Source organism: Alteriqipengyuania flavescens, from assembly GCF_030406725.1.
GTDB lineage: Bacteria > Pseudomonadota > Alphaproteobacteria > Sphingomonadales > Sphingomonadaceae > Alteriqipengyuania_B > Alteriqipengyuania_B flavescens.
Genome location: NZ_CP129107.1, coordinates 829,138 through 884,991, shown reverse-complemented (window position 1 = coordinate 884,991; position 55,854 = coordinate 829,138). Strand labels below are relative to the sequence as shown.

At 65.7% G+C, this 55,854-nt stretch carries 54 protein-coding genes, 2 tRNA genes and 2 pseudogenes (2 of these 58 cut by a window edge); 34 read left to right on the top strand and 24 right to left on the bottom strand.

Going from position 1 to position 55,854, the window contains the following annotated elements; translation table 11 throughout:
- The 7 genes in view from ileS to QQW98_RS04630 are tightly spaced (at most 43 nt apart) and all read right to left on the bottom strand, a layout consistent with a single transcriptional unit that may run on beyond the window.
- Nucleotides 1-2,618, bottom strand: partial view of an isoleucine--tRNA ligase gene (ileS, locus tag QQW98_RS04660; protein ID WP_290136377.1) — the 5' portion only. It extends 394 nt beyond the left edge of the window; the window shows 2,618 of its 3,012 coding nt (coding positions 1-2,618); the start codon lies at nucleotides 2,616-2,618; its stop codon lies off the left edge, out of view.
- A gap of 43 nt (nucleotides 2,619-2,661) precedes the next feature.
- Nucleotides 2,662-3,594: a bifunctional riboflavin kinase/FAD synthetase gene (locus tag QQW98_RS04655; RefSeq protein WP_290136376.1), complete on the bottom strand. Its 933-nt coding sequence runs from the start codon at nucleotides 3,592-3,594 to the stop codon at nucleotides 2,662-2,664.
- The gene (locus tag QQW98_RS04650) at nucleotides 3,591-4,094 is read right to left on the bottom strand and encodes a dihydrofolate reductase (RefSeq protein ID WP_290136375.1); all 504 of its coding nucleotides are present in this window, start codon (nucleotides 4,092-4,094) and stop codon (nucleotides 3,591-3,593) included. Before QQW98_RS04650 ends, QQW98_RS04655 begins: the two co-directional genes overlap by 4 nt.
- Nucleotides 4,094-5,149, bottom strand: coding sequence for a 5-(carboxyamino)imidazole ribonucleotide synthase (locus tag QQW98_RS04645; protein WP_290136374.1), 1,056 nt, complete (start codon nucleotides 5,147-5,149; stop codon nucleotides 4,094-4,096). Before QQW98_RS04645 ends, QQW98_RS04650 begins: the two co-directional genes overlap by 1 nt.
- A complete protein-coding gene (gene purE / locus QQW98_RS04640; RefSeq protein WP_290136373.1) occupies nucleotides 5,149-5,631 on the bottom strand; it encodes a 5-(carboxyamino)imidazole ribonucleotide mutase in 483 nt (160 codons plus the stop codon). The genes QQW98_RS04645 and purE overlap by 1 nt, the downstream gene beginning before the upstream one ends.
- A 21-nt stretch (nucleotides 5,632-5,652) precedes the next feature.
- Complete coding sequence (gene gpmA, locus QQW98_RS04635; protein ID WP_290136372.1) at nucleotides 5,653-6,339, bottom strand: 2,3-diphosphoglycerate-dependent phosphoglycerate mutase; 687 nt, start codon at nucleotides 6,337-6,339, stop codon at nucleotides 5,653-5,655.
- A gap of 42 nt (nucleotides 6,340-6,381) precedes the next feature.
- Nucleotides 6,382-6,549, bottom strand: coding sequence for a hypothetical protein (locus QQW98_RS04630; protein WP_290136371.1), 168 nt, complete (start codon nucleotides 6,547-6,549; stop codon nucleotides 6,382-6,384).
- A 103-nt stretch (nucleotides 6,550-6,652) separates the two neighbouring features.
- Here QQW98_RS04630 and QQW98_RS04625 point away from each other — a divergent pair.
- Both QQW98_RS04625 and QQW98_RS04620 read left to right on the top strand, forming a co-directional pair.
- Nucleotides 6,653-6,727 (top strand) — tRNA-Thr (locus tag QQW98_RS04625).
- Nucleotides 6,728-6,880: 153 nt separating this feature from the next.
- Complete coding sequence (locus QQW98_RS04620; protein ID WP_290136370.1) at nucleotides 6,881-8,050, top strand: acyl-CoA dehydrogenase family protein; 1,170 nt, start codon at nucleotides 6,881-6,883, stop codon at nucleotides 8,048-8,050.
- Here the strand turns inward: QQW98_RS04620 and QQW98_RS04615 are convergent.
- Complete coding sequence (locus tag QQW98_RS04615; protein ID WP_290136369.1) at nucleotides 8,047-8,340, bottom strand: GNAT family N-acetyltransferase; 294 nt, start codon at nucleotides 8,338-8,340, stop codon at nucleotides 8,047-8,049. The genes QQW98_RS04620 and QQW98_RS04615 overlap by 4 nt on opposite strands.
- A 48-nt stretch (nucleotides 8,341-8,388) precedes the next feature.
- Between QQW98_RS04615 and QQW98_RS04610 the strand changes: the two genes are divergently transcribed.
- Both QQW98_RS04610 and QQW98_RS04605 read left to right on the top strand, forming a co-directional pair.
- Entirely contained in the window at nucleotides 8,389-9,384 is a 996-nt protein-coding gene (locus tag QQW98_RS04610; RefSeq protein ID WP_290136368.1) for a threonine aldolase family protein, read from the top strand.
- Nucleotides 9,381-10,355, top strand: coding sequence for a DMT family transporter (locus QQW98_RS04605; protein ID WP_290136367.1), 975 nt, complete (start codon nucleotides 9,381-9,383; stop codon nucleotides 10,353-10,355). Before QQW98_RS04610 ends, QQW98_RS04605 begins: the two co-directional genes overlap by 4 nt.
- Here QQW98_RS04605 and QQW98_RS04600 read toward each other — a convergent pair.
- Nucleotides 10,325-11,101, bottom strand: a complete 777-nt coding sequence (locus QQW98_RS04600) for a Rossmann-fold NAD(P)-binding domain-containing protein (RefSeq protein WP_290136365.1) — start codon at nucleotides 11,099-11,101, stop codon at nucleotides 10,325-10,327. The two genes, QQW98_RS04605 and QQW98_RS04600, sit on opposite strands and share 31 nt — an antisense overlap.
- Before the next feature lie 53 nt (nucleotides 11,102-11,154).
- Here QQW98_RS04600 and pepN point away from each other — a divergent pair, with 53 nt between their 5' ends.
- The 11 genes and pseudogenes from pepN (at nucleotide 11,155) to QQW98_RS04545 (ending at nucleotide 22,271) form a co-directional block, all read left to right on the top strand.
- Nucleotides 11,155-13,809, top strand: coding sequence for an aminopeptidase N (gene pepN, locus QQW98_RS04595; RefSeq protein WP_290136364.1), 2,655 nt, complete (start codon nucleotides 11,155-11,157; stop codon nucleotides 13,807-13,809).
- Between the two features lie 10 nt (nucleotides 13,810-13,819).
- Nucleotides 13,820-14,578 (top strand): peptidoglycan editing factor PgeF, encoded by a 759-nt coding sequence (pgeF, locus tag QQW98_RS04590; protein ID WP_290136363.1) that lies wholly within the window; start codon nucleotides 13,820-13,822, stop codon nucleotides 14,576-14,578.
- Nucleotides 14,579-14,842: 264 nt separating this feature from the next.
- Nucleotides 14,843-15,373 (top strand): ubiquinol-cytochrome c reductase iron-sulfur subunit, encoded by a 531-nt coding sequence (gene petA, locus QQW98_RS04585; RefSeq protein WP_290136862.1) that lies wholly within the window; start codon nucleotides 14,843-14,845, stop codon nucleotides 15,371-15,373.
- Between the two features lie 11 nt (nucleotides 15,374-15,384).
- Entirely contained in the window at nucleotides 15,385-16,677 is a 1,293-nt protein-coding gene (locus QQW98_RS04580; protein WP_290136362.1) for a cytochrome b, read from the top strand.
- A 26-nt stretch (nucleotides 16,678-16,703) separates the two neighbouring features.
- Nucleotides 16,704-17,582 carry a cytochrome c1 gene (locus QQW98_RS04575; RefSeq protein WP_290136361.1) on the top strand — a complete coding sequence of 293 codons (879 nt, stop codon included), beginning with the start codon at nucleotides 16,704-16,706 and terminating at the stop codon, nucleotides 17,580-17,582.
- Nucleotides 17,579-18,122: pseudogene (locus QQW98_RS04570) on the top strand (adenine phosphoribosyltransferase). Before QQW98_RS04575 ends, QQW98_RS04570 begins: the two are co-directional and overlap by 4 nt.
- Nucleotides 18,123-18,202: 80 nt before the next feature.
- Nucleotides 18,203-20,104 (top strand): cation:proton antiporter, encoded by a 1,902-nt coding sequence (locus QQW98_RS04565; RefSeq protein ID WP_290136360.1) that lies wholly within the window; start codon nucleotides 18,203-18,205, stop codon nucleotides 20,102-20,104.
- Between the two features lie 11 nt (nucleotides 20,105-20,115).
- Nucleotides 20,116-20,760 carry an OmpA family protein gene (locus QQW98_RS04560; RefSeq protein WP_290136359.1) on the top strand — a complete coding sequence of 215 codons (645 nt, stop codon included), beginning with the start codon at nucleotides 20,116-20,118 and terminating at the stop codon, nucleotides 20,758-20,760.
- Between the two features lie 96 nt (nucleotides 20,761-20,856).
- A tRNA-Gly gene (locus tag QQW98_RS04555) sits at nucleotides 20,857-20,930 on the top strand.
- 44 nt (nucleotides 20,931-20,974) lie between these two features.
- Nucleotides 20,975-21,715, top strand: coding sequence for a DUF6538 domain-containing protein (locus QQW98_RS04550; protein ID WP_290136358.1), 741 nt, complete (start codon nucleotides 20,975-20,977; stop codon nucleotides 21,713-21,715).
- 376 nt (nucleotides 21,716-22,091) lie between these two features.
- Entirely contained in the window at nucleotides 22,092-22,271 is a 180-nt protein-coding gene (locus QQW98_RS04545; protein ID WP_290136357.1) for a hypothetical protein, read from the top strand.
- On the opposite strand, the gene QQW98_RS04540 is transcribed toward QQW98_RS04545, so the two are convergent.
- The 6 genes from QQW98_RS04540 to QQW98_RS04515 form a co-directional block, all read right to left on the bottom strand.
- Nucleotides 22,268-22,768, bottom strand: coding sequence for a hypothetical protein (locus tag QQW98_RS04540; protein WP_290136356.1), 501 nt, complete (start codon nucleotides 22,766-22,768; stop codon nucleotides 22,268-22,270). The two genes, QQW98_RS04545 and QQW98_RS04540, sit on opposite strands and share 4 nt — an antisense overlap.
- Nucleotides 22,769-22,924: 156 nt before the next feature.
- A complete protein-coding gene (locus QQW98_RS04535; protein WP_290136355.1) occupies nucleotides 22,925-23,731 on the bottom strand; it encodes an exonuclease domain-containing protein in 807 nt (268 codons plus the stop codon).
- 364 nt (nucleotides 23,732-24,095) lie between these two features.
- Nucleotides 24,096-25,463, bottom strand: a complete 1,368-nt coding sequence (locus QQW98_RS04530) for an efflux transporter outer membrane subunit (RefSeq protein ID WP_290136354.1) — start codon at nucleotides 25,461-25,463, stop codon at nucleotides 24,096-24,098.
- 2 nt (nucleotides 25,464-25,465) lie between these two features.
- Complete coding sequence (locus tag QQW98_RS04525) at nucleotides 25,466-26,581, bottom strand: HlyD family secretion protein (protein WP_290136353.1); 1,116 nt, start codon at nucleotides 26,579-26,581, stop codon at nucleotides 25,466-25,468.
- Nucleotides 26,578-28,263, bottom strand: a complete 1,686-nt coding sequence (locus tag QQW98_RS04520) for an MFS transporter (RefSeq protein ID WP_290136352.1) — start codon at nucleotides 28,261-28,263, stop codon at nucleotides 26,578-26,580. The genes QQW98_RS04525 and QQW98_RS04520 overlap by 4 nt, the downstream gene beginning before the upstream one ends.
- Nucleotides 28,260-28,889: a TetR/AcrR family transcriptional regulator gene (locus QQW98_RS04515; protein ID WP_290136351.1), complete on the bottom strand. Its 630-nt coding sequence runs from the start codon at nucleotides 28,887-28,889 to the stop codon at nucleotides 28,260-28,262. The genes QQW98_RS04520 and QQW98_RS04515 overlap by 4 nt, the downstream gene beginning before the upstream one ends.
- On the opposite strand from QQW98_RS04515, the pseudogene QQW98_RS04510 reads away from it, so the two are divergent.
- Nucleotides 28,829-29,632 (top strand): annotated as a pseudogene (locus QQW98_RS04510) (MvaI/BcnI family restriction endonuclease). The gene QQW98_RS04515 and the pseudogene QQW98_RS04510 sit on opposite strands and share 61 nt — an antisense overlap.
- A gap of 242 nt (nucleotides 29,633-29,874) precedes the next feature.
- Here QQW98_RS04510 and panC read toward each other — a convergent pair.
- Nucleotides 29,875-30,753 carry a pantoate--beta-alanine ligase gene (panC, locus tag QQW98_RS04505; protein WP_290136350.1) on the bottom strand — a complete coding sequence of 293 codons (879 nt, stop codon included), beginning with the start codon at nucleotides 30,751-30,753 and terminating at the stop codon, nucleotides 29,875-29,877.
- A 126-nt stretch (nucleotides 30,754-30,879) separates the two neighbouring features.
- Between panC and QQW98_RS04500 the strand changes: the two genes are divergently transcribed.
- The 4 genes from QQW98_RS04500 (at nucleotide 30,880) to QQW98_RS04485 (ending at nucleotide 36,054) form a co-directional block, all read left to right on the top strand.
- Nucleotides 30,880-31,692: a division plane positioning ATPase MipZ gene (locus QQW98_RS04500; RefSeq protein WP_290136349.1), complete on the top strand. Its 813-nt coding sequence runs from the start codon at nucleotides 30,880-30,882 to the stop codon at nucleotides 31,690-31,692.
- A gap of 2 nt (nucleotides 31,693-31,694) precedes the next feature.
- Entirely contained in the window at nucleotides 31,695-32,015 is a 321-nt protein-coding gene (locus tag QQW98_RS04495) for a J domain-containing protein (RefSeq protein WP_290136348.1), read from the top strand.
- Nucleotides 32,012-33,415, top strand: coding sequence for a phosphoglucomutase/phosphomannomutase PgmG (pgmG, locus tag QQW98_RS04490; protein ID WP_290136347.1), 1,404 nt, complete (start codon nucleotides 32,012-32,014; stop codon nucleotides 33,413-33,415). Before QQW98_RS04495 ends, pgmG begins: the two co-directional genes overlap by 4 nt.
- 164 nt (nucleotides 33,416-33,579) lie before the next feature.
- Nucleotides 33,580-36,054, top strand: a complete 2,475-nt coding sequence (locus QQW98_RS04485; RefSeq protein ID WP_290136346.1) for a ligase-associated DNA damage response DEXH box helicase — start codon at nucleotides 33,580-33,582, stop codon at nucleotides 36,052-36,054.
- Between the two features lie 139 nt (nucleotides 36,055-36,193).
- On the opposite strand, the gene QQW98_RS04480 is transcribed toward QQW98_RS04485, so the two are convergent.
- The 5 genes from QQW98_RS04480 to QQW98_RS04460 form a co-directional block, all read right to left on the bottom strand.
- A complete protein-coding gene (locus tag QQW98_RS04480) occupies nucleotides 36,194-36,487 on the bottom strand; it encodes an ExbD/TolR family protein (RefSeq protein ID WP_404800864.1) in 294 nt (97 codons plus the stop codon).
- 163 nt (nucleotides 36,488-36,650) lie between these two features.
- Nucleotides 36,651-37,115 carry an ExbD/TolR family protein gene (locus tag QQW98_RS04475; RefSeq protein ID WP_290136345.1) on the bottom strand — a complete coding sequence of 155 codons (465 nt, stop codon included), beginning with the start codon at nucleotides 37,113-37,115 and terminating at the stop codon, nucleotides 36,651-36,653.
- Between the two features lie 45 nt (nucleotides 37,116-37,160).
- Nucleotides 37,161-37,694, bottom strand: a complete 534-nt coding sequence (locus QQW98_RS04470) for an ExbD/TolR family protein (protein ID WP_290136344.1) — start codon at nucleotides 37,692-37,694, stop codon at nucleotides 37,161-37,163.
- A gap of 83 nt (nucleotides 37,695-37,777) precedes the next feature.
- Nucleotides 37,778-38,599 carry a MotA/TolQ/ExbB proton channel family protein gene (locus QQW98_RS04465; protein WP_290136343.1) on the bottom strand — a complete coding sequence of 274 codons (822 nt, stop codon included), beginning with the start codon at nucleotides 38,597-38,599 and terminating at the stop codon, nucleotides 37,778-37,780.
- 53 nt (nucleotides 38,600-38,652) lie between these two features.
- Nucleotides 38,653-39,360: an energy transducer TonB gene (locus QQW98_RS04460; protein WP_290136342.1), complete on the bottom strand. Its 708-nt coding sequence runs from the start codon at nucleotides 39,358-39,360 to the stop codon at nucleotides 38,653-38,655.
- A 328-nt stretch (nucleotides 39,361-39,688) separates the two neighbouring features.
- On the opposite strand from QQW98_RS04460, the gene QQW98_RS04455 reads away from it, so the two are divergent.
- Nucleotides 39,689-40,546 carry a hypothetical protein gene (locus QQW98_RS04455; RefSeq protein ID WP_290136341.1) on the top strand — a complete coding sequence of 286 codons (858 nt, stop codon included), beginning with the start codon at nucleotides 39,689-39,691 and terminating at the stop codon, nucleotides 40,544-40,546.
- A gap of 87 nt (nucleotides 40,547-40,633) precedes the next feature.
- Nucleotides 40,634-41,938, top strand: a complete 1,305-nt coding sequence (locus QQW98_RS04450) for a homoserine dehydrogenase (RefSeq protein ID WP_290136861.1) — start codon at nucleotides 40,634-40,636, stop codon at nucleotides 41,936-41,938.
- On the opposite strand, the gene QQW98_RS04445 is transcribed toward QQW98_RS04450, so the two are convergent.
- Nucleotides 41,924-42,550, bottom strand: a complete 627-nt coding sequence (locus tag QQW98_RS04445) for a hypothetical protein (protein WP_290136340.1) — start codon at nucleotides 42,548-42,550, stop codon at nucleotides 41,924-41,926. The two genes, QQW98_RS04450 and QQW98_RS04445, sit on opposite strands and share 15 nt — an antisense overlap.
- A 98-nt stretch (nucleotides 42,551-42,648) precedes the next feature.
- Here QQW98_RS04445 and glpX point away from each other — a divergent pair, with 98 nt between their 5' ends.
- The 8 genes from glpX (at nucleotide 42,649) to pheT (ending at nucleotide 50,890) form a co-directional block, all read left to right on the top strand.
- A complete protein-coding gene (glpX, locus tag QQW98_RS04440; RefSeq protein WP_290136339.1) occupies nucleotides 42,649-43,629 on the top strand; it encodes a class II fructose-bisphosphatase in 981 nt (326 codons plus the stop codon).
- 243 nt (nucleotides 43,630-43,872) lie between these two features.
- A complete protein-coding gene (locus tag QQW98_RS04435; protein ID WP_290136338.1) occupies nucleotides 43,873-44,808 on the top strand; it encodes a ribose-phosphate pyrophosphokinase in 936 nt (311 codons plus the stop codon).
- A gap of 1 nt (nucleotide 44,809) precedes the next feature.
- Nucleotides 44,810-45,601 carry an inositol monophosphatase family protein gene (locus QQW98_RS04430; RefSeq protein WP_290136337.1) on the top strand — a complete coding sequence of 264 codons (792 nt, stop codon included), beginning with the start codon at nucleotides 44,810-44,812 and terminating at the stop codon, nucleotides 45,599-45,601.
- A gap of 23 nt (nucleotides 45,602-45,624) precedes the next feature.
- Nucleotides 45,625-46,386, top strand: coding sequence for an SDR family NAD(P)-dependent oxidoreductase (locus tag QQW98_RS04425; RefSeq protein ID WP_290136336.1), 762 nt, complete (start codon nucleotides 45,625-45,627; stop codon nucleotides 46,384-46,386).
- A 130-nt stretch (nucleotides 46,387-46,516) separates the two neighbouring features.
- A complete protein-coding gene (gene rpmI, locus QQW98_RS04420; protein ID WP_290136335.1) occupies nucleotides 46,517-46,720 on the top strand; it encodes a 50S ribosomal protein L35 in 204 nt (67 codons plus the stop codon).
- Between the two features lie 135 nt (nucleotides 46,721-46,855).
- A complete protein-coding gene (rplT, locus tag QQW98_RS04415; RefSeq protein WP_290136334.1) occupies nucleotides 46,856-47,215 on the top strand; it encodes a 50S ribosomal protein L20 in 360 nt (119 codons plus the stop codon).
- 178 nt (nucleotides 47,216-47,393) lie between these two features.
- On the top strand, nucleotides 47,394-48,497 hold the full coding sequence (gene pheS, locus QQW98_RS04410) for a phenylalanine--tRNA ligase subunit alpha (RefSeq protein ID WP_290136333.1): 1,104 nt from the start codon (nucleotides 47,394-47,396) through the stop codon (nucleotides 48,495-48,497).
- Nucleotides 48,494-50,890: a phenylalanine--tRNA ligase subunit beta gene (pheT, locus tag QQW98_RS04405; RefSeq protein WP_290136332.1), complete on the top strand. Its 2,397-nt coding sequence runs from the start codon at nucleotides 48,494-48,496 to the stop codon at nucleotides 50,888-50,890. The genes pheS and pheT overlap by 4 nt, the downstream gene beginning before the upstream one ends.
- 3 nt (nucleotides 50,891-50,893) lie before the next feature.
- Here pheT and QQW98_RS04400 read toward each other — a convergent pair whose 3' ends face one another.
- A complete protein-coding gene (locus QQW98_RS04400; RefSeq protein WP_290136331.1) occupies nucleotides 50,894-51,463 on the bottom strand; it encodes a hypothetical protein in 570 nt (189 codons plus the stop codon).
- A 110-nt stretch (nucleotides 51,464-51,573) separates the two neighbouring features.
- Here QQW98_RS04400 and QQW98_RS04395 point away from each other — a divergent pair, with 110 nt between their 5' ends.
- The 4 genes from QQW98_RS04395 (at nucleotide 51,574) to QQW98_RS04380 (ending at nucleotide 55,705) form a co-directional block, all read left to right on the top strand.
- Complete coding sequence (locus QQW98_RS04395; RefSeq protein WP_290136330.1) at nucleotides 51,574-53,097, top strand: peptide chain release factor 3; 1,524 nt, start codon at nucleotides 51,574-51,576, stop codon at nucleotides 53,095-53,097.
- A 21-nt stretch (nucleotides 53,098-53,118) separates the two neighbouring features.
- A complete protein-coding gene (locus tag QQW98_RS04390) occupies nucleotides 53,119-53,832 on the top strand; it encodes an endonuclease/exonuclease/phosphatase family protein (protein WP_290136329.1) in 714 nt (237 codons plus the stop codon).
- Between the two features lie 167 nt (nucleotides 53,833-53,999).
- Nucleotides 54,000-54,338, top strand: a complete 339-nt coding sequence (locus QQW98_RS04385) for a P-II family nitrogen regulator (RefSeq protein WP_290136328.1) — start codon at nucleotides 54,000-54,002, stop codon at nucleotides 54,336-54,338.
- Between the two features lie 11 nt (nucleotides 54,339-54,349).
- Complete coding sequence (locus QQW98_RS04380) at nucleotides 54,350-55,705, top strand: ammonium transporter (protein WP_290136327.1); 1,356 nt, start codon at nucleotides 54,350-54,352, stop codon at nucleotides 55,703-55,705.
- Between the two features lie 121 nt (nucleotides 55,706-55,826).
- Here the strand turns inward: QQW98_RS04380 and QQW98_RS04375 are convergent, their stop codons facing one another.
- Nucleotides 55,827-55,854, bottom strand: the final stretch of a protein-coding gene (locus tag QQW98_RS04375; RefSeq protein WP_290136326.1) for a GMC family oxidoreductase. Its footprint extends 1,556 nt past the window's final position; 28 of the gene's 1,584 nt are visible here — the last part of the coding sequence; its start codon lies beyond the right edge, outside the window; it ends in the stop codon at nucleotides 55,827-55,829.

Below are 55,854 nucleotides of genomic sequence, written 5' to 3'. Positions count from 1 at the left end.
TCTGCCGTGAACACCAGCACCGGCGCGGCGTATCGGACCAGCGCGTGGAACAGCGTGTCGAGCGCGGTGCGATAGGCGCGCCGCTCCATGCTGCCGGGCGCATCGCAATACAGCCGGTCCTTGCGGATATCGAAGAAAAAGGCGCTCAGGTCCTCGTTGCAGAAATCGACCAGCGCGCGGACATACTGGTTGAAGTCGAAATCGTCCGTCGCGCGGCGCAGCGTTTCGTCCACGTTGCCCAGCAGGCCGAGCACGTACCGCTCCAGCTCCGGCATTTCGGCCACGTCCACCCGCTCGCTTTCCTCGAAGCCGTCGAGCGCGCCGAGGAGGTAGCGGAACGTGTTGCGCAGGCGCCGGTACTGGTCGCCGACGCCTTTCAGGATCTCGTCACCGATGCGGTGGTCTTCGGTGTAATCGACGCTGAGCGCCCACAGGCGGATGATGTCCGCGCCGTATTGCTCCATGACCTTGAGCGGATCGACCGTGTTGCCGAGGCTCTTGGACATTTTCATGCCCTTGGGGTCCATGGTGAAGCCGTGGGTCAGCACCGCCTCGTAAGGCGCGCGGCCGCGGGTGCCGCAGCTTTCGAGCAGGGAGGACTGGAACCAGCCGCGATGCTGGTCGCTGCCTTCGAGGTAGAGATCGGCGGGGCTGCGCAGTTCGGGCCACTCGTCCGATTCCAGCACGAAGGCATGGGTGGAGCCGCTGTCGAACCACACGTCGAGGATGTCGCCGACCATCTCGTAATCTTGCGCGTCGCGGTCAGGGCCGAGGAATTCAGCCGCGCGGCCTTCTTCCCAGGCATCGACGGTGCCGGCGGCGATGGCATCCTGGATGCGCGCGTTGACTTGCCGGTCGACCAGCAGCTCGCCGCTCTCCCGGTGGACGAACAGCGCGATCGGCACGCCCCATGCGCGCTGGCGGCTGATGAGCCAGTCGGGACGGCTTTCGACCATCGAGCGCAGGCGGTTGCGGCCTTTTTCGGGCACGAAGCGAACCCGCTCGATCTCGGTAAGGGCCGTGGAGCGGAGGGTTGAGCCCCTTCCCTTGAGGGAAGGGGTTGGGGATGGGTGTTCGGCACTTGCGGACGTGGCACCCCCCACCCCCGGCCCCTCCCCCGCGGGGAGGGGAGGTAGGTCGCGGTCGATGGCGATGAACCATTGCGGCGTGCAGCGGTAGATGACCTTGGCCTTGGAGCGCCACGAGTGGGGATAGGAATGGGCGTAATCGGCCGACGCGCTCAGCAGCGCGCCCACTTCGCGAAGGTCGGAGCAGATCGGTCCGTCGGGCGCGTTGAACGGCTTGTTGATGACGCTGCGGCGACGCTCGTCGCCATTATCGTTAAGGTCATTGGCTCCCAGCCACAGCCAGTCGTCGCGATAGCGCCCGTCGGACATGACCGCGAAGACGGGGTCGATCCCGTTCGCGCGGCACAGTTCGAAATCGTCCTCGCCATGGTCGGGCGCCATGTGGACGATGCCCGTGCCGCTGTCGGTGGTGACGAAATCGCCCGCCAGCATCGGGCGCGGCTTGGCATAGAACCCGCCGAGACGGTGCATCGGGTGGCGGACGATGGTTCCGGCCAGGTCGGAGCCTTTGATAGACTTTGCGTCTTCAAAATCGTCGAGCCGGTAGTCGGCGTCGCCAGTAAGGGATTTCAGCGAGGCATCGAGACGCTTCCCGAAATCTTCCAGAAGCGGTTTGGCAACCAAGATTTTCGGATCGGCTCCCAGATCGAAATTAGGGTTGGCCTGCAAGAAGGCGTCTCGCGCTTCATTCGCACCATGTGCGTTGATGTCGAGAGTAACCAGCACATACTCGATTACCGGCCCATACGCCAAAGCCTGGTTCACCGGGATCGTCCACGGCGTCGTCGTCCAGATCACCGCGTGCGCGCCGACCAGTTCCGGGATCGGCGATTCCACGATCTCGAACGCCACGTCGATCTGCGGGCTGTCGGTCAGGTCCTGGTATTCGACCTCGGCATCGGCCAGTGCTGTTTCTTCCACCGGGCTCCACATCACCGGCTTCGCGCCGCGATAGAGCTGGCCGGTTTCGGCGAACTTGTGGAGCTCGCGCACGATCTGCGCTTCGGCCTCGGGCCGCATGGTGAGATAGGGCTTAACCCACCGCCCGCCGATGCCCAGCCGCTTCAGCTGTTCGCGCTGCACATCCACCCAGTGCTGCGCATATTCGCGGCATTCGGCGCGAAATTCCTTGGCCGGAACGTCCTTCTTGCTGCGCTTCTTCTTGCGGTAGAGTTCCTCCACCTTCCATTCGATCGGCAGGCCGTGGCAATCCCAGCCGGGCACGTAAGGCGCGTCCTTGCCGGCCAGGCTCTGCGTGCGCACAACCATGTCCTTCAGCACATGGTTCAGCGCGTGGCCGATGTGCATGTCGCCATTGGCGTAAGGCGGGCCGTCGTGGAGGATGAACTTCTCGCGACCCTGCCGGGCCTCGCGCAGCTTTTGGTACAGCCCCTCTTCTTCCCAGCGCGCCAGAATGCCCGGCTCCTTCTGCGGCAGGCCGGCCTTCATGGGAAAATCGGTCTTCGGCAGGAAGACGGTGTCCCTGTAGTCTTTCCCTACGGATTTCTTGGAGGTGCTGTCGTCGCTCATGATGCGCCGCGCGTTAGGGCAAACGGGGCTGCGGATAAAGCCGTTAGTAATGGGCGAGCAGCCGCCGCGCCTCGTCGCAATCGCGCGCCATTTGCGCGGTGAGCGCGTCCAGCCCGTCGAACTTCGCTTCCGGGCGGATGAAATGGTGCAGCGCGACCTCGATCTCGCGGCCGTAGAGGTCCTCGCCGAAATCGAAGAAGAATGGCTCCAGCAACTCCTTGGGCGGATCGAATTGCGGCCGGATGCCGAGGTTCGCCGCGCCTTTCAGCAGCCGGTCCCCCGGCTCGCCGATGATCGAGGCGGTGACGGCGTAGATGCCGTATTTCGGGCGCAGGTAATGGTCGAGCGCAAGGTTGGCGGTGGGATAGCCGATGGTGCGGCCCACCTTGTCGCCGTGCTGCACGATGCCGCGAATGGCGAAGGGGCGGGTCATCAGCCGCGCGGCTTCCTGCGGGTCGCCCGCTTTCAGCGCCTCGCGGATGCGGCTGGACGAGACGATTTCCTCGCCCGCGTTCACCGCTTCGACCACGCGGGCCTCGATACCCGGATGCGCGGCCAGCGTGGCGACCGATCCCGCCGCGCCCTTGCCGAAGGTGAAGTCCGCGCCCGTCACCACGCCGTGCGCGCCGAAGCGTTCCACAAGCAGTGCGACGAAATCGTCGGGCGATGTCGCGGCCAGCCCGACCCCGAAATTGAACACCAGCATCGCATCGGCCCCGTGCGCACCGAACAGCTCCTGCCGCTGGTCCAGCGTGGTGAGGCGGAAGGGCGGCGTATCGGGGCGGAAGTGCCGCACCGGGTGCGGATCGAACGTGGCGACGATGGCCGGGCGGCTTTCCGCCTTTGCCCACGCGATCGCCTCGCCCGCCACGGCCTGGTGCCCGCGATGGAACCCGTCGAAATTGCCGAGCGCGACGATGCCGCCGCGAAAGTCTTCGGGGACAGGCTCGGTATGCTCTAGCCGCGTCGCGCTCAAGAGCTGCGCTCCAGCGTGATGAAGCTGTAGGCGGGCGTCTTGTCGGTGGCCGGGTGGTCTTCGCGCATCGTCAGCGTGAAGTCGTCGCCGGGGAAGGGCATCTGCGTGTCGCCGCCGTAATGCTCGTGCACCTCGGTGATCTCGACCCGGTCGGCCAGTGGCAGGAACAGCGCGAAGATTTCCGCCCCGCCGATGATCGAGGCGCGCGGGCCATGCACCGCGGCGAGCGCCTCTTCCACCGAATGCACCACGTCGGCCTCTTCCGCTTCCCAGTCGGTGTCACGGGTCAGCACGATGTGGCGGCGACCGGGCAAGATGCCGGGCAGGCTGTCGAAGGTCTTGCGCCCCATGATCATCGGCGCGCCCATGGTCAGCGCCTTGAACCGGCGCAAGTCGGCGGGGATGTGCCACGGCATCGCGTTGTCGTGGCCGATGGTCCCGTCCGCCGCACGGGCGACGATGCAGGTCAGCTTCGGCCCTTTCCTGCCGCCGGCGCGCATCACCCTTCCAGCCGGGTCACGTGGCCCATCTTGCGCCCTTCGGCGGCGCGGTTCTTGCCGTAGAGGTGCAGGTGCGCGGCGGGCTCTGCGCGGATCGTATCGATGCGTTTGATATCGTCGCCGATGAGGTTTTCCATCGTCACCCTTGGCGCGCGCAGCGATGTGTCGCCAAGCGGCAAACCGGCAACCGCGCGGATGTGGTTTTCGAACTGGCTGGTGACCGCGCCCTCTATCGTCCAGTGGCCCGAATTGTGCACGCGGGGCGCCATTTCGTTGAAGATCGGTCCGGCGCCGGTGGCAAAGAATTCGCACGTCAGCACGCCGACGTGATTGAGCGCGTCGGCGGCTTCGGATGCCAGCTTGCGGGCCTGCTTGATCTGGCCGGACAGATCGGCGGGGGCGGGCACGGTGGAGGTGCGCAAGATGCCGCCTTCGTGGACGTTGAGGGGCGAATCCCAGAACTTCGTATCGCCATCGCGTCCGCGTACCAGGATGACGGAGAATTCGGCGCTGAACTCGATGAATTCCTCGTAGATCAGCTGCTGTTCGGGCAGGCGCAGCCCGTCGGCGTCGCGGGCGGAGCTGAGGCGCCACTGGCCCTTGCCGTCATAACCGTCGCGCCGGGTCTTCAGGATGCCGGGCGCGCCCAGCCGGTCGAGTGCGCTTTCGAGGTCGAAGGGCGAATCGACCCGCGCAAAGGCCGCCGTCTTGCCGCCCAGGTCGCGGATGAAGTTCTTCTCGTAGAACCGGTCCTGCGCCTTTTCGAGCGCGATCTTCGCCGGCGCGAGCATGGCTGCCGGGATCGCCTCGACCGCGGCGAGCGGTACGTTCTCGAACTCCCACGTCACGGCGTCGCACGATTTGGCGAAGGCCGCGAGCGCGGCGGTATCGTCCCAGCGGTTGGTGAAGAAATCGGCCGAGACTTCGGCGGCCACGTTGTCGCCTTCGGGCGCATAGCCGATGCAGCGATAGCCGAGCTGCGCGGCAGCGACCGCCATCATCCGGCCGAGCTGCCCGCCGCCCAGGATGCCGATCGTGGCGCCGGGTTTCAGCATCAGCTTTTGGGCCTTTCGCTCACGGAGTCGCTGCGGGCCTGGCGCCAGTCCTTCAGCCGCTGCGACAGGCCTTCGTCCTGCAAGGCGACGATGGATGCAGCCAGCAGGCCGGCATTGGTCGCGCCCGCCTCGCCGATGGCGAGCGTCCCGGTGGGGACGCCGGCGGGCATCTGGACGATGGAGAGCAGGCTATCCATGCCGGACAGCGCTTTGGACTGCACCGGCACGCCCAGCACCGGCAAGTGGGTCATGGCCGCGATCATGCCCGGCAGGTGCGCCGCGCCGCCTGCCCCAGCGATGATGACAGCGATGCCATCGGCGTCGGCCCCCTTGGCGAATTCGACCATCCGGTCCGGCGTGCGATGGGCGGAAACGATCCGCGCCTCGTGCTCGACGCCCAGTTCCTCCAGCACCTTCGCGGCGCATTCCATGGTCGGCCAGTCCGACTGGCTGCCCATCACGATGGCGACCTTGCTGTTCACGTGCGTCCCCCTTCGGCCCTCTCAGCTATCCTTGAGGTAATAGCGTTCCCCGGGCTGCATTCCTGCGTCGAAATCGTAAACGATCGGCTGACCGGTCGGAATTTCCAGCCCGGTGATGTCGTCGTCCGAAATATCGGAAAGGTGTTTCACCAGCGCGCGCAGCGAATTGCCGTGGGCGGAGATGATCACCGTTTCGCCGCTTTCCAGCACCGGGAGGATATGGTCCTGCCAATAGGGCAGCACGCGCTCGATCGTCAGCTTCAGGCTTTCCGTGCGCGGCACCTCGATCCCGGCGTAACGCGGGTCACCCGTCAAATCGAACTCGCTGCCCGCTTCCATTTCCGGCGGCGGCACGTCGAAGCTGCGGCGCCAGATGTGAACCTGCTCGTCGCCGTGCCTGTCGCGGGTTTCCTGCTTGTTTAGGCCCGTCAGCCCGCCATAGTGTCGCTCGTTAAGGTGCCAGTCGCGCGTCACGGGGATCCACAGCCGGTCACATTCTTCCAGGGCAAGGTTCAGCGTCTTGATCGCGCGCGTCTGCAGCGAAGTGAAAGCGCAGGTCGGCAGCACGCCCTTTTCCGCGAGCAGGCGCCCGGCGGCCTTTGCCTCTTCCACGCCCTTGTCGGTCAGGTCGACATCCCACCAGCCGGTGAAACGGTTGGCGAGGTTCCATTCGCTCTGGCCATGGCGAACGAGGATCAGTTTGGGCATGTTTGCTCCGTATTTCGGGCCGCGGGGGAGAGAGCGCCGGACCTAGCTTTCCGAATCGCCTTTGGAAAGCGTCTTGGCCCCAGCGGTTTGCCGTTGGCCATCCGGCGCATCTTTCAGGGCGCGCGCCTGCGCCTTGCGGCGGTGCAGGTTCTCGCGCAGCTTGGCGGCAAGCCGCTCTTCGCGGCTAAGCTGGTCGTCGGATTTGTTCATCGGCACGGGCTGTGCCGCGTCATACGGCGCTTGACAAGAACCGCCCCCGTCGCCAATGCGCGCCCCGCTCTCTTCGCACAGGCGAACGGGGACGAAATGGCGTGCCGCGGTAGCTCAGTGGTAGAGCGCACCCTTGGTAAGGGTGAGGCCGAGAGTTCAATTCTCTCTCGTGGCACCATTTCTCTTTTCCTCCCGGCTGTTCTCTCCGGCGTTGGGGCCTTCGCTACGCTCGGCCGACGCCTGCGAGGCCGGTCCGGGCGCGCGGTCGCGCTTTGGCTCCCGTCGGGAGCGGGCGCTTGCCTCTCATAGGGGCGCGCTCTAGCCACAATCCATGACTTTCGACCTCACACCCGACCAGCGCGAGCTCCAGCAGGCTGCGCGGAAATTCGCGCGGGCGGAGCTGCCCGGGCTTGCCCGGCGTCTGGAGCGGGAGGATGCGCCGGTGCCGGCGGACGTGCTGCGGCGATATGGCGGACTGGGCTTCCTCGGCATCAACCTGCCGGAAGAATACGGCGGGCTCGGGCTGGGGCACCTGACCGCGCTCGCGGTGCTGGAGGAGTTCGCGCAAATCTCCGTCGCGGTCGCTTTCCCGGTGTTCGAGGCGCTGACCGGCCCGGTGCGCACGATCGAGCGATTCGGCTCGGCCGAACTGAAGGCGCAGATCATCCCGCAAGTCGTGCGCGGCGAGAAAATCGTGGCGGTCGCCATGAGCGAACCCGGCGCGGGCACCGCGCTGACCGACCTTGCCACCACCGCACGCGCGGACGGCGATCATTTCGTGCTCAACGGCACCAAGCGCTGGTCGTCGGGCGCGGGGCATTCGGATTACTACATCACCTATTGCCGGTTCGACGGGATCGAAGGCGCGAAGGGCATCGGCGCGGTCGTGGTGCCGAAGGATGCGGACGGGGTCGGCTTCGGCAAGCGCGAGGAGCTGATGGGCTTTCGCGGCATCCCCTCGGCCGACATCGTGCTGGAGGATGTCCGCGTTCCGAAAGGAAACCTCATCATTGGCGCGGGCGGGTTCGGGAAGCTGATGAGCGCTTTCGGGCTGGAACGGTGCGGCAACGCCACCATGGGCCTGGGGGTTGCGGCGGCGGCGCTGGAAGAGGCGCTGGCCTACACCCAGGAACGCGAGGCGTTCGGCAAGCCGATCGTCGATTTCCAGGCGGTGCAGCTGAAACTTGCCGAAATGGCGATGAAGGTGGAGGCCGCACGCATGCTGATCTGGCGCGCCGCCGCCCATGCTGACGCGCAGCCCTACGGCCTGCCGACGCAATACGAAAGCAGCCTCGCGAAATGCTTCTCCAACGAGATGGTGCGCGAGGTGACCAGCCTCGGCGTGCAGGTGATGGGCGGCTACGGCTATTCCAAGGAATACGCGATGGAACAGCGCCTTCGCGACGGGTTCGCCTGGGGCATCGCGGGCGGCAGTATCGACGTGCAGAAGACGAATATCGCCGCCAGTCTCGTCGGCCGCCGCTTCGACCAACGGCGCTAGGCCTTGAGGTCGCTCCATTCCGGATGCTCGGCAAACTTGCTGGCGACATAGGAGCAGGTCGGGCGGATCCTGAAGCCCTGTTCGCGGGCATCGCTGACCAGTCGTTCGACCAGCCGCGCCGCCACACCCTGTCCGCCGATCTCGCGCGGGACGAGCGTGTGGTTAGCGTTGCGGATATTCTCGCCCTCGTTCCGCCACGTCAGCTTGCCGGTGTGCGCGCTGCCTTCGGGCGTGGCGCGATATTCGCCGCCGCCGGCGGTTTCGTGCGTGGTAATCTCGAGCTTGTCCAACTGTGTTCTCCTTCTTGCGCTCAACGCCGCGCAGGCTAGGGGCGTTCCATGCGCTTCCTGTCCGACAACGCCGCCCGTGTGCATCCCGCCCTGTGGGAGGCGATGCGCCAAGCGGACGAAGTCGATTCCCCGTATGACGGGGACGGCGTGTCGCAGCGCCTCGACGCCGCGTTCGGCGAAGTCTTCGGCCGGGAAGTCGCGGCCTTGTGGGTGGCGACCGGCACGGCGGCGAACTGCCTTGCCCTGTCGGCGATGGTGCCGCCCCACGGCGGCGTGGTCTGCCACCGCGAGGCGCATATCGAGATGGATGAGGGCGGCGCGCCGGGTTTCTACCTCCACGGCGCGAAGCTGCTCCTGGCCGATGGAGAGGGCGCAAAGCTGACGCCGGAAGCCGTCCGCGCGGTGATCGACCCGATCCGTGACGATGTGCACCAGGTCCAGCCCCACGCGATCAGCGTCACGCAGGCCAGCGAATACGGCCGCAGCTACACGCCGCAGGAGCTGGCCGCCATCGGCGCACTGGCGCAGGAGCGCGGGCTGGGCCTGCATGTCGATGGCGCGCGTTTTGCCAATGCCGTCGCCTTCCTTGGCTGCGCGCCGAGTGACGCGGTCGGCCCGGCGCAGGCGCTCAGCTTCGGCTGCGTCAAGAACGGCGGGATGAGCGCGGAAGCGATCGTGTTCTTCGATCCGGCGATGGCCGACGCCGTGCGCTATCGCCGCAAGCGGGCGGGGCACCTGCAGTCCAAGGGGCGCTACCTCGCCGCGCAATTGCTGGCGATGCTGGAAGGCGACCTGTGGCTGGAGAATGCGCGGCTCGCCAATGCGGCGGCGCAGGCGATTGCGGAGGATGCGAAGGCCCGGCTGCTCCACCCGGTTGAGGCGAACGAGGTCTTCGTGCGCCTGACCGCAGAGGAACGCGAGGCGCTGCGCACCCAGGGCTTCGATTTTTACGACTGGGGGGCGGAGGCCGCGCGCTTCGTTGCCGCGTGGGACAGCGACCAGGATGCGGCCCGCGCGCTCGGCAAGGCGATCGCATCGCTATGAGGGCGAATGCCGGCGGGTCCACGGCGGATCACCCGCTGCTGACCCCTTCCGTCATTGTCCCTTTCCTGCTGACCGGCACGATCTGGGGTTCGACATGGTACGTCATCACCGGCCAGATCGACGGGGTGCCGGCGGCGTGGTCCGTGTTCTACCGCTTCGCGCTCGCGACGCCGGCGCTGTTCCTTGTCGCCCTGCTGATGAAACGGCGCATTCGCCTGACCGGACCGGAACACCAGCTGGCGATCTTCGTCGGCCTCGCCCAGTTCAGCGGCAACTTCCTGTTCGTCTATCATGCAGAGCTTTACGTCACCTCCGGCATCGTCGCGTTGATGTTCGGCCTGCTAATGGTGCCCAACGCCCTGTTCGCGCGGGGATTCCTGGGCGAACGGGTGAAAGGCGGCTTCATACTCGGCAGTGTGGTCGCGATCGTCGGCGTGTCCTTCCTGCTGTTCCACGAATGGCAGGCGAACCCCGACGCGGGCGTCATCGGCGGCAATGTCGGCTGGGGCATCGCGCTCGCCATGCTGGGCATCCTCGCCGCCAGCATCGCGAACGTGGTGCAGGCCAACCCGACAGGGCGCGGCGTGCCGATGGTGAGCCTGCTGGCATGGGCCATGCTGTACGGAACCGCCTTCGACCTCGGCTTCGCGCTGTTGACCGCAGGCCCGCCGCCGATCCCCGAGCGGCCCGAATTCTGGGCGGGGATCGTTTATCTTGCGCTGGTCGGGTCGGTCGTCACTTTCCCGCTGCACTACAACCTCGTCCGCCAGATCGGGGCGGGGCGTACGGCCTATAATTCGATCCTGACGATCTCCGTGGCGATGCTGCTGTCGACCGTGCTGGAGGGGTATCGGTGGACGCCGCTGACCGCCATCGGGATGGGGCTCGCGGTGCTCGGCATGGTCCTGGCCCTGCGCGCGCGGCGCAAGGCAGCGCCCCTTCAGACCAGCGAGCGCAGCCCTTCGCGATAGGTCGGGTAGCGCGGCTGCCAGCCCAGTATCCGCTTCGCCTTGCCATTTGCGACCCGGCGGTTCTCGGCATAAAATCCGCGCGCCATCGGCGACAGGCCGGCCTCGTCCATCGTCTGCAGCGGCGGGGGGCTGACGCCAAGCAGGCGGCAGGCTTCCGTGGTTACCGCATTGTGGCTCTCGGGCAGGTCGTCGCCGAGGTTGTAGGCGCCCGCCTCCCCGTCCAGCCCGGCGACCACGCCGGCGGCGATATCCTCCACGTGGATGCGGCTGAATACCTGTCCCGGCAAGTCGATGCGGTGGGCGCTGCCATCGCGCACCTTGTCGAGCGCGCTGCGGCCGGGGCCGTAGATACCGGGCAGGCGGAACACCCGCGCCCCGCGCGCCAGCCACTGCGCATCGCAAGCGGCGCGCGCGGTGCGCCGCCCGCCGCCGGTGGGGGATCCCTCGTCCACCCACGCCCCGCCGGTATCGCCATAGACCCCGGTCGAGCTGAGATAGCCGAGCCAGTCATGATCCAGCGCATCGCCATAGGCTTCCAGCACCGGGTCGTTATCGCTGTTGCGGTCGGGCGGGACGGAACTCAGCACATGGCTCGATGCGCCCAGCGCCTTGCGCACCGCGTCGCCATCGGCGAAGTCCAGCGCCCCGTCGCTGCCGGTGGCGACCACCTGCCAACCACGCGCTTCCAGCGCCGCTGCAATCCGCTTCGCCGAATAGCCGAGCCCGAAAATGAACATTTGCGCCATGCGTGCGTATTACCATCTGAGCACCCACGCGAAAGGATAGAGACGCACCCGACATGGACATCGCCCGCACCCCCAGCACCGCCGACGGCAATCCCCAGCTGGCCGACGCCCCGCCCGAGCCGAAGGAGCCCGCGATAATCCGGCGCAAGGATTACAGGCCGTTCGAATGGCTCGTGCCCGAGACCCGGCTGCATTTTGATCTCGACGCCAATAAGACAAAGGTCGTCTCCACCCTGACGGTCGAGCGTAATCCTGCCGCCGATGCGTCGCCCACCATCCGCCTCAACGGCGACGGGCTGGAGCCGGACTGGGTCGAGGTCGACGGAGAGGCAGTAAATAGCTGGACGATGGACGGGGACGACCTGCTCGTCACCCTGCCGGGCGACAGCCACACGATCTCCATCGCCACGACGATCGACCCGTCGGCCAATTCGCAGCTGATGGGCCTGTTCGCTTCCGGAGGGATTCTTTGCACCCAGTGCGAGGCGGAGGGTTTCCGCCGCATCACCTTCTTCCCCGACCGGCCCGATGTCCTGTCGACCTATTCGGTGCGCATGGAAGCTTCCAAGGCCGATTATCCGGTGCTGCTCGCCAATGGCAACAACACCGACAGCGGCGAGAGCGCGGACGGGCGCCACTGGGCCGAATGGCACGATCCCTGGCCCAAGCCGTCCTATCTCTTCGCATTGGTCGCCGGCGATCTCGTCGCCAATCGCGACAGCTTTACCACGATGGGTGGGCGCACCGTCGATCTCGCCATTTTCGTGCGCGAAGGCGACGAAGGGCGCACGCAGCACGCGATGGATTCGCTCAAGGCCTCGATGAAATGGGACGAGGAGACTTTCGGGCGCGAATACGATCTCGACATCTACAACATCGTCGCGGTCAGCGATTTCAACATGGGGGCGATGGAGAACAAGGGCCTCAACGTCTTCAACACGAAATACGTCCTCGCCGATGTCGAGACCGCGACCGATGGCGATTTCGACGCGGTCGAAGGCGTGATCGCGCACGAATATTTCCACAACTGGTCCGGCAACCGGATCACCTGCCGCGACTGGTTCCAGCTGAGCCTGAAGGAAGGCTTCACCGTCCTGCGCGACCAGCTGTTCAGCCAGGACATGAACAGCGAACCGGTGAAGCGGATCGAGGATGTACGCGTCCTGCGCAGCATCCAGTTCCCGGAAGACAGCGGCCCGCTGGCCCATCCGATCCGGCCCGATTCCTATCGCGAGATCAGCAACTTCTATACCTCCACCGTGTACAACAAGGGTGCAGAGGTGATCCGCATGATGCGCACCATGGCCGGGCCGGAGAAATTCCGTGCCGGGACGGACATCTATTTCGACACGCATGACGGCGAGGCCGCGACCTGCGAGGATTTCGTCGCCTCGATCGAGCGCGGGGCGGGGCTCGACCTCACCCAGTTCCGCCGCTGGTACGAACAGGCAGGCACGCCCAAAGTGACGGTCGAATCCCGCCACGAAGGTTCGACCTATACGCTCTCGCTGGCGCAGGAGGTACCGCCCACGCCCGGCCAGCCGGACAAGAAGCCCATGCCGATCCCGCTCAAGATAGCCCTGTTCGACAAGGCGAGCGGCACCCATTCAGGCGAGCAGCTGGTCGTGCTGGACGAAGCGCGGCAGGATTTCACCTTTAACGGCATCGACAGTCCGCCGGTCCTGTCGATCAACCGCGGGTTTTCCGCCCCGGTCCGCATCGAGCGGGATCTGTCGCGCGAGGAACTGGTCTTTCTCGCGGCGCAAGATGACGATGCCTTTGCCCGATACGAAGCGATGCAGGAGCTGGTGGTCGGGCATATCGTCGGCGTCGTGACCGGCAAGCTGTCGGGCACGGAAGAGGAAAAGGGGCGCGAGGCGATCCGTGAGGCCACGCTCTCCGCCCTCACCGACGAAGGGCTGGACGACCTGATGCGCGGCGAGCTTTTGATGCTGCCGGGCGTCACGTACCTGATCGAACAGGTCGACGCGGCGGACCCTGTCGCGCTCAGCGATGTGCGCGAAGACCTCAAAGCGTGGCTCGGCCGCGAACTGGCGAGCGAGTTTTACCGCGTGTACGAGCGGGCAGAGGCGGTGCCGTTCTCGCTCGAGGCGGAGGCGAAGGGCGCGCGCAAGCTCAAGACGCTGGTGCTGACCTACCTTGCCGCGAGCGATCCCGACAAGGCGGCAGAGCTGGCCGCACGCCAGTATGACCGGGCCGACAACATGACCGACCGGCAGGGCGCGCTGATGGTGCTGACCGGGCTCGACACGCCGGAGAGGACCGGCAAGCTGCTGGAGTTCTACGACCGGTTCAAGGACAACGCGCTGGTGGTGGACAAGTGGTTCGCGTTGCAGGCGACGTCGCTCCACCCTTCCGTGGTCGAGCACGTCGAGGCGTTGGCGGATCACCCGCAATTCACGCTGAAGAACCCCAACCGCGTCCGTTCGCTCTACATGGCCTTTGCCGGCAACCCGCGCGGGTTCCACCGGGCGGACGGTGCGGGCTACCGGATGATCGCCGACCTGATCCTGAAGCTGGATCCGATCAACGCGCAGACGGCGGCGCGCTTCGTCCCCGCGCTCGGCCGCTGGAAGAAGGTCGATCCGGAACGCTCCAGGCTGATGCGCGCCGAACTCGAACGGGTTGCCGCGGCGGACAAATTGTCGCGCGACACCTACGAACAGGTCCAGCGCAGCCTTGGCTGAGGCGCAGGACATGGCAGGCAACTGCGCTCCGCTGGCCGCCGGCGCCCTCGACGGCGTGCCGCACGGGTTCTTCACCCGCGACGGCGGCGTCTCGACCGGCGAGATGGGCGGATTGCAATGCGGCATCGGGGCGAAGGACGATCCGCTGGCCGTTGCGGAAAATCGCGCGCGGGCAACGGCCGCCATCGCGCCCGGAGCCACGCTTCTGACCCCGCACCAGGTCCATTCGCCCGATGTCGCCATTGTCAGGCAGGCTTTCGCGATGCGCGACCGGCCGCATGTCGATGCACTCGTCACCGCGGAGAGGGACCTGCTGCTCGGCATCGTCACGGCCGACTGCGCTCCGGTGCTGCTGGCCGACCGCGAGCACGGCGTAGTCGGCGCGGCCCACGCGGGCTGGCGCGGGGCGCTGCACGGCGTGCTCGCCAATACGGTGGAAGCGATGGTGGCGCTCGGCGCGCGGCGCGAATCGATTGCTGCCGCCGTTGGCCCGTGCATCGCGCAGGAAAGCTACGAGGTTGGGGAGGATATGCGCGGGCAATTCGATGCAGCCGCCGCCCGCTTCTTTGCGCCCGGCAAGCCCGGCCACCTGCAGTTCGATCTCGCCGGCTATGTCGCGAAGGCGCTGGCCGATGCGGGGGTGGAAACGGTCGATGTCCTCGGCGAGGATACTTACGGCCAGGAAGACCGCTTCTATTCCTACCGCCGCGCAACGCATCGCGGCGAGCCGACCTATGGCCGGCAGCTGTCCGCCATCGCGGTTGCATAGAAACGCACGGAATGTGGCAAAATCGCGGTTGGCAGGCGGCGACGCCCCCGCTATGTGCGCCGCAAAGCCGTGCGCCGCCGCGCATGTTCGCGACACGCGGCGCACAGCTTCCGGCGCTTCAGCGCTGCAACCGAATTTCCGATCCCGCGCCATCCGGTGCAGGACCGCAACAGGGCAGGAACCATGGCCGATACCACCGCCGCCGCAGACCCGCTGGATAGCGCCGGAGGCGACAGCGTCGAAAAGCAGACCGCTTACACCCACGTGGCCGAAGGCGACGGCGTGCGGCGACGCGATTTCATCAACATCGCGGCGGCCAGCTTCGGCGGCGTCGGCGCGCTGGCAGTCATCTATCCGCTAGTCAGCCAGATGGCCCCGTCGAAAGACGTGCTCGCCGAAGCCAGCACCGAACTCGATGTCGGGGCGATCGAGCCCGGCCAGGCGATCAAGGCGATCTTCCGCAAGCAGCCGGTTTTCGTCCGCCGCCTGACCGAGACCGAAATGGCCGAGGCGAACTCCGTGCCGGTCGGCAGCCTGCGCGATCCGCAGTCGCTCGAGGACCGGACGCTGGAAGGGCACCGCGACCTGCTCATCACCATGGGCGTGTGCACCCACCTCGGTTGTGTGCCGCTGGGCGCCGCCGAAGGTGAGAACAAGGGCGAGTTCGGCGGGTATTTCTGCCCGTGCCACGGCTCGCACTACGACACCGCCGGGCGCATCCGCAAAGGTCCGGCGCCGACGAACCTGGAGGTGCCCGAATACACCATCTCCGACACCACCGTGACGATCGGCTGAGGCAGGATACCATGAGCTTTCCCTGGGCAAAGGAATACACGCCGGCCAACGGCTTCACGAAATGGGTGGATGAAAAGCTGCCCCTGCCGCGGCTGGTCTACAACGCGGTGGGCGCGGGCTATCCGGTGCCGCGCAACCTCAACTACATGTGGAATTTCGGCGTCCTCGCCGGCTTCTGCCTCGTGCTGCAGATCGTCACCGGCATCGTGCTCGCGATGCACTATGCCGCCGACGCCAGCGTCGCGTTCGCGAAGACCGAACACATCATGCGCGACATCAACTGGGGCTGGATGATCCGCTACATGCACGCCAACGGGGCGAGCTTCTTCTTCGTCGTCCTCTACCTCCACATCTTCCGCGGCTTCTTCTACTCCTCGTACAAGGCCCCGCGCGAGATGATCTGGATCCTCGGCGTGGTGATCTTCCTCCTCGCCATGGCGACTGCCTTCATGGGCTACGTCCTGCCGTGGGGCCAGATGAGCTTCTGGGGCGCGAAAGTGATCACCGGCCTGTTCGGCGCGATCCCGCTGGTGGGCGAACCGCTGCAGATCTGGCTGCTGGGCGGCTATGCGCCCGACGACGCCGCGCTCAACCGCTTCTTCAGCCTGCACTTCCTGCTGCCGTTCGTGACCCTGGGTGTCGTCATCCTCCACGTCTGGGCGCTGCATATCCCGGGTTCGTCCAACCCGACGGGGATCGAGGTGAAGCAGGAAAGCGACACCGTGCCCTTCCACCCGTATTACACGGCGAAGGATGCCTTCGGCCTGGGCGTGTTCCTGATCCTGTTCTCGATCATGGTGTTCTACCTGCCGAATTACCTCGGCCACCCGGACAACTATATCGAGGCGAACCCGGTCTCCACGCCGGCGCACATCGTGCCCGAATGGTATTTCTGGCCGTTCTACGCGATCCTGCGCGCCTTCACCTTCGACTTCATCCTCCCGGCGAAGCTGTGGGGCGTGCTGGCGATGTTTGCGGCGATCCTGATGTGGTTCCTGCTGCCCTGGCTGGACCGCAGCCCGGTGCGAAGCGGCCATTATCGCCCGCTGTTCCGCAAGTTCTTCTGGTTCGGCCTGATCCCGGCGATGGCGGTACTGTTCTACTGCGGCGGCGCCCCGGCGGAAGAGCCCTACGTGATGCTGAGCCAGCTGGCGACGATCTACTACTTCCTCCACTTCCTGGTGATCCTGCCGATCGTCTCCTCGATCGAGCGGCCCGAGCCGCTGCCGTACTCGATCACCGAGGCGGTGCTGGGTGAGGACAAGAAGGCCGTGCTGGGCGAAAACACCGCTCCGGCGGTCTGAGAAGACGAGACAGGAAAGACAACGCTATGGTCCGCCTATTCGGAATCGCCACGGGGCTCGTTTTCGCCCTCGTCGCCCTGATCGCCTTCGTCACCGGGGCCTATACCTGGGCCACCGAGCCGGCCGAGGAATCGCTGGAGCATGCCTTCCACAAGCATCCCAAGCATCTCGACCTGAAGACCAACGGCGCCTTCGGATCGTGGGACATCGCGCAGCTGCAGCGCGGCTACAAGGTCTATTCGGAAGTCTGCTCGGCCTGCCACTCGATGAAGTTCGTGGCCTTCCGCGACCTGGAGCAGCTCGGTTACAACGAGGAACAGATCAAGGCGATCGCCGCCACCAAGCAGGTGCCCGGCATCGATCCGAACACCGGTGAAGCGACGACCCGTCCGGGCCTGCCGACGGATTACTTCCCCTCGCCGTACCCCAACAACGTGGCCGCCGCCGCAGCGAACAACAACGCGATCCCGCCCGACCTTTCGCTAATGACGAAGGCACGGCACGACGGGGTGAACTACGTCTATTCGCTGCTGACCGGCTATACCGACCCGGTGGGCTACAAGAATAAGGATGGCGAAGTGCTGCCGGAAAGCGCGCGGCCGGGCCAGAACCTCTACTTCAACCCGTATTTCGCCAACCTCAACCTCGCCATGGCCCCGCCGCTTACGACCACGGGTCAGGTCACCTATGACGACGGCACCGAAGCCACTATCCCGCAGATGGCCGCCGACGTATCCGCCTTCATGGAATGGACCGCCGAACCCATGCTGGTGAAGCGCAAGCAGACCGGCTTCTGGTGGATCATCTTCCTCGTCTTCGCGACCGTGCTGGCTTACCTGTCGAAGCAGCAGATCTGGGCCGCAGTGAAGCCGAAGGGCGCGAAGAAGGGCCCGCTGCAAGGGTGAGGGCAGAAGCGCTTGCCGCGCTGATCCGCACGGTGCCCGACTTTCCCAAGCCGGGCATCCAGTTCCGTGATATCTCGCCGCTCCTCGCCGATCCTTCGGGGCTGGCAGGGGCGGTTTCGCATCTGGCGGACCGCGTGGCGGATGACGGCGCGAAGCTCGTCGCCGGCATGGAAGCGCGGGGCTTCATCTTCGGTGCCGCGGTGGCCGCACGGCTGGGCATTGGCTTCGTGCCGCTGCGCAAGCCGGGCAAGCTGCCGGTCGAGACGCTCGGCGTCGACTATGCGCTGGAATACGGGACCGCCCGGCTCGAACTCGATCCCACCGTCATGCCGCAGGGCGGCAGGCGGCACGGTTGCCCTGGTCGACGACCTCATTGCCACGGGCGGCACCGCGCTTGCCGCAGCGCAGCTCGTCCGGCAGGCCGGCGGCTCGCTCACGGGCGCCCATTTCCTGATCGACCTGCCCGACCTCGGCGGGGCGCGTGCGCTCCGGGAGCAAGGGGTCGCCACCAGCGCGATTCTCGCTTACCCCGGAGACTGAGGCGGGGGGACTGAGGCGGGAACCTGCCGCGACGCAGGGCTTTAGTGTCACAATCGCGCAATCGCGACACCGGGGGAGCAATGGCCAATCAAGCAGTCGTGATCGCAGCCGTGGGCGTGCTGGGCATCGGTGCGCAATGGGTTGCGTGGCGCACCGGCAAGCCCGCCATCGTCCTTATGCTGCTGGCCGGCTTCCTCGCGGGACCGGTGCTTGCCTATTTTGCGCCGGGGCTGGCGCTGGACCCGCGGGGGACCTTTGGCGACTTGCTGGAGCCCATGGTGGCCGTCGGCGTGGCTCTGATCCTCTTCGAAGGCGGACTCAGTCTCGATTTCCGCGAGCTGAGGCATTCGGGCGAAGCGGTCGGAAGGCTCGCCACGCTGGGCGTAATCTTCGGCTGGGCCTTCGGTTCGGCTGCCGGCTATTACATCGCCGGCCTGCAACTGCCCGTCGCCGTGCTGTTCGGCGGCATCCTTGTGGTGACAGGCCCGACGGTGGTCATTCCGCTGCTGCGCCAGTCGGCAGTCAAGACGCGGCCCGCCTCGATCCTGAAGTGGGAAGCCATCGTGAACGATCCCACCGGCGCATTGTGCGCGGTGATCGCCTACGAATATTTCCGCAAGGTGGCCGAATCGCCCAGCGCGTCGCTGATCGACGTCGTCCCGCCGATGATCATCGCCGCCGTCCTTGCCGGCCTCATCGGCTATTTCGCCGCGCGAATCATTGCCTACGCCTTCCCGCGCGGGCTGGTGCCGGAATACCTCAAGGTCCCCGTGCTGTTCACGGTCGTCATCGGCGTGTTCGTGATTTCGAATCTGATAGAGCACGAAGCCGGGCTGGTCGCGGTGACCGTGATGGGCGTCGCGCTCGCCAACATGAACGTCAGCTCGCTGCGCAGCATCCATCCCTTCAAGGAGAATATCGCCGTCCTGCTGGTGTCGGGCATCTTCATCCTGCTGTCCTCCTCGCTCAGGATGGACGACCTCGTCTATCTCGGCACGACGTGGCGCTTCGGCGCTTTCCTGCTGACGCTCCTCTTCATCGTCCGCCCGGCGACCGTGCTGATTAGCCTGCTGGGCAGCAGCGTGCCATGGAACGAACGCCTGTTCCTCGCCTGGATCGCGCCGCGCGGTATCGTGCTGGTCGCTATCTCCGGCCTGTTCGCGCTGCGGCTGGGCGAGCTGGGCTTTACGGGCGGCGAGCTCCTCATCGGCCTCAGCTTCGCGGTCGTGGTGGCGACCGTGGTGGCGCACGGCTTCACCATCGATCTGGTCGCCAAACTGCTCGGCGTGAAAGGCGCGACGCGGCCCGGCCTCCTCATCGTCGGCTCCAACCGCTGGACCATCGCGCTGGCGAAACAGCTGCAAGGGCTGGAAACGCCGGTGATGATCGTCGATTCCAGCTGGCAGCGGCTGAAAGAGGCTCGCAAGCAGGGCGTGCCGACCTACCACGGCGAAATCCTTAACGAGGCGACGGAGCATAATCTCGACCTGACCCCGTTCCAGTCGCTGCTCGCTGCGACCGACAACGAGGCGTACAACGCGCTGGTCTGCAACGAATTCGCGCACGAGATCGGCCGCGACAAGGTCTACCAGCTGGGCGAGGATGCGGACGAGGAAGACCATCGCTCGCTGCCCGAAAGCCTGCGCGGGCGCGCAGTTTTCTCCGCTGGCCACGGGGTGGAGGATGTCCAGCGGCTGGAAGCGCAGGGCTGGACCTTCCGCAAAACCAAGCTGTCGGAAAAGTTCGATTTCGAAGATGCGCTGGCGAAACTGCCCGAAGGTACGGAACGCCTGCTGGTGATCCGCGAGGGCGGGAATATCCGCTTCTTCACCCATGCCGCCACGCCTGAGCCGCGTGATGGCGACATTGTCATCACTTTCGCTCCGCCGGACGAGAACCGCGCGGAAGAAGTCAAGCAGCGCAAGGCGGAAGTGAAATCCCGCAAGCGCGATCCAGGCGGCGACAAGCCGCAGCCGGCATGACGGGGGACCGGATGAACACGACAAGGTTACGAACCGCTCTTGCAGCCTCCAGCCTGCTGGCGCTGGCGGCCTGCAACAACAGTGGGCAGGACAGCGCAGACCCGGAGCCTACCGCCACGCCCAGCGCGACCGGCACGGCCTCGATCCTGCGGCCCGACGTGGAGGCGGAGACCGCGGTGCCCATCGCGCTGGAGCCGCTGTCTGCCACGGTCGGCTTTCCCGAAGGCGGGGCCGAGCTTGCCGCAGAGGCCCGCGCGGCGATCGATAGCTTGCTGGAAAGCGAGCAGGTGGCGAAGGGCTGGCCGATCACCCTCGGCGGGCACAGCGACGCAGGCGGCAACGACGCCGCCAATCTGCGCGCCTCGGAAGCCCGGGCGCAGGCGGTTGCCGACTACATGGTCGAGAAGGGCGTGGCCGAAAGCCGGATCACCATCGTATCCTTCGGGGAGCAGAACCCGGTCGCGCCCAACGCGCTGCCCGATGGGGAGCCCGATGAAGAAGGCCGCGCCAGGAACCGCCGGGTAGATATCGTGATCGCGGAGAGCGGCGGGCTCGCGAATTTCGAGGCGGAGGCGGAAGAGGACGACGCACCCCAAGCGCAGCCGACCGAAACGCTGAGCGAGACGATCACCAAGGCCGTTACGCCGTCAGACTGATCGGGGCTGGCTGAACGGCGGCCTCGTGCGCCGGCAACTGGCGCTTGCGTGTCCGGGGATTGGATGGCAATGCTCGCCCCGCCTGACGGCGCCCGAGCGGGTATAGCTTAGTGGTAAAGCCCCAGCCTTCCAAGCTGGTTATGCGGGTTCGATTCCCGCTACCCGCTCCAGCCTTCTGAAAAAACCGCAGAAAACCGCCACTTTGGAGGCGGTAATGCGCACACCACCCATTACTTCTCACATGGCTTCTCACATGAGTTGTGTGATGGAAGCGGAAACACCGAACGCGTTCGGTGTCCGGGATCGCTGGGGTGGGTTAGCACAGCTATCTTGTGCGTCGCGGACCCCGCTATCACTTTCGCCGCAGAAATCCGGCCGTTTTGGCTGTAGCCATCCTATAAGCAAAGCGTTGGGCACAGCCGATCCGGTCGAGGCGCGTCGTCTCGTTCGTCGGCTGGCCGCGAGATGGGACGAGTTGCTTATGCTGATGACGCCGAAAATCGAGCGCGGCCATCTGACGATCGACGAGCAGCAAGCGCGCAGCGGGCCGCACCAATTACTTGCCGAAGACTCGCCTACCAGCCTGCGGTCAGCCTTTGGAAATTCTGCCCCTAATCCTCTGGATGCTGCCCGGGCTGACCCTGCGGAATCATCGCCTGCCCAGAAAGACGAGGGGAACCTGTTTTTCGCGAAAACCACCACCGTGCGATTCAGCGAGCAGTTGGACGAGTTGCACGATATGATGTTTGAGGCGAATGGCTCGCAACCGGACAATAACAAGACCCGCCATATGCTCGAGGCATTCGCCTGGCTTACGGGTGATAAGGTTATGTCGGATTACGGGCCTGCGGACATCGATGAATACGTCCGATTTCTGGCGCGTTTGCTGGTAAGCATGCCGACTACCATTCGCAGCGGACTTTTCACTATAGTGCAATGGCTGGCGAGGATGTGAGCGAAGCACTGCTTGCACGTCACGTAGGCCACAGCCAACGCACCACCGGCGGCCGAAACTACAATCGCCGTGCGCTTGCTCTTGGCGAAGAGCGGGAACTGGCCGAAAGGCTCGCGGTCCTCGAGCGCGAGGTGCCCAATGTCACCGGACATATCCCGACACCGCCCCGGGTAAATCTCCTGCACCTGAACAAGCGCTCGCGTGCTGGATCCGCGTCTGGGCGTAACGCAGCGGATCGGTTTCTGGCATGATCGAGGCGCTCAGATTGTTCAGCTTTAGTTCGCTAGCGTTTCTTTTTGTGGAGTGTCTAGGCACACAGGAATAGTCCTATGCTGTACCGGACTGGCGATGTCTGAATGTCTCCAGTCCGCCGCATTTGAAGGACGAAGCCTCAGGCCGCGATATCAAAACCCTCGGCGATCTTGCCGTGCATGCAATCGATGTACGCTCGCAATTCGTCAGCCAGCCCATGTTCCGGGCGTCGTCGCAAGAACCCCTCGACCAGTGTCACGATGGCAGGCTCAAGCCGCAGGCCATTCGTGCCCTGCGCAACTAACCATCCGACCTTCGCGATAGCGAGCAGGAGACAGTCCAGTTCGACATGATCGCGCAGGTTTCGCCATGCTCCATCGCTGGCCTGGTCTCGATCCGGTATGCGGCAGAAATCTCTTCCAGCACGCTGTTTGCGCATTCGAGCGGGAGAATATCGAGGTCCGGGCGGCCACGCTGAAGCAGTTGCAAGTCAGCTGGCGGCAGCGGCCCGCCGGCTGCAAATGCGTGCCGAAGGTAATGCTGTGATGTCTTGGATGCGCGCGCGATCACGGTCGCTCCTTCCGGAATGCGCTCGGCCAGTCCGGCCAGAATATCGGCCCGGTTCGCTGTCCGATCGAACGCGCGGTGATCGATAGCGAACCTTGCGCCGCCCTTTTGTTCGCGGCGGACAGTGAAGATGGCGGTCGATCGTATAGCGGATCGCGGGCTGCTTTCGCCGGGATCGCGGATGATCGCGAGCGAGCACAGCACCCGCGGATGGCGTCTATGGGAATGGGGCATGCTGAAAATCCTGTTCTGAAAAACGAGACAGGCGGCGCCTCCTGTTGGAGACGCCGCCTGCGTAATGGTGAAGGGAGATGTGAAGCCGGTCAGGCCATGAAGTCGGCGAAGGCCTGCGCATCGGTGAACAGGCTGAAATAGCCGGCTTCCCACAGCTCAGGATCGACCTCGACCGTGCTCATCGCAGCGCGGATGTCCTGCCATGCGCGTTCGACGCCGCGCTCGACCTTCGCACGCGATGGCACGGCGCACGATCGCAGCAGGCACCGTTTGTCGAGCCGGAAGGCCTGGCGTCGATCTGTCGTGACCAGCATAATCGGCTTGCTGCGGCTCATCCGGCACGGCTCGACCTGCATGATCTGCGCACCGTCCCTCGTCCGGTAAATGGTCGTCTTTATAGCCATATGGCGCCCCCTGTGCCTCGAACCTCCACGTTGGAGCGTCCATTGCCGCCAGAGCCTTGGCCATGACGGTTTCGCCGTCTGCGCAGACGTGGTCGAGCAATTCGACGAGCGCGAGGACATCGTCCTTCGCGCGATGAGCCCGAGGCATGTAGTAACCCGCCTGCATCAAAACGTACCCTTGCGGTCCTGGCTCGAACCCAAGCTTGCGCCACGGCACGTCAGCCATTGCGCAACCCCATGCCACGGGGACGTGCCGACCGATCAACTTTTCAAGGTGAGGCCTGTCAAAGCCCGTATTGAACACCATAGCGCCATCGCAGGATGCCAGCATTTCTGCGACTTGATCGTTGTCGATTGATCGACCGGCGAGATCGGTATCGGTGAGACCGGTCAGTTCCACGATCTCTACCGGCAGCGGGTGACCCGGATCGACCAGTCCGCTCCTGACGACTTCGACAGCGATGATGTGTCCGGCGTCGTTCACCAGCACGATGGCGACGCATAATTCGATGATCTGGTGGCGCTCAACGGCTAGGCCCGTCGTTTCGGTGTCGACCACGGCGATCCGGCGGACTGCGCTTGTCGCTATGGAGATGGCAATCGGTGCCGGTCTCGTCCGGTTGCTCGTTCAGCTTGTTCATTTTTGCCTCGTGTCACGAGGCCGCCGAAGGGCTTTTCCCCGCTACCTACCGACCTCGAACAGCGACGCTGGACGGACGGATTTTTCCCAGTGTGGTGGCGTGCGAAGGCATTTGAACTTCAGCGTCTGAACGACGGCTTTGCGCCCCAAATTCGGACATTGGGACTTTCCTCGAGTTCGCGTGAAAGCGGACCTTCAGCAGCGCTCCGGCAACGAGTTCCTCTGACCGATCATGGTAGAAAAGCAGCTTTTCTCAGTCGCAAGCCCGAAGGTCTTGGTGCATTTATTCTGGCGCCCCACCCACAGCCTGATAGAGCCCGACCAGCGCGGTCAGTTCATCGGCCCTGGTCTGCACCAGCGACAGCTCGACGCCCAGCAAGGCACGCTGTGCATCGACCTGCTCGATGTAGGGTGTGTAGCCGGCACGATAGCGGTTGCGAGCATGGCGCAATGCATCGGCCACGGCCACCTGCTGGGCCTCGAGTGCAGTTTCCTGCTCTTTCAGATTTGCCAGCACCGCCATGCGATCCTCTACTTCGCGAAATGCGTTGAGGACGGCTGAGCGGTAGGCCCAGGCCGCCTGGTCCCGTTGCGCTGTCGCACCATCGAGCTGTGCCTGAAGCTTCCCGCCCTGGAAGATCGGAGCAAGGATGCTGCCACCCAGCGACCAGACACTGATGGGATCGGCAAGCAGGTCGGAAAGCGCCACACCAGCCGCTGCCCCGAGGTCGATGGAGGGCATGAAATCGGCGCGGGCCACGCGCATTTGCGCATCTGCCGCCGCAATGCGGTACTCCGCTGCAGCGACATCCGGACGGCGGCGCAGCAGCTCTGATGGAAGGATCGCAGGTGCGGGTGGCTGGCGCAGGTCCGCCAGCGTCCCGCCCCGCTCGATGGTGCCCGGCAACTCGCCGGTCAGTACTGAGAGAGCGTTTTCCTGCCGCGCGATCTGCGCTTTGAGTTGCGGGACGAGCTGTGCGGTGGCCTGATACTCGGCCTCGGCCTGCCTGAGGGGTAGCTGGGAGGTGTAGCCGACTTCGGCCCGGTCGCGGGCGAACTTTACCGCCTCCTGCCGTGCAGCCAGCGTTTCCTCGAGCACGGAGAGCCGCTTGTCTAGCGCCAGCAGGGTGATGTAGCCGCTGGCGGTTGCCGCGCTTACCGATAGCCGCGCCGCTTCCGCGCCTGCAGCGCTTGCGGCAACGCCAGCCTCGGCCGCATCGACGCGGGCGGCATTCTTGCCGAAGAGATCGAGTTCGTAGGAAGCACGGAATGCAGGCTGTGCGGCAACGGAGGTCTGCGGCTGGCCGAAAGGCGAAACCTCGCGCCGGACGCCGCCCTCGACGCCTGCGCCAACTGCGGGAAGCAGGAAGCCGCGCGAGGCCAGCTCGGTCGCGCGCGCCTCTTCGACCCGAGCCGCGGCAATCTGCACGTCGGGATTGTTGAGCCGGGCCTGTTCGACAAGCCGCGAAAGCTGCGGGTCACCGAAGGCGTGCCACCAGTCCCTTTCAACAGGAGCGGTCACCTCGAGACTGGTTCGCCACCCGGTCGGCGGGGCAACCGCCGCGCCAAGCGGGGCTTCCTGCAACGCAGGCGCGCAGGCCGAGAGAGCAAGGGCGCAAGTCGCCAGGACGGCAAGTGATCGGCTCGTCATCATCAGTCTTCCGTATGTACAGTGGCGACGACCGACATGCCCGGGCCGAGCCGCTGTGCGGCGTCCTGGCCCTTGTCGAGCACGATGCGCACGGCGATACGCTGGGGCACTTTGACGAAATTGCCTGCACCGGTGTCGGGCTTCACAAGGCTGAATTCGCTGCTCGCCGCCGGCGCAATGCTCTGCACGCGGCCAGTGAGTTCGAGACCGCCCAGCGCGTCGATTTCGAGCGTGGCGCGCTGGCCGACAGCCATGTTCGCGGTCTGTGTTTCCTTGAAATTCGCCACGACCCACAGATCGTCGGGCACGATGTACATGAGCTGTGTTCCGGCAGTGACCAACTGGCCAACGCGCGCGCTGACCTCGCTCAGGCGACCGGCACGCGGCGCGCGGATTTCGGTGCGCGAGAGTTCGAACTCGGCGAGCCCCTTGGAGGCCTCCGCCCCGGCGACCTGCGCTTCGAGCGCCCCGCGCCCCACGGTAACCGAACGCACATTCTCCGCCGCAATGGCGCGCTGCGCCTGCGCCTGCCTCACGCCAGCCTGCGCCTGCTGCAGTGCCGCGCGGGCCTGGTCGCGTTCGCGCAGCGAAACCGAGCCTTCGCCAACCAGTTCGGCAATGCGGTTCATGTCGGCCTGCGCTTTCTGCAACCCGGCGCGGGCCGCAGCGACGGCGGCATCCTGCGCTTCGAGCTGCGCCTGTGCCGAGCGCAGGCTTTGCGCGCTATTGGCCAGCGTCGCTTGCTGCGCTGCCGTGTTGGCGGCGCCCTGCTGCAGCTTCTGCTGGAAAGGCGCATCGTCGATCCGGGCGAGCAATTCGCCCTTCTCCACGCGCTGGAAGTCCGCCACCGGCACTTCGACGAGATAGCCTGCAACCTGCGGGCTGACGACCGTGGTGCGGCCGCGGACATAGGCGTTGTTGGTCGTCTCGTCGCCACCGTCGAAGGGCGGGAGGTCCCATGCGAACAGCGCCACGAGCACACCGAGGAGGATCGCCCCGACCGCCACCACGATCCGGAGGCGTGAGGGATTGGGCGACCACCCGGCCTCCTGCTCGGGCGCGGGTGCGTCTTCGGTCATGGTTTCGGGTTCGGTTTCGGAAGGGTTCGGGTCGGTCATTGTCTGGTCCTTGCGAGCATGGCCTCCATGAAGGCCAGTTCCTTGGCAAGCGGGTTACGCCCACGGATCTTGTTGATTAGCCACGGCACGAAGACGACAGCGAAAGTCACCGCCGAGAGCGTACCGATGAGAAAGAATACGTCGTTGAAAGCGAGCACGGCAGCTTCTCGGCCAACTTCCTGCGAGACACTCGATGCGGCCGCCTGTTGCTGGAGCGCGGGATCGCCCTGGAGCGGAGCGGCGCGCTGTGCGGCATTGCCGAGAGCCTGACCCAGTTGCTGGTTCGCGAGGGTGAGCGTGCTTCCGGCGTCGATAAGATGCGTCTTCAGGCGCACGGTATGGAAGGCGGACAGCAGCGAAATACCCGCAAGGCCGCCGATCGATTGCGAGAGCGAGAAGATAGCGATGAAGCTGATGACGTAGCTCTGGCCCGCCGCAAGCGCGCGCAGCATGCCCTCCATCATGATCGGTCCCATGGCGAAGACCGCCGCGAAGGCGATGGCGGCCTGCGTGAGGTAGAGGTCCTGCGGCCGTGTCATCACCCCGGTGCGCGTATCGGCAAAGGCAGCGATGCAGATGACGAGGATCGCGAATAGCACGGGCCGGGTGAGGTCCTTGGGGTCGAGCCGCACCACCGACAGCGCCATGCCGCCGAAGGTTGCCCCGGCCAGCACCCAGAAATAGCCGGTCAGCTGCTCGTTGCCGTACCCTAGCGCGGCGAACATCCCGCTCGCTCCGAAGCCTTGTTCGGCAACGAGGATGCGCACCGTCGCCCCGATCAGCGCGAGCGCGAGGATGGAGCGGCTCGACAGCCAGCTGAGGTCGAGCATGGGGCTCTTGCGGTTGGCTTCGATGAGGAAGCACCCGCCCAGCGCGAGGATGCTGATCGCCAGCGCGTAGCCGAGCCACGGCGTGTCCCACCATTGGATGCGGCCCTGAATCAGGAAGGCGCACAATGCGGCGACCCCGACGATGAACAAGGCGATACTAGGGATATCGAGCTTCTCGAAGGTTTGCTTGCGGATGCCCGGCGGCAGGCGCAGCCAGTAAACCATTCCCAGGCCGAGCAGCGACAGCGCGAATTGGAACTGGAAGATATGGCTGATATCGCCATCGACCAGCAGCGCCGGCGACAGAGCGCGGGTCAGCGGGAAGGCGACCTGTGTCAGGCCGAGCGAGATGACCAGCCCGCCGACGCGCATGGCTGCGGGCAGACCCTGCATGAGGTAATAGACGGCGAGCGCCGACAGTCCGCTAGCGGTGATGCCCGCAACCGCGCGCGCGGCGAGTTCGGGATAGTAGCCGGGACCGATCATCTGCACGAAATTGGCCGCGACGAGCCCCGCCATGGCCCAGCGCACGAAGGGCTGGATGCCGAATTCCTGCCGCACGCGGAACAACAGCATGCTCATGGTGGCGTAGGTCGAATAGAAGGCCACCGTCAGCCAGCCTGTCTCGACCGGTGTCAGCGCGAATTCGGCCTGGAGCGCCGGGGCATTGGCGAGCAGGAAACCGTTTTGCGCGCCGCCCACCAGGGCCATGAAGATGCCGATAGCGAGATAGGCCGCGCGGCGCGCCGGAGGATGGTCGGGATTGGCCGGAGAGCCGGGGAGGATCGGCATCTCGTGCGGCTTGAACCGGTAACCGTCCACTGTGTCGACGAGGGCAGTGCGAGTGGTCACGGAATCATCGCTCCCTCGACGAGCACCTCTTCGAGCGCGGCTGCAAACTGCGCATCGTCTTCCATGCCCCCGACAAGCTTGCCGAGGCGTTCGCGCCGGGCGACGGTGCTGGCGGCGGAATAGATGAAACTCGCCACCCGGAACTCGAGGTGCGCCGGGGCCGTGTCCCGCTCATTCGCTGCGGCCTGCGCCAACTCGATAAAATGCTGGTGAAGGGGCAGAGAAAGCGTCTCAAGCAGCCATTTCGAGCGATCGCTATCGATCGTTATGTCACGCAGTAGCAGGCGCGGGACCTCTGGTCGATGGAGAAGATAAGCGAGGAAGGCATGGGCCGAATTCTCGAGCCGCTTGTGCGCGCCGGTTATCTCGCTATCGTCCAGAGTCCGTTCGAGCGCTTCGCGCAGGCCTGTACCGGCCTGCGAGACGATATTCTTCCACAAGCCCAGCTTCCCGCCAAAGCGATAGGAAATCAGCGCGACGTCGACCCCGGCATCGCCGGCGATCTCGCGCAGCGTGGTGGCGTCGAAACCCTGCGCGGCAAAGCGCTGCATGGCGACGCGCGAAATTGCCGCACTGGTGTCGCTATCGTTTTCTCTGGGGCGCCCACGCCCGCGTCGTTCAGCCATTCACCGCTCCTTGTGCGCTGCAACATAAGGCACCGTATTTCGTTATTCAATGGCTGTTGAATAAATCGACCTGGACCGGCTGGCGATCGCGTGGAGCGACCCGTTATCGATGGCTAAGCCCTGTCTCGCGAACGGTTTTGTCGCGCGACTTCCTGTCCTTCAAGGCGAAGTCGCCGGTTACGCTGATGACACCTGAACCCACCGGGGGCATCTACCGCACAGAGGGCGTCGATGCTTTCATGCGGCGCTTCGGATATGCCGATCAGTCCCGGAAAGCTGACCGTATCAACTTCGGTGGCCGGTACGATTGCCAGCGTAAGCACCATCCGCTGACCGGACTGCGCATGACGCAGTCAGGCTATGACGAAATAACCGGGAAGATCACCGATCTTAATGGTGAGTTGATTCTGATCCGCGACCAGGATGAAATCGCGGCGAGCTGGAGCTTCAAAGGCATGATGGCGCACTGGAACCGCAAGCATGCGCAGGCGGCCTAAGTGCCCTCCCTGTTTCGCACCCCGCCGTCCGGATATTGCTACGGCCCTCAGGTCCTTCTGTGCGAAGAAACAGACTTCCTGATGTTCCTCAAGGCCTTTGCCACCGGGCAGGTCTATTACGATCCCGCTATCAAGCTGGTGAACGCGTCCACGATGACACCAGAGCTCAAGCGCCGGAGCCAGTTTCGCGTTTCTCACTGTGACCTCACCGGACTCTACAAGCGATCTGAGAAAGTTAGACTGTAGGCTAGGTCCGCGATGAAGTATGCTTGACCTTCTCACACAGCGGGCTACACACCTTCCCACAGTTCTTGAAAACCACGGTTTTCTGCGGCCTCGGAAGGGCGGAAAATGTGGGGCGGATTCCCGCTAACCGCTGCAGTTCTTGCATCTCTATCCTCGCGGCTGGTCCCTTCGCGGGGGCTCCGCTCCGGCTGCGGGGCCGCTGCGGGCGGGCGGTCGCCCTTTGTCGGCCCTGCAGGCCGATGTTACCGGCCGCTGCCCGGTCGCACCGCCATGTTGTCGATCAGGCGGGTGGTCCCGATGCGTGCAGCGACGAGCAGGCGTGCGTCTGCGCGCGGGGTCTCGGCCAGCGGCGCGAGCGACATGGCGTCGGCCAGCGTGGCGTAATCGACGCTGGCGAACCCTGCTTGCAGCAAGTGTGCCTCCAGCGCCGCCAGCGTCGCGGGAACGTCACTTCCCGCCTCGATCGCGGCAATCGCCTTGCGCATTTCGGCGGGCAGGGTCGCGGCAGACGCGCGCTGATCTGCCGAGAGGTAGCGGTTGCGGCTCGACAGGGCGAGGCCGTCTTCCTCGCGCACGGTCGGCACGCCGTGGATTGCATCGACATGCGGCATGGTAAGGTCGAGATCGCGCGCCATCCGGCGGATCACGGCGAGTTGCTGCCAGTCCTTTTCGCCGAACAGCGCCATGTCCGGGCGGACTTGCGCGAACAGCTTGTTCACCACCGTCGCCACCCCGTCGAAATGGCCGGGGCGGGAGGCCCCGCACAGCCCTTCGCTGACATCGGCGACCGCGATGGTGGTGGCAAAGCCCGCCGGGTACATCGCCTCCACCGTCGGCGCCCACAGCAGCGCGACGCCTTCGGCTTGCAGCATGGCGCTGTCCTCGGCCAGCTGGCGGGGATAGGCGTCCAGGTCCTCGTTCGGGCCGAACTGGGTCGGGTTGACGAAAATGCTGGCGACGACTGCATCGGCGCGTTTCGCCGCCTCACGCACCAGCGTCAGGTGGCCTTCGTGCAGCGCGCCCATCGTCGGCACCAGCGCCACGGTGGCGGAACTTGTCCCCGCGGCGCGCAATTCATCCACAGCCTGGCGCAGCGAAGCGAGGTCGGTGACGGTTTCCACTTGGGCAGCCCTCCTCTATGGACGTGCGAACAGGTCCTCGTCCCTAGCGGGGCGCGGGCGGGTTTCGCAATCACGCTTTCGCATCGCCCGGGGCAGGGCCGTGCGGAGGCCAGAAAGGGGAGGCCGATGGCCACCGGTAGCGCACATCGTATCGTATTCGCCAATGAGAAGGGCGGCACCGGCAAGTCGACCACCGCCGTGCACGTGGCCGTCGCGCTGTCCTACCAGGGCGCGAAGGTTGCCGCGCTGGATATCGATCCGCGCCAGCGCACGCTTTACCGCTATCTCGAAAACCGCCGCGACCTGGCGCGTGAGCGGAAGATCGAGCTGCCCGGTCCCGTTTTCGACGTGCTCGATACGACCGACACCGATGCCTATGACGCCAAGCTCTCCGAGCTGTCCGATGGCTGCGATTTCGTAATCATCGACACGCCCGGGCGCGACGATCCGGTGGCCCGCCACGCGGCGACCGACGCCGATACGCTGGTCACCCCGCTCAACGACAGCTTCGTCGATTTCGACCTCATCGGCCAGGTCGATCCCGACAATTTCAAGGTCCGCAAACTGTCCTTCTATGCCGAGCTGATCTGGGAAGCGCGCCTCAAGCGCAGCCGCGCCGGGATGGAGCAGGGGCGGCGCGCGATGGACTGGCTGGTCGTGCGCAATCGCACCGGCCATGTCGAGGCCAAGAACCAGCGCCGGCTGGACCAGGCGCTGGCCGAAATGTCGAAGCGCGTCGGTTTCCGCACCGCGCACGGCCTGTCCGAACGCGTGATCTATCGCGCCCTGTTCCCCGCCGGGCTGACGCTGCTCGACAAGGGACACCTGGGCGAGCTTGGCACCAGCCACCTCGTCGCGCGGCAGGAACTGAGGGTGCTGCTGAAAGCGCTCAATCTGCCGCAACCGGCCCATGCGGCGGCAGAGCTGGAGACGGCCTGACCGTGACCAAGCTGGTCATCATCGCCGCAGCGATCTGCATCGTGGTCCGCTGGGCGCTGGGCAAGTGGCCGTGGGAATACCTGAGCGCGCAGCCCACGCGCGGGCAGGCCGTGTTCAAGGCGCGCAAGCTGCTCGGCGTGTCGGCTACTGCCACCCACAAGGACATTCGCGCCGCCCACCGCCGCATGGCCGCACTGGTCCATCCCGACCGCGGCGGCTCAACTGCGCGTCTGCAGGAACTCAACGCTGCGCGCGACCTTTTGCTGGGCGAGCTTCCCCGCGAAGCTCCGCCACCCGACCCGACCGAGGATACCATCCCATGAGCCATACCTTCGACCCCACCACCTTGCGCGAATACGACATTCGCGGAATCGTCGGCGAAACGCTGGGCGCAGACGATGCGCGCGCCATCGGCCGCACTTTCGGCACCATGCTGCGCGCCGAAGGGGGCAAGAAAGTCGCGGTCGGGTATGACGGGCGGACAAGCTCCCCCATCCTCGAACATGCGCTGGTCGAAGGCCTCACCGCCGCCGGGTGCGACGTGCGGCGCATCGGCATGAGCGCCACGCCGATGCTCTATTACGCGGAAGCCTCAGCCGAAGAGGTGGATGGCGGCATTCAGATAACTGGCAGCCACAATCCCGCCAATTACAACGGCTTCAAGATGGTATTTCTTGGCCGGCCGTTCTTCGGCGAGGATATCCAGCGGCTCGGCCGGATGAGCGCCGCGGGCGAATGGGCCGACGGGACCGGAGAGGTCGAGAGCGTCGATATCATGGACGCCTATATCGACCGCATCCTTTCCGGACTGGACGGTATCGATGCCGATGCGCTGGCCGGGATGCGCGTCGGCTGGGATGCCGGCAACGGCGCCGCCGGCCCCGCGCTCGAAAAGCTCGCCGCGCGGCTGCCGGGCGAGCATCACCTGCTTTATACCGATGTCGATGGTGCGTTTCCCAATCATCATCCAGATCCCACTGTCGAGGCCAACCTGGCCGACCTCAAAGCCCTCGTCGCGGACAAGAACCTCGACTTCGGAGTGGCATTCGACGGCGACGGCGACCGTATCGGCGCGATCGACGGCGAAGGCCGCGTCATCTGGGGGGATCAGTTACTGATGATCTACGCCGAAGACCTCCTCGGAAAACTACCTAACAGCACGGTTATCGCCGATGTGAAGGCCAGCCGCGCCCTGTTCGACCATGTCGCGGCGCACGGCGGAAAGCCGGTGATGTGGAAGACCGGGCACAGCCTTATTAAGTCCAAAATGAAGGAAACGGCCGCGCCTCTTGCCGGGGAAATGAGCGGCCACGTGTTCTTTGCGGACGATTATTACGGTTTCGACGACGCGCTGTACGCCGGTGTGCGCCTTATCGCCGCCGCCGCGCGGCTCGGCAAGTCGGTCACGCAGCTGCGGGCCGACATGCCGGACATGATCAACACGCCGGAAATGCGCTTCCAGGTGGACGAGAGCCGCAAGTTCGCCGCCATCGACGAGGTCGCGGGCCGCATCGCCGGCAGTGACGCGAACGCCGACACGACCGACGGGGTGCGCGTCACCACCGACGACGGCTGGTGGCTGCTGCGCGCGTCGAACACGCAGGACGTCCTCGTCGCCCGCGCCGAAAGCGACAGCGAGGAAGGCCTCGCGCGGCTGATGGCGCAGATCGACGAACAGCTGGCGCTGAGCGGCCTCGAACGCGGCGAAAGCGTGGGGCACTAAGGCACTTTCCTACGCCCGTTCAGCATAGCAAAGTGGTGCCATGTTCTCGGTACGGCACCAATCCTGCTCTCCGCCCGTTTCTCCCGGCATGAGGTCCCCGCCCGCCTGCCCCCCGGATTTCCGCCAGGACCGTGTTCCAAGTGTTCCATCGGTGAGGAGCGCGCGTGGGTAGCTCCAACACCGATCCTACACCGCCGGAGATCGCGCAGTGGTTCGCAGGGCGCGGGTGGCGGGTGCGGCGGCACCAGAGCGCCATGCTGGCGGCGAGCGATGCGGGGCGCCATGCGCTGCTGGTGGCGGATACGGGCGCGGGTAAGACGCTGGCGGGCTTCCTGCCGACGCTCTCCGACTTCACGCCTTCGCGCCTTGGCGACGCCGAGCCGCCGGCAGGGCTGCACACGCTCTATGTCAGTCCGCTCAAGGCCCTCGCGCATGACGTGCAGCGCAACCTCATCGCACCGATCGAGGAAATGGGCCTGCCGATCAGGGTCGAGACGCGCAGCGGCGACACGCCGTCGGATCGCAAGCGCCGGCAGCGGGAGAAGCCGCCGCACGTCCTGCTGACCACGCCCGAGTCGCTCTCCCTGCTGCTCAGCTATCCCGACAGTTTCGAGCTGTTCGCAGGCCTCAAGCGGATCGTGATCGACGAGATCCACGCCTTCGCCACCGGCAAGCGCGGGGACTTGCTCGCGCTCTCGCTGGCGCGGTTGCAGGCCATTGCGCCCGGCCTCCGGCGCGCAGCCCTGTCGGCGACAGTGGCTAATGCGGAAGGGTTTCGCGAGTGGCTCGCCCCGTGGGGTGACCTCGATACGGTCGAACTCGTGGAAGGCGAGGAGGGCGCGCCCGCCGAGGTGGAGATCCTGCTGCCGGAAGAGGAGCGCGTGCCGTGGGGCGGCCATGCGGCGACCTGGGCCATCCCGCAGCTCTACGACCTCATCCGCCAGAACCGCACCACGCTGGTCTTCACCAACACGCGCTTCCTGGCGGAGTACATCTTCCAGCACCTGTGGGACGCGAACGGGGAGAACCTGCCCATCGGCATCCACCACGGCAGCCTGTCTAAGGAGGCGCGCCGCAAGGTGGAAGGGGCGATGGCGCGCGGCGAGCTGCGCGCGCTGGTGGCGACGGCCAGCCTCGATCTCGGCGTCGACTGGGGCGACATCGACCTCGTCGTGCAGATGGGCGCGCCCAAGGGCTCCAGCCGCCTGCTGCAACGCATCGGCCGCGCCAACCACCGCCTCGACCAGCCGAGCCGCGCGCTGCTCGTGCCCGGCAACCGGTTCGAGTTCCTCGAAGCGACCGCGGCCAAGGAGGCGGTCGACGAGGGCCGGCGCGACGGCGAGGACTTCCGCCCCGGCGGGCTCGACGTGCTCGCCCAGCACGTGATGGCCTGCGCCTGCGCGGCCCCGTTCGAAGAGGCTGCGCTGCTGGCCGAAGTCCGCTCCAGCCTCGCCTATGCGTGGGTGGACGAGGCGGTGTGGCAGCGCGTGCTCGGCTTCGTGGCCACCGGCGGCTATGCGCTTAAGGCCTACGACCGGTTCCAGCGCATCACGCGTGACAGGGCCGGCATGTGGCGTCTGACCCATCCGGAAATGGCAGCGAAGCATCGGCTCAATGCCGGGATCATCATCGATTCCGAGATGCTGGAGGTGCGCTTCCGCAACGGGCGGTCGCTCGGCCGGGTGGAGGAACGCTTCGCGGCGCAGCTATCGCCGGGCGACACGTTCTTCTTTTCCGGCACGAGCCTGGAAGTCGAACAGATCCGCGACATGGAGGTGATCGTCCGTGCGTCGAAGGAATCTGCGATGATCCCCTCCTATGGCGGCGCGCGCATGCCGCTGACCACGCATTTGGCAGACCGGGTGCAGGCGATGCTGGACGACCGGGCCGGCTGGGGCCGCTTCCCGGACGACGTGCGCGAATGGCTCGAGGTGCAGGACTGGCGCAGCGAAATGCCCGCGCCGGGCCGGCTGCTGGTGGAAAGCTTCCCCCATGCGAAGCGGCACTACAGCGTCTATTACACCTTCGCCGGTTGGAACGCGAACCAGTCGCTCGGCATGCTGGTGACCAAGCGGATGGAGGATCGCGGGCTCAAGCCGCTGGGTTTCAACGCCAACGATTATTGCCTTGCCGTGTGGGGCCTTCGCCCGGTGACCGAACACGCGCCGCTGCTGTCGCCCGACATCCTGGCCGACGAGTTCGTCGACTGGGTCCAGCAGTCGCATTTGCTGCGCCGCGCCTTTCGGGAGGTTGCGGTGATAGGGGGCCTCGTGGAGCGCCAGCACCCGGGCAAGCGCAAGACCGGCAAGCAGGTCACGTTTTCGACCGACCTGATCTACGACGTGCTGCGGAAGTACGAGCCGGACCACGTCCTGCTGGAAGCCGCCTGGGCCGATGCCCGCACGCTGATGACCGACGTCGGGCGGCTGGGCGACGTGCTCGATCATGCGGCGGAGCGACTGGTCCATGTCGAACTCGACCGGGTCAGCCCGCTCGCGGTGCCGATCATGGTAATGATCGGACGGGAAAGCACCCCGCAGGGCTCTGCCGACGACGAATTGCTACTGGAGGCGGAAAGCCTCGCCGCCTCAGCCATGCGGCCGGAGCGGCCGGAGCGACCGGAGGTTGACAAGAACTAGCCGTGCTTGCGCTTATTCGGCGGCAGCGGCGAACTGGCGGTTCGTTGCCGACGAAGCCGAAATTGCTCACCCCGCTCGCCTTCACCAGCCGCAGCGTGCGAGCGGCAGCGTTGTAGGGCGCATCGGCGAAGGCCTCGAACTACAATTCGGGCGCGGGTCGCATCGACTTGGTGTCTTGCAGCGCCTGCATCAGGCCGGCCTCTCCGGTCGGCTCGCCGTTCCAAAGGAGGGCGCCGTCGGTCGTGATGACAACCTTGTTCTTGATCGGATCGATCGGGATGACGGGCGGCGTCCCGTCGGCACCGATATCGATATCGACCGAGTGGGTGGCGACCGGGATGGTGATAATGAACATGACCAGGAGGACCAGCAGCACGTCGATCAGCGGCGTGGTGTTCATCTCGCCCATCGTGCCGGATCGCGTGTCGGTCATCGCTCACCTCCCACATTGGATGTAATAACGTATTATATGGGGTGGCGAATGCATCGGGGCTGTTTGGAGCGCGATGCGTCGGCCTCGGACGAACGTCACATGCGGCGCGCAACAAAAAGGGCGGCCGAAGCCGCCCTTCCCGGTGTTTCTCTGGTCGCGGAGCCTAGTTGGCGCCGCCCACGGGGTTGGCGGGGCCACCCGTGCCGAAGTTGCGATACTGTTCGTTGCCGACGAAGCCGAACTTGCTCACGCCGGACGTCTTGATGATCTGCAGGACCTTGGCCGCCCGGTCATAACTTGCGGCCGGATAGGGTTCGTACTGCAGTTCCGGCTCGACTTCGAAACGAAGCGTTTCCGCGAGAAGGTTCACCAGCTGCTGCTGGTTGATCTCGTCACCGTTCCACAGGATGCGGTCGTCTTCGGTCAGCAGGATCTTGTTCTTGATCGGATCCGGCTGGTCCGGGAGCGGCTGGTCGTTCGGCACCGGCATGTCGATGTCGACCGAGTGCGTCGCCACGGGAATGGTGATGATGAACATGATGAGGAGAACGAGCATGACGTCGATCAACGGCGTCGTGTTCATTTCCATCATCGGGCTGCCATCGTCCTTGCCGCCTGACATTGCCATGGGGTGTTACTCCTTAACTCTTTCTATCCGTACCGTATGCGCGGCTTAGATGCCGGGCTCGGTCGGATTGGAAATGAAGCCGACGACCGGAAAACCGGCTGCCTGCACCTGGTAGATCGTGCCTGCGATGCAGCGCCAAGGTGCGTTTGCGTCGCCGCGGATGTGGACCTGCGGAATACGCTCCGGGTCTTCGACCAAGGCTTCCACGCTACCTGCCTGCTCGATCAGATTGTCGATGCGGCCGACGGCACGCTCGTAAAGCTGGGTCGAATCCACCGGCGCGATATTGTTGAAGTAGACGCGGCAATCGCCATTGCGCGAGGCGCCCTGGTAACCCGGCTCGCCGGCGCTGCGGCCGGCATCGTCGGTGGTGCTGACGGTCAGCTGCAGATTTTCCACCTTGTCCTTCGATTCGATCGACTCGAACACCGGGATATTCAGCTTTTCGATCGTCTGGATGGCGACAGGAACGGCGATGAGAAAGATGATCAGGAGCACCAGCATGACGTCCACGAGTGGCGTCGTGTTGATGTCCGACATCGGCGTCTCTTCACCGCCGCCGCCCATTGAAATTGCCATGGTTTTCGTCCTGTCTCAAAACTTCGTTTTGTCGGGAGAGGGCGGCTCATGGCCGCCCTCTCATCGCAATTGACGAGGCGCCGTTATGCCTTCGGCTTGGTCGTCGTGGTCGTCGTGGTCGTCGCCGGACGGGCTGCCGTCGCCGTGGTCGGCTTCGTGGCAGCTGCCTTGCCGGCTGCCTGGGTCGACGTAGCGGTCATCACCTTCGGCTTCACCGCACCGTTCGAAGTGATGTTGGCCATCAGTTCGTTCGAGAAACCGCTGAGCATCGCGGCGATGCGACGGTTGCGGCTCTGCAGCCAGTTGTAGGCAAGCACGGCCGGCACGGCCACGAGCAGGCCGATGGCGGTCATGATCAGCGCTTCACCGACGGGGCCGGCAACCTTGTCGATCGAGGCCGAACCGGCGAGGCCGATGTTGATGAGAGCGCGGTAGATACCGATCACCGTACCGAGCAGGCCGACGAACGGTGCCGTTGCACCGACCGATGCGAGGAACGGCAGGCCGCCGGCGAGCTTCGCGTTGATCGCTGCTTCGCTGCGAGCCATCGAGCCGTGCAGCCAGTCGTGGGCTTCCACGTCGTCGGTCATCTTGGCGTGTTCCGACTTGGCTTCACGCGCATCGTCGACAAGCTGGCGCCAGGCACTGTTCTTTTCGAGCTTCGTCGCACCTTCGTCGATGCTGCCCGCACGCCAGAACTTGGAGCGGGTGTCCTTGTACTGGTTCATCACCTTCTGCTGTTCGAACAGCTTGGTGAACAGGATGTAAAAGGAACCGACCGACATGATCACAAGGACGCCGAAGATGGCCCAGGCGATCGGACCGCCCTGTTCCATGGCTTCCCAGAAACCGAACTGGTTCTTCACTTCTTCACCGCCTGCGGCGGCCATGATTTCGATAAGCATTGCGAATTTCCTCTCAGAAAATTGAATTCGTAAATCTAGCTACGCCGCCGCCATCAACGCGGGATCTGGTAGCGAATGGCGGTACTGTAGGACGACGAGATCGGCTGACCCGCGTCGTTCAGGGCCGGTTTGAAGCGAGCATAGCGTTCCATCCCGCGACAGGCCGCATCGTCCAGCGCGCTGGAGCCCGAAGACCCGGTCACGCTGCAACTTTCCACCCGACCGTTCGAGCCGACACGAACGGTGAGCCGGACGGTACCCTCGTCGCCGGCACGAAGGGCGCGCGAAGGATAGTTGCTCTGGATCTGGCCTGCCCAGCGCCCTTGGTTGTCCGGCTGCACACCACGTGCCTGAGAAGGCGGCGGGGGCGGGGGCGGAGGAGGAGGCGGCGGAGGCGGTGGCGGCGGCGGACCCGGAGGCGGGCCCGGAGGCGGCGCGGAGCTGGCCGGAGGCCGCGGCGGCGGCGATTCCGACGTCGTCTGGCGATCGGGCTGCGCCCGATTAATCTGCGTCGGCGGCGGCGGCACGGTGACTGGCGGCGGCACCGTTTCCGGCGGCGGCTCGTCCGGCGGCGGCGGCTCTTCCGTCGGCTCGGGTTCCGGCTCTTCGATATCCACCGTGGTCACACGTTCGATCACGTTCTTCGCCGCAGAAAGGGCGAGGCCGCTGATCAAGACGTAACCGACGAGGATATGGATGAGCGCAACGATAATGATCGAGACAATCTTGTTCCCGCTCATCTGTTGGTCAGCATAAGCCATTCAGTTGCATCACTCCATTGCCAATCCCAAGGACCCAACGCGTTTGGTCGAGTCGGGGAGATAACATCCCCTTCTGCCGTCTCCGAGTCTAGCGAGAATGTCCGCGAAGGCGGCGCAATCCAACTCCCCGAAGGCCGCGATGGCCCGGCCCGAAGCCCTTGTACGTCCCGGCTCCGGACGGGCGCCCCTTAGCGGGATAGCTCGCGGCAACGCAAACGGTTTATCGAAAGGTTAACGCGCGCCGGTCCGCTTTGAAGGCCGTCTTTACTCGCAACCTCCTGCACGCCAGATAGGTTCCGTTCATCGCCGTCCCGTTACCGGAGAGACCATGCCCAAGCGCCTTTTCAACCTGCTCGCCCTTCCGCCGCTGGCTCTCGCAGTTTCTGCCTGCATCGGCGGGGGCGGCGACGAGATCCGCAGCCTGCCGCCGGTCGCGGCGGGCCCGGCGCCGACCTACGCCGATTTCGTCACCTATGGCGAAGCGGCGGATCTGGTCGCGGTGGTCAATATCGCCGAGGCGGTCGCGCTGAAGCCGGAGCGCGCGCCGAATGTCGCGCCAGGCATGGTGCGCTTCTACGTCGAGGGGGAGACGCAGCGGCTGCTGTATTCGCAGGCACCGGTGGGCGAAGTCCTTACCTATCTCGTCGACCTGCCGCTGGATGCCGAAGGCGAACCTCCCAAGATCGAAAAGGCTCCGGTCATCGTCTTCGCAAAGGTGGGGCGCGTTCCGGGCGAAATCCAGCTGATCGCGCCCGATGCGCAGCTTCCGGCAACGCCGAGCCTGATCGAGCAGACCTTGGCTGTGATGTCCCAGCTGAGCGCCGCGGACGCGCCGCCGCGCGTGTCGGGCGTGCGCGACGTGCTGTCCGTGCCTGGCAACCTGGCCGGCGAATCGGAGACGCAAATTTTCTTTGCGAGCCCCGACGACGCCACGGTCACCGCGACGATCCTGCGCCGCCCGGGGCAGCAGCCGCGCTGGGGCGTGTCATGGAGCGAGATCGTCGATCAGTCGGCGGCGGCGCCCGCCAATGGCACTCTCGAGTGGTATCGCCTCGCCTGCAGCCTCCCGGATAGCCTGCCGTCCGGCGTTTTGCTGACCGAAAGCGCGCAGGACCGTGCGCGGGCCGAATCCGACTACCGCGTCGTGCGCGACGGTCTTGGGCCCTGTCTGCGCAACCGCACCTAGCCATCTCACTAGCTTAACTGTCTCGCCATCGGGCGCGGCTGCGCTATGGGCGAGGCGATGACGATGGCCGACGGAATGATCGACGACATGACACAACCGCTCAGGATCGGGCTTGCCGGCCTCGGCACGGTCGGGGTGGGGTTGCTGCGCCTGATCGAAGGGAACAGCGCGCTTCTGGCCGAACGTGGCGGCGTTTCGCTGGCGGTGACTGCGGTATCCGCCAGGGAGCGGGGACGGGATCGCGGTGTCGACCTGTCGGGCTTCGCCTGGGAAAACGACATGACGGCGCTTGCTGCGCGCGGCGATGTCGACGTGGTGGTGGAAGTGGTCGGCGGGTCGTCCGGCGCCGCGCTCGATCTCGCGCGGGCCACGCTCGGCGCCGGCAAGGCCTTCGTCACGGCGAACAAGGCGCTGATCGCCGAGCACGGGCACGAGCTTGCCCAGCTTGCCGAAGCCAACGATGCCGCGCTTCTTTTCGAGGCGGCGGTTGCGGGCGGGATCCCGGTGGTGAAGGGGCTGCGTGAAGGCGCGGCGGCCAACCGGGTCGAGCGGCTCTACGGCATCCTCAACGGGACCAGCAATTTCATCCTCAGCGAGATGGAAACGAGCGGGCGCGCCTTTGCCGACGTCCTCGGCGAGGCGCAAGAGAAGGGCTACGCCGAGGCGGACCCCAGCTTCGACATCGGCGGGATTGACGCGGCGCACAAGCTCGCCATCCTCGCCGCGATCGGTTTCGGCACGCAGCTCGATTTCGCCGGCGTGAAGACGGAGGGGATCGACCGGTTGCGCCCTGCCGACGTGGCGGAAGCGGCGCGGCTCGGCCACGTCATCCGCCTCGTCGCCATGGCGCGGCCGAGCGGCGGGGCAGAAGGCGCATTGCTGCAGAAGGTCGCTCCGATGCTGGTCCCGCTCGGTCATCCGCTGGCCCATGTGACCGGCCCGACCAACGCGGTGGTGGTGGAAGGCGATTTCGCCGGCCGCCTGCTGTTCCAGGGTGCGGGCGCGGGGGCCGAGCCGACGGCGAGCGCGGTGGCTGCTGACCTGGTCGATCTCGCGCGTGGCATGACCGGCCCGGCCTTCGCTGTGCCGACGGATCGGCTGATGGAGGCCCGGCGCGCCGACCACGGCGCCAACGAGGCGCGCTTCTACCTGCGCTTCAGCGTCTACGACCGGCCCGGCGTGCTGGCCGAACTGACCGCCGCGATGCGCGATGCCGGGGTGTCGATCGAAACGATGATGCAGCGCGGCCAGTCGGCCGACGGCGGCGAGGTACTGGTGATGATGGTCTCGCACCACGGCCGCGAAAGCTGCGTGCGCGATGCGCTCGAAGCGCTCGGCGGATCGGACGTGTTGACCGACGCGCCGCTGGCGCTGCAGTTACTCGCCGACTGATCCGTCCTCGTCTTCCGGCTCAGCCGGCGCTTCTTCGTCAGCCTCTTGTGGGGTGCCGGTCTCGTTGCCTAGCGGCGGCAGGCCGCGCGCGATCCGGTCGGCGTCGGACCCGGCGGGGGCCATCGGCAAGGCGGTAACGTCGATGAAACGCGGCAGGGCCTTCGGGCAGGACAGCGGCAGGCAAACGCCGCTGATGGTCGGCTTTCCGCGAAAGATGCCGGGGCCCGCAATGTCGGGTGCATGGTCGGGCGCGCCGAACGCGCCCTGCGTATTGGTTTCGCGGGCATATCGCGCCTGTGCGTCCTTGCGCGACATCGTCCGGTACTGGGACTGGTCGGCCACCTCGCCGCACACCACGATCTCCTCGCGCACGATCGCCGCCTCCTGCTGCCTGCGGCATTCCTCCTGCTGGGCAGGGGTGGCGGCATCGGCGGGAAGCTCGGTCCGGTCGTCCTGAGTCAGGTCGATTTCGTCGGGCGGCGCGGCGCGATAGACGCCAAGGCTCTCCACTGTGCCCGGTTCCGGCGGGGCGTCGAGGTCCTGTGCCAGCGCCGGTGAATGCAACAGAAGAAGGGGCAGGGCTGCCAGCGGGGCCAACCGGTCAATTCGCACGCTCGACTTTCCCCTCGCCTCTGGCTAAGCGCCGCGGCACCGGCCATGAATAGCTATGCACGCTGCCGTGGCCCTCTGCCAGAACGGGTGAATTGCCAATGAATAAGACCACCGCGTCCAGCGTCCTCGACCGTGTCCTCGTGCTCGAAATGGTCCGGGTGACGGAATCGGCCGCCATCGCCGCGAGCAAGCTGATCGGCCGCGGCGACGAAAAGGCGGCCGACGCCGCTGCGGTGGAGGCCATGCGCGCCGCGTTCGACGAGCTTTACATGGACGGCACGGTGGTCATCGGGGAAGGCGAGCGTGACGAGGCGCCGATGCTCTATATCGGCGAAAAGGTCGGCGGCGCGCCCGGCAAGGGCCCGAAGATCGACATCGCGCTCGACCCGCTCGAAGGCACCACGATCACGGCCAAGGCCGGCCCCAACGCGCTTGCCGTGCTGGCCGCGGCGGAGGAAGGCTGCCTGCTCAACGCGCCCGATACCTACATGGAAAAGATCGCGGTCGGCCCCGGCTATCCCGAGGGCGTGATCGACCTCGCCAGATCGCCCACCGAGAATGTGAAGGCGGTCGCGGCGGCCAAGGGCGTCGAGCCCTCCGGGATTATCGTCTGCGTGCTCGACCGGCCGCGCCACGCCAATATCATCGCCGAACTGCGCGAGCTGGGCTGCGGGGTCGTGCTGATCGGCGACGGGGACGTTGCCGGCGTCATCGCGACGACGGACGAGGACACGACCATCGATATGTACATGGGCACCGGCGGGGCGCCTGAAGGCGTGCTGGCCGCCGCCGCCCTGCGCTGCGTCGGCGGCCAGTTCAACGGCCGCCTGGTCTTCCGCAACGAGGACGAAAAGGCGCGCGCCCGCAAATGGGGCATCCCCGACAGCGACTTCGACCGCATCTACAAGCTGGAAGACCTCGCCCGCGGCGACTGCATCTTTGCCGCCACCGGCGTGACCGACGGATCGCTGCTCGACGGGGTAAAGCGCCGACGCGGCGGGCTGATGACGACCGAAAGCGTGGTCATGCGCGCCTCGTCCGGCACGGTGCGGTGGATAAAGGGCGAGCACCGCGTCTGACGCAAGCGGGCGAGAGCCGGGTGTCCGATTTCCGGGCGACAGTCCTGCGCACTGCTGGCGAAAGCGTGCGCTGGATCAAGGGCGAACACCGCGTCTGACGCGGGCGGGTGCCCTCGCTGGACAAGGGGCGAGCAACCCATCCGAACGCCCTCGCGGCGGGGAAAGCGGGCGGCGGGCGGTTGCAATAGCCGGCCCCGCGCCTAAGCCCGTCGGCACACCCATACCCTACGGAGATTCGCAGACATGAAGATCATGGCCGGCAATTCGAACCTGCCGCTCGCCCGGGCCATCGCCGGCTATCTGGAAATGCCGCTGACCGATGCCAGCGTGCGCCGCTTCGCCGACGAAGAGATCTTCATCGAAATCCACGAGAACGTGCGCGGCGAGGACGTTTTCCTGGTCCAGTCGACCAGTTTCCCGGCCAACGACCACCTCATGGAACTGCTGATCGGCATCGATGCGCTCAAGCGAGCCTCGGCCAAGCGGATCACTGCGGTGGTGCCCTATTTCGGCTATGCCAGGCAGGACCGCAAACCCGGCCCGCGCACGCCGATCTCGGCCAAGCTGGTGGCAAACCTGATTACCGAAGCCGGGGCCGACCGCGTGCTGTCGGTGGACCTGCACGCGGGGCAGATCCAGGGCTTCTTCGATATCCCGACCGACAACCTCTACGCAGCGCCCGTGATGGCAGCCGACATCCAGGCGCGCTACGGCGACCAGGACCTTATGGTTGTCTCCCCCGATGTCGGCGGCGTGGTGCGCGCACGGGCGCTCGCCAAGCGGCTCGACAACGCGCCGCTCGCTATCGTCGACAAACGCCGCGACCGTCCGGGCGAAAGCGAAGTGATGAACATCATCGGCGACGTGAAGGGCCGGCACTGCATCCTGATCGATGATATCGTCGATTCGGGCGGCACGCTGTGCAACGCGGCGCAGGCGCTGCTGGACGAAGGCGCATCGAGCGTGGCGGCCTACATCACCCACGGCGTGCTGTCTGGCGGCGCGGTGGCCCGCGTGGACAAGAGTGCGCTGAAGGAACTCGTCATCACCGACACGATCCGGGCGACCGATGCGGCGGACGATTCGCAGCGCATCCGCACGCTCACCGTCGCCCCGCTGCTGGGCGAAGCCATGCGCCGCATCGCCGACGAGGCCAGCGTCTCCAGCCTGTTCGACTGAAATGGCGACTGCCGACGATCTGAAGCTGGCGCACCGTCTCGCCGATGCGGCGGGCGAAGCGATCCGTCCGCTGTTCCGCGGCGAATGGTCGCACGAGCGCAAGGCCGACCGCTCTCCGGTGACCGAAGCCGACAAGGCGGCCGAGGCGGCCATTCGCGCCATCCTGGAAGCCGAGCGGCCCGGTGACGGTATCCTCGGTGAGGAATACGGGCTTTCCAACGAAGGCGCCGGGCGCCGCTGGGTGCTCGACCCGATCGACGGGACGATCAGCTTCATGGCCGGTCGGCCGATCTTCGGCACGCTGATCGCGCTGGTGCAGGACGGCTGGCCCGTCCTCGGCATCATCGACCAGGCGGTCGCAAGGGAGCGCTGGGCCGGTCGCATCGGGGAAGGGACGAGTTTCAACGGCAAGCCGGTCCGCACTCGAAGCTGCGCCGCACTGGAAGGCGCCGTGTTGGCAACCAGCAGCCCGCATTATTTCAACGCCGGCCAGGCGGAACCGTACATGCGGCTGGCCGGCGCGATCGGAGGCAATGTCCGCCAGGGGACGATCGTCTACGGCGGCGATTGCTACAATTACGGCCTGCTTGCCGGCGGCCATCTCGACATCGTGTGCGAAGCCGGGCTGGCCATCTACGATTATGCCGCACTGGTCCCCATCGTGGAGGGCGCCGGCGGGACGATGAGCGACTGGCAGGGCAACCCGCTCGATGCGGACAGCGACGGCACCGTCCTCGCGCTCGGCGATCCCGCGCGGCTAGACGATGTGCTGGAGGCGATGGGGCACTCCTGACCGGCTCGTTCGTTGGGCTGACCATGACCACGAAAACGATCTGCATCACCGGCGCGGGCAACGGCATCGGCCGCGGCTGCGCAGTCCATTTCCTCGGCCTCGGCTGGCGCGTCGCGGCGCTCGACAAGGACGGGGACGCGCTGGCCGAACTTTCGGCAGCCTATCCGCAAGCGCAATTGCTCACCCATGCCTGCGACGTGGGGCGGGAAAGCACGACCAGGAAGGCTTTCACCGCCGTCGACGCCTGGCTCGATGGCGAGGCGCTGGGCGTGCTGGTGAACAACGCCGGGATCGCCGATCCCTATGCAGGAAAGCTGGAGGACCTGTCGCTGGAAAGCTGGCAGGGCTGGATCGACGCGAGCCTGACCGCCGCCTTCCTGTGCAGCCGCGAGGCCCTGCCGTTGCTGCGGCGCGGCGACGGGGCGAGCATCGCCAATATCTCCTCCACCCGCGCATTGATGAGCGAGGAGAACACCTTTGCCTATAGCGCGGCGAAAGGCGGCGTATCCGCGCTCACTCACGCGCTCGCCGTCTCGCTCGGGCCGGAAGTGCGCGCCAACGCGATCCTTCCGGGATGGATCGAAACCGGCCCGTGGCAGAAGGAAGGCGAGCGCAGCGAGGCCGGGCATTCCAAGACCGCGAAGTCGCAGCATCCCGCCGGACGGGTCGGCACGGTGGCGGACATCGCGGAGGCGGTCGAATGGCTTGCCGGCGCAGGCTTCGTGACCGGACAGCAGATCGTCATCGACGGCGGGATGACGGTCAAGATGATCTACGACGCCTGACGGGCGCAGGCCTTGCATTTCGCGCAGCATCCGCTAGATGCGCGCCCTTCACCGACACGTGATTCATCTGCCGGTCTGGCCGTTAGGGCTGCCAGGGCTGGTTCGGACGTGTCTCTGACAGGAGATGAAAATGCCCAAGCTCAAGACCAAGAGCGGTGTGAAGAAACGCTTCAAGATCACCGCTAACGGCAAGGTCAAGCACGGTGTCGCCGGCAAGCGCCACCGCCTGATCAGCCACAATGCGAAGTACATCCGCCAGAACCGCGGCACCGACGTTCTCGCCAAGTGCGACGTCAAGGCCGTGAAGAAATGGGCCCCTTACGGGCTGGATTGATATTGGGCGGCTAACGCCGCTGCCGGGCCTACCCTCGCCCCCGCCCTTCCACCCTGAGCCTGCCGGGTATCATCCGGGTGGAAGGGCGGGGGCGAGGGCAGGCCCGGACCATGTGACTGATTAAGGAACAGAATTATGCCTCGCATCAAACGCGGCGTTACCACGCGCCAGAAGCACAAGCGGCTGTTGGACCAGGCCAAGGGCTATCGCGGCCGCCGCAAGAACACCATCCGCGTCGCGCGCCAGGCGGTCGAAAAGGCCGGCCAGTACGCCTATCGCGACCGCAAGGTTAAGAAGCGCAACTTCCGCGCCCTGTGGATCCAGCGCATCAACGCGGCTGTCCGCGCCGAAGGCCTGACCTATTCGCAGTTCATCCACGGCACCAAGCTTGCCGGGATCGAGCTCGACCGCAAGGTGATGGCCGACCTCGCCATGAATGAGGGCGCAGCCTTTAAGACGATCATCAAGCAGGCCAAGGACGCTCTCCCGGCCTAAGCCGGGAGAGGGTCAGCCTGCCCCGGACCCGATCCGGGGCGCTTCCCGCCTGATTGATGTCGTCCTGACGGACTACGGCACGAAGCGCTGCTCCTGCCAAGGCGGGGGTGGCGCTTCTTCGTATTGGACCGTAACGAACCAACCTGACACCGGACCCCCGAAGACCAGATAGGGCACCATGGCAGACGATACCGACACACGGCTTTCCGACACGCTGGGCGCGATCGCCGCATCCGAAACCGGCGATGCGCTGGAGGCGATCCGCATCGAGGCGCTCGGCAAGAAGGGCTGGGTCAGCGCCCTGCTGAAGACATTGGGCGGGATGACGCCGGAGCAGCGGCAAAGCGAAGGCCCGAAGATCCAGGGCACGCGCACACAGGTCGCCGATGCCATTGCGGCGCGCAAGGCCGCGCTCGACGATGCCGCTCTCGACGCGCGCCTTGCCAGCGAGACGCTGGACCTCACCCTGCCTGCACCCCACGCGGCGAAGGGCAGCGTCCACCCCGTCAGCCAGGTGATGGACGAGCTGGCGGAAATCTTCGCCGACATGGGCTTTTCCGTCGCGACCGGGCCGGAGATCGAGGACGACTGGCACAATTTCACTGCGCTCAACATGGCGGAAACGCACCCCGCGCGCGCAATGCACGACACGTTCTACTTCCCAGACCGTGATGCCGACGGGAACCGGATGCTCTTGAGGACGCATACCTCGCCGGTGCAGATCCGCGCGATGAAGGCACAGGGCGCGCCGATCCGCATCATCGCGCCCGGCCGCGTCTATCGCAGCGACAGCGACGCCACGCACACGCCCATGTTCCACCAGGTCGAAGGGCTGGTGATCGATCGCGACATCCACTTGGGCCACCTGAGGTGGACGCTGGAGACCTTTCTCAAGGCCTTTTTCGAGCGCGACGACATCGTGCTGCGCCTTCGCCCCAGCTATTTCCCCTTCACCGAGCCTTCAGTGGAAGTGGATGTCGGCTGGCAGGATGTCGGCGGCAAAAGGGTACTCGGCGGTGACGGCGATGCGCCGGGCCACGGCTGGATGGAGCTGCTCGGCAGCGGCATGGTCAACCGCCGGGTCATCGAAATGGCCGGGCTGGACCCGGCCGAATGGCAAGGCTTCGCTTGGGGCCTTGGCGTCGACCGGCTGGCGATGCTGAAATACGGCATGGACGATCTGCGCGCCTTCTTCGACGGCGATGGGCGCTGGCTCAACCATTACGGGTTCAGCGCCTTCGACCAGCCGACCCTTTCCGGCGGCGTAGGAGCGGCATCATGAAGTTCTCGCTCGAATGGCTGAAGCATTTCCTCGACACCGAGGCGGGAGTGACAGAGATCGCCGCTGCGCTGAACGCCATCGGCCACGAGGTCGAAGGGATCGACGATCCGGCAGACAAACTTGCCGGTTTCCGTGTGGCCGAAGTGCTGACCGCTGGTCCGCACCCGGATGCCGACAAGCTACAGGTCCTTTCTGTGGATACGGGCGAAGGCGATCCGCTGCAGGTCGTCTGCGGCGCGCCTAATGCCCGTGCCGGGATGAAGGGCGTGCTGGGCCTGCCCGGTGCGGTGGTGCCGGCCAATGGCATGGAACTGCGCAAGTCGAAGATCCGCGGCGTCGAATCGAACGGCATGATGTGCTCGGTGCGCGAACTGGAACTCGGCGACGAGCATGACGGTATCATCGAACTGCCTGCCGATGCGCCCGTCGGCACGAGCTTCGCGGATTATCACGCGGCAAGCCCGGTGTTGGATGTCGCCATTACCCCCAACCGGCCCGATTGCATGGGCGTGATGGGGATTGCCCGCGATCTCGCGGCGGCGGGTCTCGGCACTTACAAGGCTGTCGAAGTACCATCGATAGCGGGCGAGGGCGCTTGCCCGGTCGAAATTCGCATCGACGATCCGCAAGGCTGCCCGGCCTTTTATGGCCGTGTCATCCGCGGCGTCGACAACACCGGCTCCAGCCCGGAATGGATGCAGCGCCGCCTGCTTGCGGCCGGCCAGCGCGTGATCTCGCCGCTGGTCGATGCGACCAATTACCTGATGCTCGCCTTCGGCCGCCCGGCCCATGTCTACGACCTTGCGAAACTGTCGGGCGCTGTCGTCGCGCGCCGCGCGCACGATGGTGAGACGGTCGAGGCGCTCAACGAGAAGACCTACACGCTCGATGACACCATGACCGTGATCGCCGATGACAATGGCGTGCACGACATCGCCGGTATCATGGGCGGGGAACATTCGGGCGCGACCGAAGGCACCACAGACCTGCTGCTCGAGATCGCCTATTTCGATCCCGAAGCCATTGGCGTGACGGGCCGCAAGCTCGGCCTTGCCAGCGATGCCCGCACGCGGTTCGAGCGTGGTGTCGATCCGGCTTTCCTCGACGATGGCCTTGCGCTGCTGACCGACCTGATCGTGAAGACCTGCGGCGGCCAGCCGACCGAGGTGGTGCGCGCCGGTTCGCCACCGGCCGAGCGGATGACGGTGGCCTATGATCCGCAGCTGGCCCGGACGCTGGGAGGTGTCGAGATTGCCGAAGGCGAACAGCGCCGCATCCTCGCCGCGCTCGATTTCGACGTGGCGCCCGACTGGAGCGTCAGCGTGCCCTTGCGCCGTCACGATGTCGAAGGCGCCGCCGACCTGGTCGAGGAAGTCGTGCGCATCCACGGGCTCGACAAGGTCGAGAGCACGCCCTTGCCGCGCGTCGAAGGGGTTGCCAAACCCACCGCCACGCGCGAGCAACTTCGCGCCCGCAAGATGCGCCGCGCGGCTGCCGCGGCGGGCCTGCACGAGGCGATCACCTGGTCGTTCCTGCCCGAAGCGGAGGCCGCGCATTTCGCGCAAGGCGACGCGCCGCTGTGGGCGCTGGAGAACCCGATTAGCGAAGACCTCAAGGTCATGCGGCCCTCGCTCATCCCGGGCCTGCTGGGCGCTGCCAAGCGCAACCGCGACCGCGGGGCTGCCGGTGTGCGCGTGTTCGAACTCGGCCGCCGCTATTTCCGGGGCGCTGACGGTACGAGCGACGAGCGCGAGACGCTGGCCGTCCTGCTTGCGGGCGAGAAGACGCCGCGCGGCTGGGACAGCGGCAAGGCCGCGCCCTTCGATGCCTACGATGCCAAGGGCATGGCCGAGCGATTGCTCGAAGTCGCCGGTGCGCCGGTCGACCGCCTGCAAGTGATGGGCGAGGCGGGCGCGCAGTTCCATCCGGGCCAGTCCGGCACGCTCCGCCTCGGCCCGAAAGCCGTGCTCGCCCGGTTTGGCGCGCTGCACCCGCGCACGCTGGAAGCGTTCGACATCGACGGGCCGGTCGTGGTTGCCGAGCTGTTTCTCGATGCGATCCCTGCGCCGAAGAAAGCGCCCGGCTTCGCCCGCGCGCCTTATGCTCCGCCCGCGCTGCAGCCGGTGAAGCGCGATTTCGCCTTCTTGGTGCCGGACGATCTCGCTGCCGGCGAGCTGGAGCGCGCGGTGAAGGGCGCAGACAAGCAGGCCATCGTCGCCGCGCGCGTGTTCGACGTGTTCGCAGGGCAGGGCGTCCCCGAAGGCAGGAAAAGCGTCGCCATCGAAGCCACGCTCCAGCCGGGCGAGAAAAGCTTCACCGATGCCGAGCTGAAGGCGGTTTCCGACAAGGTCGTGGCCGCGGCGGCGAAGCTTGGTGCGGAACTGCGCGGCTAGACGTCACTCGCCCCAGTCGTCGGAGACCTCGTCCGCCATACCGCTGCCGCGATTGCTGCTGCGGCTAGTGCGAAAATCGACCCCGCTTTCGGCGCTACCGCGCTGAACGTCGCACACGCTGTCGTCCGGCGAGCGCGGCACCGCTTGCGCGTTGTAGGGACGCTGCTGGACCTTGGAAGCGACGAGTTCTTCCACGGCGGGGCGGAGCGGCTGGCGCAAGGCCGGATAGGGTACGAACTTGTCGCCATCGTGGATTTCGCCGCCCTGCGGGTGGCTCGGAATATCGATTTTCACTTCGGACGCGCCGTTTTCGGTCGGCACCAGCTCGACGCCGAACCGCGCCAGTTGTCCGCCATCGCCCAGGACCTGCCAGCTAACGGACTTGCCCAGCACCGCCTGCTGCTGGAACATGATCGGAATGCTGCATTTGCGCGCCCGCTTGAACTCCTCCAGGTCGCCGGCGACAAGGCGCTGGAATACCTCCTCGGCCGGCAGGTCGTAGGTGTTCGGCGGCAATTCGCTGCCGCAGCCGGCAAGCGCAAGCAGCGCCAGTGTGGCGAGTGATTTCCTCATTCCGACCCCCATCGAATACGGTTGGCGGATAGCAGCGATTTCTAGCCATTCGGTTGTCCGTCGGTGCTGCGTCGTGGACGCGCGGCGGCGGTGCGGCTAAGCGGCCAGCCATGTCCTCCGAACGCAGAACCTTCGCGATCATTTCGCACCCCGACGCCGGCAAGACCACGCTGACCGAGAAGCTGCTGCTGACCGGCGGCGCGATTCATCTCGCGGGCGAGGTCAAGGCGCGCGGGGCGGCCCGGCGCGCGCGCTCGGACTGGATGAAGATCGAACAGCAGCGCGGTATCTCCGTGACCTCCTCGGTCATGACGTTCGAGCGTGACGGCATCACGTTCAACCTGCTCGACACACCGGGGCACGAGGATTTCTCCGAAGACACCTACCGCACCCTGACGGCTGTCGATTCTGCCATCATGGTAATCGACGCGGCCAAGGGGATCGAGCCGCAGACGCGCAAACTGTTCGAAGTCTGCCGTCTGCGCAGCGTGCCGATCATCACCTTCGTCAACAAGGTCGACCGCGAAGGGCGGCCGGTTTTCGAATTGCTCGACGAGATCGCCGACATGCTGGCGCTCGACGTCAGCCCGCAGGCCTTTCCTATCGGCATGGGCGGCCAGTTCGAAGGCGTGCTGGATTTCGAAAGCGGAGCGGTCGCGCGGCCGGAAGGGCCGTCGAAAGAATTCCTCGGCACGGTCGACAGCGATCCGTCGATACCGGAGAATTTCGCGGAAGAGGCCGAGCTGGCGCAGGTCGGTTATCCCGAATTCGACCTGGAGGCTTATCGCGCCGGCGACCTGACGCCTGTCTATTTCGGCTCTGCGCTGAAGAATTTCGGCGTGACCGAACTGATCGAGGCGATCGCGAAATTCGCGCCCCCGCCGCGTCCCCAGCCGGCGGGCGAGGCGCAGGTCGATCCGGGTCGGGACGAGGTGACGGGCTTCATTTTCAAGGTCCAGGCCAACATGGACCCCAACCACCGCGACCGCATCGCGTTCATGCGGCAGGTGTCGGGCACGTTCAAACGCGGTATGAAGCTGACGCCGAGCGGGCTGGGCAAGCCGATCGCGGTACATTCGCCGATCCTGTTCTTCGCGCAGGACCGCGAGATTGCCGACACGGCGCATCCCGGAGACATCATCGGCATCCCCAACCACGGCACGCTCCGTGTGGGCGACACGCTGAGCGAGAAGAACGAGATTCGCTTCACCGGCCTGCCCAACTTCGCGCCGGAAATCCTGCGCCGTGTACAGCTGGTCGATCCGACCAAGACCAAGCAGCTTCGCAAGGCGCTGGACGACCTGTCCGAAGAAGGGGTGATCCAGGTCTTCTATCCGGAAATCGGCGGGCAGTGGATTGTCGGCGTGGTCGGCCAGCTGCAGCTCGAGGTGCTGATCAGCCGGCTGTCGGCCGAATACAAGGTGGAAGCGAAGCTCGAAGCCTCTCCCTTTGCCACCGCGCGCTGGCTGAAAGGCGATCAGGCTGCGATGGATGAATTCGAGAAGTTCAATCGCGCCAACCTGGCCAAGGACCGCGACGGCGACCTCGTCTTCATGGCGAAGTCGCCCTGGGACGTCGGCTACCAGGAAGAGAAAAATCCCAAGCTGACTTTCTCCGCGACGAAAGAACGCTAGGTTCACGGCCGAAGGGTACGCATGGAACTGACCGTCGCCAGCTACAATATCCGCAAGGCCGTGGGGCGGGACCGCCGCCGCGACCCGGCGCGCATCCTGGCGGTCATCGACGAGATCGACGCCGACATCGTCGCCTTGCAGGAAGCCGACATGCGCTTCGGCAATCGCGCATCGGTGCTGCCGAAAGACATGCTGAAACGCCACGGCTGGCACGCCGCCGCGGTGGCGGAGCGGCCCCATTCGCTCGGCTGGCACGGCAATGCGCTGCTGCTGCGCGAAGGGATAGAGGTCACGGGCACCTGCCGCGTCGACTTGCCGACGATCGAACCGCGCGGGGCGGTGCGGGCCGACCTGTCGGTGGGCGGGCGCCGGGTCCGCATGGTCGGCATGCACCTGTGCCTCACGGGCCTGAGGCGACGCGAACAGCTGCGCACGGTGATCGAACACTGTGCCGACGAAGCCGAATGTCCGACCGTGCTGATGGGCGATTTCAACGAATGGCTGCCCAACAAGGGCGCGCTGAGGGCGTTCGGCGGGCAGGACTGGACCGTGCTGTCGCCGGGTCGGTCCTTCCCCGCGCATCGCCCGCTCGGCACGCTCGACCGGATCGTGGTGAGCGACCATTGGCGGGTCTCCCACACCGATGTGCACGGCAGCGACCTCGCCGCGGTAAGCAGCGACCATTTGCCCGTCTATGCGCACCTGCGGCTGCCGAAAGCCGGTGCCGAAAATTAAGGCAGCTGCATAAAAATGTGACTCGGCCGGGCTCTCGCTGATTGCAAATTGCGCCGCCTGCGCCCCGTATTGCCTTTTCTTACATTCTGGCACGGCTCTTGCTGCAAGTGCGAAGGGCGCGTCTTGCGCGGGTCCGGGTTTCCATATCGCAACAGGGGGGCGCTCACGTGAAATACATCGTCGCCATCATCAAGCCGTTCAAGCTCGACGAGGTGCGCGAAGCCCTCGGCGAGATCGGGGTCGCTGGGATGACCGTGTCCGAAGTAAAGGGTTTCGGCCGCCAGAAGGGCCAGACCGAAATCTACCGCGGCGCGGAATACGCCACCAACATGCTGCCCAAGGTCAAGCTGGAGATCGCCGCGAGCGATGCGCTGGCGCCGCAAGTGGTCGAGAAAATCCAGGAAGTTGCCAGCACCGACAGTATCGGCGACGGCAAGATCTTCGTCCTCGACCTTTCGTCCACCACCCGCATCCGCACCGGCGAAACCGGCGACGCGGCACTTTGAGGAGGACCGACGTGCTCAAGAAAGTCACGGGTTTCTGCGCTGCCGCCGGCAGCATCGTTTCCGCCTCTGCCGCATGGGCGCAGGATGCTGCAACCGAAGCAGGTACGCCGATCGCGGGCGCTACGACCGAGGCGGCGACTGCCGTCGCCAACCCCGGCAACAACGGCTGGATGATGACCTCCACCATCCTCGTCCTGCTCATGATCCTGCCTGGCCTCGCCCTGTTCTACGGCGGCCTGACGCGATCGAAGAACATGCTCAGCACCATGACCCAGATCGGCGCCACCGCCGCGCTCGCGATGCTGGTGTGGGTAATGTGGGGGTATTCCACCGCCTTCGGCCCTGAAGGCAACAGCTTCTTCAGCTGGGGCAACCTGTTCCTGACCGGGACGACTGCCGACAGCACGGCGGCCACCTTCAGCGACGAAGTCATCAGCGAATATGTCTTCATCAGCTTCCAGATGACCTTTGCGGCCATCACCGCCGCCCTGATCCTGGGCGCGACGGCGGAGCGGATGAAGTTCACTGCGGTGATGGTGTTCGTGCCGATCTGGCTGACCATCGTCTATTTCCCCATCGCCCACATGGTGTGGTGGGATGGCGGCCTGCTGTTCGATGCCGGTGCGCTCGATTTTGCCGGCGGGACCGTGGTCCACATCAACGCGGGTGTGTCGGGCCTCGTGCTCGCCTATCTCCTCGGCAAGCGCCGCGGCTATCCGGCCGAGCCCATGCCGCCGCACAGCCTGACGATGACGATGATCGGCACCGGCCTGCTGTGGGTTGGCTGGTTCGGCTTCAACGCCGGCTCCGAACTGGAAGCTGACGGTGTCGCCGGCCTCGCCATGATCAACACCTTCGTCGCCACGGCGGCAGGGGCGCTGACCTGGATGGTGATCGAGCGGCTGGCCGGGCACAAGGGCAGCGCGCTGGGCTTCTGTTCGGGCGTGATCGCCGGCCTCGTCGCCGTGACCCCGGCTGCCGGCAACAGCGGTCCGTTCGGTGCGATCCTGCTCGGCATCGCGTCTTCGATCGTGTGCTACTTCTTCGTCGCCAAGGTGAAGCAGAAGTTCGGCTACGACGACAGCCTCGATGCCTTCGGCATTCACGGCGTGGGCGGCATCGTCGGAGCGCTGGGTACTGGCATCGTCTACCAGCCGTTCATCGGCGGCCCCGGAGACGGATCGACCGCAACGCTCGCGCAGCTCTTCATCCAGGCCGAAGGCGTGGTCGTGACTATCGCGTGGGCCACGATCGGAACGCTGGTCGCCGGCTTCATCGCCAAGCTCGTCACCGGGCTGCGGGTCGATGAAGAGACCGAAGTCAACGGCCTCGACATCTCCGAACACGGGGAGCGCGCCTACAACTGACCTTTACCAGATTGGCGGGGCCGGGAACTCTCTCTCCTCACCGGCCTCGCCAACCGATGTTCCTCCTGCGGAATATCCTTGGGATCGGAGTGCAAGCTCCGGTCCCTTTTTTTAGCGAACTTCAACCGAGCGCGTCCTTCACGAAGTCG

Bases quoted from the DNA above. Each gene is read 5' to 3' on its own strand.
- QQW98_RS04435 (WP_290136338.1), top strand. From the start codon at position 43,873: ATGAAGATCATGGCCGGCAATTCGAACCTGCCGCTCGCCCGGGCCATC.
- QQW98_RS04400 (WP_290136331.1), bottom strand. From the start codon at position 51,463: ATGAGGAAATCACTCGCCACACTGGCGCTGCTTGCGCTTGCCGGCTGC.
- glpX (WP_290136339.1), top strand. From the start codon at position 42,649: ATGAATAAGACCACCGCGTCCAGCGTCCTCGACCGTGTCCTCGTGCTC.
- QQW98_RS04515 (WP_290136351.1), bottom strand. From the start codon at position 28,889: ATGGCTGAACGACGCGGGCGTGGGCGCCCCAGAGAAAACGATAGCGAC.
- QQW98_RS04550 (WP_290136358.1), top strand. From the start codon at position 20,975: ATGCGCACACCACCCATTACTTCTCACATGGCTTCTCACATGAGTTGT.
- pheT (WP_290136332.1), top strand. From the start codon at position 48,494: ATGAAGTTCTCGCTCGAATGGCTGAAGCATTTCCTCGACACCGAGGCG.
- QQW98_RS04430 (WP_290136337.1), top strand. From the start codon at position 44,810: ATGGCGACTGCCGACGATCTGAAGCTGGCGCACCGTCTCGCCGATGCG.
- QQW98_RS04455 (WP_290136341.1), top strand. From the start codon at position 39,689: ATGCCCAAGCGCCTTTTCAACCTGCTCGCCCTTCCGCCGCTGGCTCTC.
- pgmG (WP_290136347.1), top strand. From the start codon at position 32,012: ATGAGCCATACCTTCGACCCCACCACCTTGCGCGAATACGACATTCGC.
- rplT (WP_290136334.1), top strand. From the start codon at position 46,856: ATGCCTCGCATCAAACGCGGCGTTACCACGCGCCAGAAGCACAAGCGG.
- QQW98_RS04540 (WP_290136356.1), bottom strand. From the start codon at position 22,768: ATGCCCCATTCCCATAGACGCCATCCGCGGGTGCTGTGCTCGCTCGCG.
- rpmI (WP_290136335.1), top strand. From the start codon at position 46,517: ATGCCCAAGCTCAAGACCAAGAGCGGTGTGAAGAAACGCTTCAAGATC.
- pgeF (WP_290136363.1), top strand. From the start codon at position 13,820: ATGGCAGGCAACTGCGCTCCGCTGGCCGCCGGCGCCCTCGACGGCGTG.
- QQW98_RS04600 (WP_290136365.1), bottom strand. From the start codon at position 11,101: ATGGCGCAAATGTTCATTTTCGGGCTCGGCTATTCGGCGAAGCGGATT.
- QQW98_RS04475 (WP_290136345.1), bottom strand. From the start codon at position 37,115: ATGGCAATGTCAGGCGGCAAGGACGATGGCAGCCCGATGATGGAAATG.
- QQW98_RS04395 (WP_290136330.1), top strand. From the start codon at position 51,574: ATGTCCTCCGAACGCAGAACCTTCGCGATCATTTCGCACCCCGACGCC.
- gpmA (WP_290136372.1), bottom strand. From the start codon at position 6,339: ATGCCCAAACTGATCCTCGTTCGCCATGGCCAGAGCGAATGGAACCTC.
- QQW98_RS04480 (WP_404800864.1), bottom strand. From the start codon at position 36,487: ATGACCGACACGCGATCCGGCACGATGGGCGAGATGAACACCACGCCG.
- QQW98_RS04530 (WP_290136354.1), bottom strand. From the start codon at position 25,463: ATGACGAGCCGATCACTTGCCGTCCTGGCGACTTGCGCCCTTGCTCTC.
- QQW98_RS04580 (WP_290136362.1), top strand. From the start codon at position 15,385: ATGAGCTTTCCCTGGGCAAAGGAATACACGCCGGCCAACGGCTTCACG.
- QQW98_RS04650 (WP_290136375.1), bottom strand. From the start codon at position 4,094: ATGCGCGCCGGCGGCAGGAAAGGGCCGAAGCTGACCTGCATCGTCGCC.
- QQW98_RS04565 (WP_290136360.1), top strand. From the start codon at position 18,203: ATGGCCAATCAAGCAGTCGTGATCGCAGCCGTGGGCGTGCTGGGCATC.
- QQW98_RS04560 (WP_290136359.1), top strand. From the start codon at position 20,116: ATGAACACGACAAGGTTACGAACCGCTCTTGCAGCCTCCAGCCTGCTG.
- QQW98_RS04500 (WP_290136349.1), top strand. From the start codon at position 30,880: ATGGCCACCGGTAGCGCACATCGTATCGTATTCGCCAATGAGAAGGGC.
- QQW98_RS04610 (WP_290136368.1), top strand. From the start codon at position 8,389: ATGCGCTTCCTGTCCGACAACGCCGCCCGTGTGCATCCCGCCCTGTGG.
- QQW98_RS04425 (WP_290136336.1), top strand. From the start codon at position 45,625: ATGACCACGAAAACGATCTGCATCACCGGCGCGGGCAACGGCATCGGC.
- pepN (WP_290136364.1), top strand. From the start codon at position 11,155: ATGGACATCGCCCGCACCCCCAGCACCGCCGACGGCAATCCCCAGCTG.
- QQW98_RS04525 (WP_290136353.1), bottom strand. From the start codon at position 26,581: ATGACCGACCCGAACCCTTCCGAAACCGAACCCGAAACCATGACCGAA.
- QQW98_RS04460 (WP_290136342.1), bottom strand. From the start codon at position 39,360: ATGGCTTATGCTGACCAACAGATGAGCGGGAACAAGATTGTCTCGATC.
- QQW98_RS04465 (WP_290136343.1), bottom strand. From the start codon at position 38,599: ATGCTTATCGAAATCATGGCCGCCGCAGGCGGTGAAGAAGTGAAGAAC.
- QQW98_RS04470 (WP_290136344.1), bottom strand. From the start codon at position 37,694: ATGGCAATTTCAATGGGCGGCGGCGGTGAAGAGACGCCGATGTCGGAC.
- QQW98_RS04645 (WP_290136374.1), bottom strand. From the start codon at position 5,149: ATGCTGAAACCCGGCGCCACGATCGGCATCCTGGGCGGCGGGCAGCTC.
- QQW98_RS04630 (WP_290136371.1), bottom strand. From the start codon at position 6,549: ATGAACAAATCCGACGACCAGCTTAGCCGCGAAGAGCGGCTTGCCGCC.
- QQW98_RS04605 (WP_290136367.1), top strand. From the start codon at position 9,381: ATGAGGGCGAATGCCGGCGGGTCCACGGCGGATCACCCGCTGCTGACC.
- QQW98_RS04575 (WP_290136361.1), top strand. From the start codon at position 16,704: ATGGTCCGCCTATTCGGAATCGCCACGGGGCTCGTTTTCGCCCTCGTC.
- pheS (WP_290136333.1), top strand. From the start codon at position 47,394: ATGGCAGACGATACCGACACACGGCTTTCCGACACGCTGGGCGCGATC.
- QQW98_RS04450 (WP_290136861.1), top strand. From the start codon at position 40,634: ATGACACAACCGCTCAGGATCGGGCTTGCCGGCCTCGGCACGGTCGGG.
- QQW98_RS04390 (WP_290136329.1), top strand. From the start codon at position 53,119: ATGGAACTGACCGTCGCCAGCTACAATATCCGCAAGGCCGTGGGGCGG.
- QQW98_RS04620 (WP_290136370.1), top strand. From the start codon at position 6,881: ATGACTTTCGACCTCACACCCGACCAGCGCGAGCTCCAGCAGGCTGCG.